General features: G+C 54.3%; 45 protein-coding genes, 1 tRNA gene and 2 pseudogenes (1 of these 48 running past the window's edge). 15 read left to right on the plus strand and 33 right to left on the minus strand.

What is annotated here, in order from left to right:
- Positions 1-64 (minus strand): annotated as a pseudogene (locus tag HYD27_RS17375) (IS200/IS605 family transposase); the annotation flags it as partial.
- 101 nt (positions 65-165) lie between these two features.
- Here HYD27_RS17375 and HYD27_RS17380 point away from each other — a divergent pair.
- Complete coding sequence (locus tag HYD27_RS17380) at positions 166-843, plus strand: hypothetical protein (protein ID WP_219217229.1); 678 nt, start codon at positions 166-168, stop codon at positions 841-843.
- A gap of 213 nt (positions 844-1,056) precedes the next feature.
- Here the strand turns inward: HYD27_RS17380 and HYD27_RS17385 are convergent, their stop codons facing one another.
- On the minus strand, positions 1,057-2,580 hold the full coding sequence (locus HYD27_RS17385) for an extracellular solute-binding protein (RefSeq protein ID WP_219217230.1): 1,524 nt from the start codon (positions 2,578-2,580) through the stop codon (positions 1,057-1,059).
- Between the two features lie 158 nt (positions 2,581-2,738).
- Positions 2,739-5,021: a helix-turn-helix domain-containing protein gene (locus tag HYD27_RS17390; RefSeq protein WP_219217232.1), complete on the minus strand. Its 2,283-nt coding sequence runs from the start codon at positions 5,019-5,021 to the stop codon at positions 2,739-2,741.
- A 396-nt stretch (positions 5,022-5,417) separates the two neighbouring features.
- On the opposite strand from HYD27_RS17390, the gene HYD27_RS17395 reads away from it, so the two are divergent.
- Together HYD27_RS17395 and HYD27_RS17400 are read left to right on the plus strand one after the other, a co-directional pair.
- Positions 5,418-6,344, plus strand: coding sequence for an ABC transporter permease (locus HYD27_RS17395; protein ID WP_219217234.1), 927 nt, complete (start codon positions 5,418-5,420; stop codon positions 6,342-6,344).
- A 32-nt stretch (positions 6,345-6,376) separates the two neighbouring features.
- Positions 6,377-7,252 carry a carbohydrate ABC transporter permease gene (locus HYD27_RS17400; RefSeq protein ID WP_219217237.1) on the plus strand — a complete coding sequence of 292 codons (876 nt, stop codon included), beginning with the start codon at positions 6,377-6,379 and terminating at the stop codon, positions 7,250-7,252.
- An 849-nt stretch (positions 7,253-8,101) separates the two neighbouring features.
- Here the strand turns inward: HYD27_RS17400 and HYD27_RS32715 are convergent.
- Positions 8,102-8,410 (minus strand): annotated as a pseudogene (locus HYD27_RS32715) (transposase); the annotation flags it as partial.
- 512 nt (positions 8,411-8,922) lie between these two features.
- Between HYD27_RS32715 and HYD27_RS17415 the strand changes: the two are divergent.
- Complete coding sequence (locus HYD27_RS17415) at positions 8,923-9,108, plus strand: hypothetical protein (RefSeq protein ID WP_219217238.1); 186 nt, start codon at positions 8,923-8,925, stop codon at positions 9,106-9,108.
- 344 nt (positions 9,109-9,452) lie between these two features.
- Here the strand turns inward: HYD27_RS17415 and HYD27_RS17420 are convergent, their stop codons facing one another.
- The gene (locus HYD27_RS17420; RefSeq protein WP_219217240.1) at positions 9,453-10,346 is read right to left on the minus strand and encodes a helix-turn-helix domain-containing protein; all 894 of its coding nucleotides are present in this window, start codon (positions 10,344-10,346) and stop codon (positions 9,453-9,455) included.
- Positions 10,347-10,493: 147 nt separating this feature from the next.
- Here HYD27_RS17420 and HYD27_RS17425 point away from each other — a divergent pair, with 147 nt between their 5' ends.
- Positions 10,494-11,552, plus strand: a complete 1,059-nt coding sequence (locus HYD27_RS17425) for a Gfo/Idh/MocA family protein (protein ID WP_219217241.1) — start codon at positions 10,494-10,496, stop codon at positions 11,550-11,552.
- A complete protein-coding gene (locus HYD27_RS17430) occupies positions 11,549-12,406 on the plus strand; it encodes a sugar phosphate isomerase/epimerase family protein (protein WP_219217242.1) in 858 nt (285 codons plus the stop codon). Before HYD27_RS17425 ends, HYD27_RS17430 begins: the two co-directional genes overlap by 4 nt.
- A 606-nt stretch (positions 12,407-13,012) precedes the next feature.
- On the opposite strand, the gene HYD27_RS17435 is transcribed toward HYD27_RS17430, so the two are convergent.
- From HYD27_RS17435 to HYD27_RS17460, 6 genes are all read right to left on the minus strand, one after another.
- Positions 13,013-14,341, minus strand: a complete 1,329-nt coding sequence (locus tag HYD27_RS17435; RefSeq protein WP_219217243.1) for a glycoside hydrolase family 125 protein — start codon at positions 14,339-14,341, stop codon at positions 13,013-13,015.
- Between the two features lie 210 nt (positions 14,342-14,551).
- Complete coding sequence (locus tag HYD27_RS17440) at positions 14,552-16,864, minus strand: glycoside hydrolase family 3 N-terminal domain-containing protein (protein WP_219217244.1); 2,313 nt, start codon at positions 16,862-16,864, stop codon at positions 14,552-14,554.
- 29 nt (positions 16,865-16,893) lie between these two features.
- Positions 16,894-17,760 (minus strand): sugar phosphate isomerase/epimerase family protein, encoded by an 867-nt coding sequence (locus HYD27_RS17445; protein ID WP_219217245.1) that lies wholly within the window; start codon positions 17,758-17,760, stop codon positions 16,894-16,896.
- A 41-nt stretch (positions 17,761-17,801) separates the two neighbouring features.
- Positions 17,802-20,906: a glycoside hydrolase 5 family protein gene (locus tag HYD27_RS17450; RefSeq protein WP_219217246.1), complete on the minus strand. Its 3,105-nt coding sequence runs from the start codon at positions 20,904-20,906 to the stop codon at positions 17,802-17,804.
- Positions 20,907-20,936: 30 nt separating this feature from the next.
- On the minus strand, positions 20,937-22,124 hold the full coding sequence (locus HYD27_RS17455; protein ID WP_220101661.1) for a M20 family metallopeptidase: 1,188 nt from the start codon (positions 22,122-22,124) through the stop codon (positions 20,937-20,939).
- A 1-nt stretch (position 22,125) separates the two neighbouring features.
- Positions 22,126-22,587 (minus strand): RidA family protein, encoded by a 462-nt coding sequence (locus tag HYD27_RS17460; RefSeq protein WP_219217247.1) that lies wholly within the window; start codon positions 22,585-22,587, stop codon positions 22,126-22,128.
- A gap of 331 nt (positions 22,588-22,918) precedes the next feature.
- Between HYD27_RS17460 and HYD27_RS17465 the strand changes: the two genes are divergently transcribed.
- Positions 22,919-23,968 (plus strand): LacI family DNA-binding transcriptional regulator, encoded by a 1,050-nt coding sequence (locus tag HYD27_RS17465; RefSeq protein ID WP_219217249.1) that lies wholly within the window; start codon positions 22,919-22,921, stop codon positions 23,966-23,968.
- Positions 23,969-24,087: 119 nt separating this feature from the next.
- On the opposite strand, the gene HYD27_RS17470 is transcribed toward HYD27_RS17465, so the two are convergent.
- The 3 genes from HYD27_RS17470 to HYD27_RS17480 form a co-directional block, all read right to left on the minus strand.
- Positions 24,088-25,455, minus strand: a complete 1,368-nt coding sequence (locus HYD27_RS17470) for an alpha-L-fucosidase (protein WP_219217251.1) — start codon at positions 25,453-25,455, stop codon at positions 24,088-24,090.
- Positions 25,456-25,784: 329 nt separating this feature from the next.
- Positions 25,785-26,081: a hypothetical protein gene (locus HYD27_RS17475; RefSeq protein ID WP_219217252.1), complete on the minus strand. Its 297-nt coding sequence runs from the start codon at positions 26,079-26,081 to the stop codon at positions 25,785-25,787.
- Between the two features lie 1,508 nt (positions 26,082-27,589).
- Positions 27,590-27,673, minus strand: a tRNA-Leu gene (locus HYD27_RS17480).
- A gap of 178 nt (positions 27,674-27,851) precedes the next feature.
- Here HYD27_RS17480 and HYD27_RS17485 point away from each other — a divergent pair.
- Positions 27,852-28,310: a YhjD family protein gene (locus tag HYD27_RS17485; protein WP_219217254.1), complete on the plus strand. Its 459-nt coding sequence runs from the start codon at positions 27,852-27,854 to the stop codon at positions 28,308-28,310.
- Positions 28,311-28,381: 71 nt separating this feature from the next.
- On the opposite strand, the gene HYD27_RS17490 is transcribed toward HYD27_RS17485, so the two are convergent.
- The 3 genes from HYD27_RS17490 to HYD27_RS17500 form a co-directional block, all read right to left on the minus strand.
- The gene (locus HYD27_RS17490; protein ID WP_219217256.1) at positions 28,382-28,600 is read right to left on the minus strand and encodes a hypothetical protein; all 219 of its coding nucleotides are present in this window, start codon (positions 28,598-28,600) and stop codon (positions 28,382-28,384) included.
- A 116-nt stretch (positions 28,601-28,716) separates the two neighbouring features.
- Entirely contained in the window at positions 28,717-29,034 is a 318-nt protein-coding gene (locus HYD27_RS17495; RefSeq protein ID WP_219217258.1) for a hypothetical protein, read from the minus strand.
- A gap of 104 nt (positions 29,035-29,138) precedes the next feature.
- Positions 29,139-29,711: a xanthine phosphoribosyltransferase gene (locus HYD27_RS17500; RefSeq protein WP_219217260.1), complete on the minus strand. Its 573-nt coding sequence runs from the start codon at positions 29,709-29,711 to the stop codon at positions 29,139-29,141.
- A gap of 183 nt (positions 29,712-29,894) precedes the next feature.
- Here HYD27_RS17500 and HYD27_RS17505 point away from each other — a divergent pair, with 183 nt between their 5' ends.
- Complete coding sequence (locus HYD27_RS17505) at positions 29,895-31,016, plus strand: YkvI family membrane protein (RefSeq protein ID WP_219217262.1); 1,122 nt, start codon at positions 29,895-29,897, stop codon at positions 31,014-31,016.
- A 282-nt stretch (positions 31,017-31,298) separates the two neighbouring features.
- Here HYD27_RS17505 and HYD27_RS17510 read toward each other — a convergent pair whose 3' ends face one another.
- Entirely contained in the window at positions 31,299-34,832 is a 3,534-nt protein-coding gene (locus tag HYD27_RS17510; protein WP_219217264.1) for an AAA family ATPase, read from the minus strand.
- 996 nt (positions 34,833-35,828) lie between these two features.
- Here HYD27_RS17510 and HYD27_RS17515 point away from each other — a divergent pair.
- Positions 35,829-36,377 carry a tetratricopeptide repeat protein gene (locus HYD27_RS17515; RefSeq protein ID WP_219217266.1) on the plus strand — a complete coding sequence of 183 codons (549 nt, stop codon included), beginning with the start codon at positions 35,829-35,831 and terminating at the stop codon, positions 36,375-36,377.
- A 414-nt stretch (positions 36,378-36,791) separates the two neighbouring features.
- On the opposite strand, the gene HYD27_RS17520 is transcribed toward HYD27_RS17515, so the two are convergent.
- On the minus strand, positions 36,792-38,165 hold the full coding sequence (locus HYD27_RS17520; protein ID WP_219217267.1) for a metallophosphoesterase family protein: 1,374 nt from the start codon (positions 38,163-38,165) through the stop codon (positions 36,792-36,794).
- A 4-nt stretch (positions 38,166-38,169) separates the two neighbouring features.
- Entirely contained in the window at positions 38,170-39,306 is a 1,137-nt protein-coding gene (locus HYD27_RS17525; RefSeq protein ID WP_219217269.1) for a glycosyltransferase family 4 protein, read from the minus strand.
- Between the two features lie 186 nt (positions 39,307-39,492).
- On the opposite strand from HYD27_RS17525, the gene HYD27_RS17530 reads away from it, so the two are divergent.
- Positions 39,493-40,887 carry an RsmB/NOP family class I SAM-dependent RNA methyltransferase gene (locus HYD27_RS17530; protein WP_219217271.1) on the plus strand — a complete coding sequence of 465 codons (1,395 nt, stop codon included), beginning with the start codon at positions 39,493-39,495 and terminating at the stop codon, positions 40,885-40,887.
- A gap of 182 nt (positions 40,888-41,069) precedes the next feature.
- Here the strand turns inward: HYD27_RS17530 and HYD27_RS17535 are convergent, their stop codons facing one another.
- The 6 genes from HYD27_RS17535 to HYD27_RS17560 form a co-directional block, all read right to left on the minus strand.
- Positions 41,070-41,870 carry a Cof-type HAD-IIB family hydrolase gene (locus HYD27_RS17535; RefSeq protein ID WP_219217273.1) on the minus strand — a complete coding sequence of 267 codons (801 nt, stop codon included), beginning with the start codon at positions 41,868-41,870 and terminating at the stop codon, positions 41,070-41,072.
- Between the two features lie 176 nt (positions 41,871-42,046).
- Positions 42,047-42,811 carry a pseudouridine synthase gene (locus HYD27_RS17540; RefSeq protein ID WP_219217275.1) on the minus strand — a complete coding sequence of 255 codons (765 nt, stop codon included), beginning with the start codon at positions 42,809-42,811 and terminating at the stop codon, positions 42,047-42,049.
- A gap of 3 nt (positions 42,812-42,814) precedes the next feature.
- Positions 42,815-44,347: an RsmB/NOP family class I SAM-dependent RNA methyltransferase gene (locus tag HYD27_RS17545; protein ID WP_219217277.1), complete on the minus strand. Its 1,533-nt coding sequence runs from the start codon at positions 44,345-44,347 to the stop codon at positions 42,815-42,817.
- Between the two features lie 70 nt (positions 44,348-44,417).
- Positions 44,418-44,897 (minus strand): DUF309 domain-containing protein, encoded by a 480-nt coding sequence (locus HYD27_RS17550; RefSeq protein WP_309242086.1) that lies wholly within the window; start codon positions 44,895-44,897, stop codon positions 44,418-44,420.
- The gene (gene yjbM / locus HYD27_RS17555) at positions 44,863-45,675 is read right to left on the minus strand and encodes a GTP diphosphokinase (protein ID WP_219217278.1); all 813 of its coding nucleotides are present in this window, start codon (positions 45,673-45,675) and stop codon (positions 44,863-44,865) included. Before yjbM ends, HYD27_RS17550 begins: the two co-directional genes overlap by 35 nt.
- A 28-nt stretch (positions 45,676-45,703) precedes the next feature.
- Positions 45,704-46,798: a quinone-dependent dihydroorotate dehydrogenase gene (locus HYD27_RS17560; protein WP_219217279.1), complete on the minus strand. Its 1,095-nt coding sequence runs from the start codon at positions 46,796-46,798 to the stop codon at positions 45,704-45,706.
- Between the two features lie 211 nt (positions 46,799-47,009).
- On the opposite strand from HYD27_RS17560, the gene HYD27_RS17565 reads away from it, so the two are divergent.
- On the plus strand, positions 47,010-47,147 hold the full coding sequence (locus HYD27_RS17565) for a hypothetical protein (RefSeq protein WP_219217280.1): 138 nt from the start codon (positions 47,010-47,012) through the stop codon (positions 47,145-47,147).
- Here HYD27_RS17565 and HYD27_RS17570 read toward each other — a convergent pair.
- The 3 genes from HYD27_RS17570 to HYD27_RS17580 form a co-directional block, all read right to left on the minus strand.
- The gene (locus HYD27_RS17570) at positions 47,144-48,592 is read right to left on the minus strand and encodes a L,D-transpeptidase (RefSeq protein ID WP_219217281.1); all 1,449 of its coding nucleotides are present in this window, start codon (positions 48,590-48,592) and stop codon (positions 47,144-47,146) included. The genes HYD27_RS17565 and HYD27_RS17570 overlap by 4 nt on opposite strands.
- 182 nt (positions 48,593-48,774) lie before the next feature.
- A complete protein-coding gene (locus tag HYD27_RS17575; protein ID WP_219217282.1) occupies positions 48,775-49,017 on the minus strand; it encodes a ferredoxin in 243 nt (80 codons plus the stop codon).
- A 160-nt stretch (positions 49,018-49,177) separates the two neighbouring features.
- Positions 49,178-50,470, minus strand: coding sequence for a DNA polymerase IV (locus HYD27_RS17580; RefSeq protein WP_219217386.1), 1,293 nt, complete (start codon positions 50,468-50,470; stop codon positions 49,178-49,180).
- A 259-nt stretch (positions 50,471-50,729) separates the two neighbouring features.
- Here HYD27_RS17580 and cimA point away from each other — a divergent pair, with 259 nt between their 5' ends.
- Complete coding sequence (cimA, locus tag HYD27_RS17585; RefSeq protein WP_219217283.1) at positions 50,730-52,349, plus strand: citramalate synthase; 1,620 nt, start codon at positions 50,730-50,732, stop codon at positions 52,347-52,349.
- Between the two features lie 117 nt (positions 52,350-52,466).
- On the opposite strand, the gene HYD27_RS17590 is transcribed toward cimA, so the two are convergent.
- Entirely contained in the window at positions 52,467-53,030 is a 564-nt protein-coding gene (locus HYD27_RS17590) for a TlpA family protein disulfide reductase (protein WP_219217284.1), read from the minus strand.
- Between the two features lie 138 nt (positions 53,031-53,168).
- On the opposite strand from HYD27_RS17590, the gene HYD27_RS17595 reads away from it, so the two are divergent.
- Positions 53,169-53,639, plus strand: coding sequence for a M67 family metallopeptidase (locus HYD27_RS17595; RefSeq protein WP_219217285.1), 471 nt, complete (start codon positions 53,169-53,171; stop codon positions 53,637-53,639).
- Here HYD27_RS17595 and HYD27_RS17600 read toward each other — a convergent pair.
- From HYD27_RS17600 to HYD27_RS17610, 3 genes are read right to left on the minus strand one after another with little or no spacing between them, the layout of a single operon-like run.
- Positions 53,626-54,375, minus strand: coding sequence for a 3'-5' exonuclease (locus HYD27_RS17600; RefSeq protein ID WP_219217287.1), 750 nt, complete (start codon positions 54,373-54,375; stop codon positions 53,626-53,628). The two genes, HYD27_RS17595 and HYD27_RS17600, sit on opposite strands and share 14 nt — an antisense overlap.
- Positions 54,372-55,445, minus strand: coding sequence for a DUF294 nucleotidyltransferase-like domain-containing protein (locus HYD27_RS17605; RefSeq protein WP_220101665.1), 1,074 nt, complete (start codon positions 55,443-55,445; stop codon positions 54,372-54,374). The genes HYD27_RS17600 and HYD27_RS17605 overlap by 4 nt, the downstream gene beginning before the upstream one ends.
- Before the next feature lie 40 nt (positions 55,446-55,485).
- On the minus strand, positions 55,486-56,874 hold the full coding sequence (locus HYD27_RS17610) for an ammonium transporter (protein WP_219217290.1): 1,389 nt from the start codon (positions 56,872-56,874) through the stop codon (positions 55,486-55,488).
- Positions 56,875-57,528: 654 nt separating this feature from the next.
- Between HYD27_RS17610 and HYD27_RS17615 the strand changes: the two genes are divergently transcribed.
- Positions 57,529-57,671, plus strand: the start of a protein-coding gene (locus tag HYD27_RS17615) for a MerR family transcriptional regulator (protein ID WP_219217293.1). 289 nt of this gene lie beyond the right edge of the window; only the first 143 of its 432 coding nucleotides appear in the window; its start codon is at positions 57,529-57,531; its stop codon lies off the right edge, out of view.

A 57,671-nucleotide genomic window follows, 5' to 3' on the forward strand; every position in this document is an offset into this window, starting at 1 on the left:
TGAACACGATATGGTATTTGCACATCCACTTCGTGTGAGCTAGGCTATAGCTCTTGTTTGCCATCTTTGACCATTCCTTTCGTTTGAGCCTGAACATCTCAATTCTATCGGAATGGTCTTGGTGGTCGAACCCTCGTTCCCTCCACCCGCATAGCGGGTGGTTTTTTGTTTCGCGCGTTTCACGCACTCAACTGGCTAAAGCCAGAAGAAAAACCTGAAGCTCTGCTTCAGGTCCTTTTTACATTCGGTAACCCGCCATTTCAGTGGGGAGGAGAAGAATCATTTCGCGCTGATTCCACCGTCCAGCCGGCTTCGGGCGAATTCAAAGGTACTTCTGCCTTTGATTTCACCGTCCAGCTGACTTCGGGCGAATTCAAAGGTACTTCTGCCTTTGATTCCACCGTCCAGCCGGCTTCGGGCAAATTCAAGGGTACTTCTGCCTCTGATTTCACCGTCCAGCCGGCTTCGGGCGAATTCAAAGGTACTTCTGCCTTTGATTCCCTCGTCCAGCCGGCTTCGGGCGAAATCAAAGGCACTTCTGCCTCTGATTTCACCGTCCAGCTGGCTTCGGGCGAAATCAGAGGTACTTCTGCCTCTGATTTCACCGTCCTGCCGGCTTCGGGCGAATTCAAAGGTACTTCTGCCTTTGATTCCACCGTCCAGCCGGCTTCGGGCGAATTCAAAGGTACTTCTGCCTTTGATTTCACCGTCCTGCCGGCTCCGGCCGAAATTAAAGGTACTTCCGCCTTTGATTCCCGCTCCCCCCCCGCTGCAGCCAACGCATTCGCGCAGTTTGCTTGGCCGAAGTCCCGATCCATTCGTTCATTTACAGCGCAACCGTGAAATAACGGATAAGCTACGCTTCCCCCAAAACATATAAATTCTTATCTTTCAAGTGGAAACGGCTTCGCCGTCCTTATAAGGACGGTATCCGTTTCAGCGGGAAAGATAAGGCTAATTTTTAGCGTGAAACATATCAATTCTTATCTTATTAAAAACACAAAGCCGCCATTCTCAAATAACGAGAGAACGGCGGCTTTGTATCATTATTTCTGTTTACTGGCTGCTGCGCCATTCGGCGAACTGCCGGGCATACTCCTCCACCACGGTGTCCAGACCGGCGGCCTTCATGTTCCGCAGCGCACCGGCAAAGCCGCTTTCATAAGAAATGACCCCGTACATTAACGGGAAGACGCTTGTCTGCAGCTCTGCCACGCTGTTGGCATAAGCTGAGGCGACGTTGGTCGGGTCAAAGTTGAAACCGATCGTCACGCTGTTGACCGCATCGTCGGCAATTGTCGTTCTTCTCTCCATACGCCCCGGATCGGAGCTGGTTGGATAACGGTTCATCTCGACATGGCCGAGCAGCCAGTTGGCCAACTCATAGGTTGGACCTCCGGCATCTGTAAGAGACAGAAAGTCCCTTGTGTTCTCGCCTGTATTGGTCCAGTTTACACCTTCAACCCCGCTCTGAACCAGATCGAAATTTCCCTGGTTTGAAAATACCCAGTTCAGAAACTGGACGCCCGCCTCCGGATGCGGAGAGGTAGCCGATACGCCGTTGGAATTACGGATCGCATAAGAGCGGAATTTAGGCTGATCGCCCAGAAAATAGATATTGACCTCCGCCCCGGGGAAGGTCTCACGGATTCTGTCGTCAATTCCCACATCGCCCGGACGGTAGAGATAACGTCCGGCCAGTTCTTCCTGGTTCAGCACCTCTGTCGGGGTGGTCAGCACATCCTTGAGAATCAGTCCCCGGGTATAAGCTTCGTTCATATATTCAACATCTTTCTTGAATTCCTCTGTCTCCAGCCAGGACTTCACGGTCCCTTCCTGATCCACATAAATCAAATTGTCGATGACGGAAAACGGATAGCTGTCATATGTCGTGTGCAGGAAAGTCGCAGGTTCCGCCAGCAGCTTGATGTACACATTTTTGTTGTCCTGGGGCCAATTGGCCTGTAAAGTTTCAGCAACGGCCAGCAGGTCTTCGGGAGATTTCGGCGCTTCCAGCCCGTTCTTCTCCAGCAAATCCTTCCGCAGCGTTACCATTCCGTCATTAAATGCCGTATCCAGCCAGAAATTCGGGATATAGGTGATCTCACCGTTGATTTTTGCTGAATCCCAAATCCATTCCGGCATAGACGCTTTCAGCTCGGCACCGTACTCTTCCAGCAGCTCATCAATGGGGATGATGCCGCCATTCCCGGCCAGTACGTTGGGCCCCTTCACATCATGCATGATGGCTATCAGCTCGAACTCCTCACCGGTGGACATCATCAGATTGGTCTTCTGGTCCCACACATCCCAAGGAATATAAATCGGCTCATATTCCAGGTTCAGGCCATCCGCCGCCAGCTTCTCATTGATTGCCGCCACAACCGTATCCAGATCCTGCGGAGCATTGCCCGGCAGCAGATACCTTACCGGCAGCTTTGCGGCAGGAGCCTGAGTCGCGGTCGCCTGCCCTCCTGTCTCGTTAGCCGCATTTCCGTCTCCGGATGAACAGCTTGCCAGCAATGCCGCTGCCAGCAGTGGTGCAAACACGCGTGTTGCCGTTTTTTTCCATGTCTTCATTAGAGCATCCCCTTTCGATTCGAGTAGATAGCATGAATGGAACATTCTAAGCGTAAGGGGAAATTTAGCGGCCAGTATAGTTCAATAATGGAGATATCGCCGATTTGAATGTCTGAATCCAGGTCTGAATTCCTCTTGCAGCATATCAAAGATCGGCTTCATGCCTTGCGTTCCTCCAGCAGCATCTGGCTGCGGAATTGCGCTGGAGACTGCTGGAAGTTTTTCTTGAACAAGGTATAGAAATAGGTGGTGTTGAATATTCCGACCTGCTCGCTGATCACCTGTACCGGCGCATCTGTATTGAGCAGCAGTTCCTTGGCCCTCTCCAGGCGGACCACGTTGAGATAATCATTGAAGGAAAGCTCGCAATGCGCCTTGAACAGCTTGCCCACATAACTTCTGGAGAGCTTCACCTCTCCGGCCACCAGTTCAAGCGACAGGTCTGAGCGGGCATAGTGCTTGCCGACATACTGCTTGATAAACTCCACAACTTCCGTATGCCGCTCATTTCCCGTTTCCTCAATGTCACTGGACAGCTTGCAGGCCAGCTCCTTCAGCTCTTCCTGGAATTCCTGAAGGGTTTCAAAGGAGGTCATTCTGCGGGTGAAGCCTAAAAACACATTGGTGATCTCCTGGTTTCTGGTCTGGGAGACATGCAGCTGCTTATACAGGCTGCCCACAAATTGATTCATATAGAACAACGCTTCGTGATAATCGCCGGTATGAATTTCCTTAATCCACAGATCAATTTCGCGGTTTATTCTGGATCGCTGCTGCAGGCGGATCGCATCAATGATCATTTTCTCCCGTTTATCAGGATAAGCAAGCTCACGGTCCTCCGGCGGAACCTTCAGCGCAGGGTCACAATCGAAAATCCTGCCTTTTCCGGAAAAAAACCGCTGCTGCACACAGGTCTGCGCATGCTCGAACGAGCGGCGGATCCCCTCATGGGTGTTCTCCGTAGTGCCGATGCCCGCTGTAATGGAGAGATGCAGCGAATGATACAGCGTCTCCTGCAGCTCTTTCAGCATGCCGTGAAGCTCTGCAGACGCTTGCGGTCCCGATTCGGTCAATCCCGGAAGGATAAGTGCAATCAGCCCCTCTTCAATACCCGCAGCTCTGGCACCCTCACCGTCAAACAGCTCCGCCGCCGTCCGCAGAATAGCTTCGCGGGCAAAAGCGCGCGTCTGTGTATCCACCTTGGCCCGGAACTCGTCCAATCCGTCTATAAGCAATACAATCACGGTATAATACGGACCCTGACAACTCAGGGCGAACCGCTCGAACACACCGGCTTCACCGCTCTTCAGCAGTCCAAGAACCTCCGCCTCCTGGGTCTGGGACATTACCGTTACCATGGAGGACAATTTCTCCGACATCTCCGAATATGTGGTGTTCAGCAGATCGAATTCATTAATGCGCCGATGATTCTGTTTTTGCCGCTGCACGGAAGAAATCTTCTCCAGCAGCACGCGAATCGGGTTGTATGCATTGTTCGTCAGCCAGATGGAGAGCAGCAGACTGATGACAAAAATCGCCAGGGCCAGTCCGAGCGAAGCCTGCCGCAGCACATTCATATTGAACAACAGATTATTATACTCACTTTGGCTGACGAATACCCAATCCAGCTCCGCAGATTTTACGTAGGTAATCATATGCTTGCGGCCATCGATCTGACCGGTGAAATAGCCGCTGCTGTCCGGAGAATTCAGAATCTCCTGCACATAAGGCTCAGAGGATTTATTCTCCAGAAAAAGCGATTGGTCCGAATGCGTCAGCACAATCCCCTGGGAATTTATGACGAACAGCGAGTCCGAAACATCATTTTTGTAGCCGCCGATCAACTTCTGTATATAATCCGAATCCATATTGATCACCATGGCGCCCTGGGCCGGCAGCAGGGAATAATAACTTGGCAGCAGAACAAAGGTCAGCACGTTGTCATATTTGCCGTCTGCCGGATTAATCAGCTTGCGTGGAAACAGTTGGAAATAGCTTCTGTTCTTATCATTGATCTGCTGCAGCAGCGGACCTTCTTGTTCCAGAGTCACACCTTTGGTATCCAGATAGGTTTCGGTCAATCCGTTATAAATACCGATCGTTTCGATGAACGGATAGGTGGTCTGCATCGTTCGCAGCACTCTGGAGGCATGATACTGCTTCAATAAATCTCCTTCACGGTCAAACAGTGCGGCAACAACCGTTTTGTCATTGAGGAGCAGGTTTCCGAAATTGTAGACCTGACTTTTGATAACGCTCGCAACAACGCTGTTCTGCTTCAGCATCGACTCGGAAATTTTCCCGACTTCCTTCGCCGTACTCCAGGAGAACAATGCATACAGGACAACAGTAACCAGAGCAATGATAACAGCAGTTAATAACACAAAGCTAAGAAACATATTTCTGTACACCGTGTAGCGCATCAGTCTTTGTCTGAACATCATGCATCCCCCCAAAATCCCTGTTCATGTCCATTAATATATCATCAATTGTAATGTAATAGGGCTGGAAAAGAATATATAAACTCATCTCTATTATAAATAGTAGATAAAAGATAACAACACATAATATAGCTACACAGAAGGTGAATTTACATCACACAAATATATCTTATTTGCTATAAACTCAGCAGCAGCAAGGCATTCCGGTGTTTTCATGAACTGTGTTCCCAGTGTTAATTGTGCGTAAACTTGAAGTTTTTCGTAAAATTTGAAGCCCGGACACGCGTTTAAACTCTCGCTGATTCAATTTCAAAGTTTACCGGCACCCGCTTCATTCCTTACACTGGATACAGAACGAGAATCCGATAATGAATGAAAGGACGTGTCAATTATTCTATGAAAAAAAACGGCAGACATCTCTTGCGTGAACTCAAACAGAACGGCTCCGCCTATCTCCTGGTCATTCCTGCGGCCATTTATACACTGATATTCGGATACTTCACCCTCCCTTACATGCTGATTGCTTTTCAAAAATTCAACTTTAAAACAGGAATCTTCAACTCTCCCTGGGTCGGTCTGGACAATTTCGAATTCTTCTTTTCCTCACCGCGTGCCTGGGAGGTCACCTTCAACACCTTGAAGCTGAATTTTCTCTTTATCGTCGTCGGCACGCTCGCGGCGATGACCCTGGCCATCCTGTTCAACGAGCTGCGCGGCAAGCTGTACTCCCGGCTGACCCAGTCCACCATTTTGTTCCCGCACTTCTTGTCCTGGGTCATCGTCAGCTATATCATTTATAGTCTGCTGTCCACGGACTACGGGATTATCAACCAGCTGCTGGTCAAGCTGAATCTGGATCCCGTCAACTGGTATTCCTCTCCGCAATACTGGACGGGAATTCTGGTCGCCGCCGCCGTCTGGAAGGATCTCGGCATGAACCTCGTCATTTATCTGGCTGCCATTACCGGTATCGACGACAGTTATTATGAAGCCGGCCGGATTGACGGCGCCAGCCGCTGGCAGCTGATCCGCCACATTACCATTCCGCTGATGGTTCCGACGGTCATGATTCTGTCTCTGCTCGCACTCGGCAAAATTATGTACGGCAGCTTCGATATGATTTATGCCATCATCAAGGACAACGGCGTGCTGTATCCGACCGCAGATGTCATCGACACCTATGTTTTCCGCTCGCTGCGAACCATCGGAAATCCGGCGCAAGCGATGGCCGTCGGTCTGTACCAGTCGGTTGTAGGCTTCATTCTTGTCTGGGGCAGCAATAAAGTCGTCAAGAAGCTCAATCCGGACAACGCCCTATTCTAACCGCAGAATCTTTGAAAGGAGAGCATCCAATCATGAACAAGCCCAAGCCATTCCATATTGCCAATAACATCTTTATCGGAGGAATATCCCTGCTCTGTCTGCTGCCCCTGCTTCTGGTGCTGATGGTATCCCTTACCTCAGAGGAGAGCATCCAGCAGTTCGGTTACCAATTGTTTCCTTCCGCCTTCTCCTTAGATGCCTACAAATTGCTTTTGTTAGGCAGTACGCCCCTTTACACGAGCTATATGATTTCCATATTTATAACCGTAGTCGGCACTTTTTTCGCCGTCCTCATGACGGGCATGGCGGGGTATACGCTGGCCGCCAAGCATATCCGCTACCGCAACGGGCTGGCCATGTTCTTTTTTATCACTATGGTATTTAATTCGGGGCTTGTTCCCTGGTACCTGATCAATCTGGAGCTCGGACTGAGGAATACGATTTGGGCGCTCATCATCCCATCCCTGATCTTCAACCCGTTTAATCTGTTTCTGGTCCGCAACTATATGTCGCAAATTCCCGGCTCGCTCAGCGAGGCCGCCAAGATCGACGGCGCGAGCGATATCTACATCGCCTTCCGCATCTATTTTCCGCTCTGCACGCCGGTGCTGGCGACGATTACGTTATTCTACGGGATCGGGTATTGGAACAACTGGTTTAATGCGATCATGCTGGTCGATAATCAGAATCTCTATCCGCTGCAGTATCTGCTCTTCAAGCTGAACTCGGAGATTAACATGATTCAGCAAATGCAGAGCTCCGGCGCTCTGATCAGCGATGCGGTCATGCCGCAGGAATCGGTCAAAATGGCTACAGCGATCCTGACCATCGGTCCGGTTGTTCTCTTCTATCCGTTCCTGCAGCGCTACTTCATCAAGGGGCTGCTGATCGGCTCGCTGAAGGAGTAGCTTGCAGAGGAATACGCCTACATTATGATGAACTTGAACCATTCATCCAAAGGGCAGCCATTTTTTAGTGGGAAAAAGGAACACTAAGGTAGCACATTCGGATCCTGGATCATCCCTAGTGGGAAAAAGTACAACTAATCCGGCTGAAATCAGCCATATGGGGGGAGATGACCTCCATTAAGTGTACAAAATCCCACTAAAGCCCGTTAAAGCCAGAATTCCAGCCCATTAGTGTTACTTTTTCCACTTCGCTTCCGTTCCCTATGAACCTCCTTGCGTTCCATCTGCTTGTTCAGGTTCGCCGGTTCCATTCCTATACATTAAGTTTCTTTATTGTGTTTTTTAAGATGACAGAACCGCCTCCCGCTTAAGCAGCGGAGAGGACGGACCCGCAGAACAGCGGCCGCGGCCGCCCGGGTCTCCGGATTTTTACCGTTAAGGAAAATAAAAAAAATCCGGAGAGCACAGCGACCCAGACAACGGTCCGTTCGCGGAGCGTCCGCCCAAAAGCCTGCGTATATCCTACGCAAGTGGAAACGGCTTCGCCGTCCTGATAGGGACGGTATCCGTTTCAGCGGGAAAGATAAGGCTAATTTATAGCGTGTTACATATAAACCTGAATTTCGAAAGCCTATAGCGACAAGAACTGCATGAGCTTCCCCCTTGCTAGAGATAACAAAAAAAGGGATATACGCCTGTCAGAAATGAACGAAGCGGCGTAAAAGGGCAAAGCTCCCCCTCCCCCAAGAGGACCGGGCTACGGATTTCCATGTTAAATTTTAGGAGCACTCACTCTAACTGAACGACACGTGATTCCATCCGTCTCCAGAGGGTTCGGTTTGGAAACTCTTACGAGAGTTTGAGCATCACTCTTCGACTGTGACTCACCAATGTCGCCGCACATTGGAAAAATTCCAGTCGAAATCCGGCAATGGTATTGCTGGAATGAACCGGTTCGCAGCAGTCGTGTTTAACACGTTCGTACAGGTTGCAGGCCAGCAGCTTGAGTAGCAGATCCATTTCATTGGCTTCAAAGGAACCTGTGGCAATTTTATCGATGGAGAATCCGCGTTTAGCTTCCTTGATGTAGTTCTCCTTGCAGCAGCGCTGATTGTAAAAACGCCACAAATCCATAGCTTCCCAGTAAGTTTCAGCAACGGCCAGCAGGTCTTCGGGAGATTTCGGCGCTTCCAGCCCGTTCTTCTCCAGCAAATCCTTCCGCAGCGTTACCATTCCGTCATTAAATGCCGTATCCAGCCAGAAATTCGGGATATAGGTGATCTCACCGTTGATTTTTGCTGAATCCCAAATCCATTCCGGCATAGACGCTTTCTGCTGCCGCGATTGCAGCCTCCGGCCTGGTAGATCTTGCCGCCCTTGTACCCCGAGCGGATTCCATTCAGTTATTTCTGACAGAGAAGTATGCCGCATGGGACAATCCGGACCATCAGGCCATCATCATTGAATAGGCCGGCATTTCAGGCGAATCCGAAAATGACGCGGGGACAAGAAAGCCTGTGTAGCGACGGCACATTTACTGGTAAAGATCACAAAATAACCCCACAAAGCGGGGCCTTGGCTTCGATGATGACTCAGGTACTTTGCGGGGACCCCAAAACCTATAAATTCTTATCTTTCAAGAAAGACGCCTATCGGCGTCCTATATAAGAATGCTGGCATTTCAGTGGGGAGGAGAAGAATCATTTCGCGCTGATTTCACCGTCCAGCCGGCTTCGGGCGAATTCAAAGGCACTTCTGCCTCTGATTCCCTCTATCTGCCCGCTGCGGCCAACGCAATCGCGCAGTTTGCCTGGCCGAAGTCCCGGTCCATTCTTTCATTTACAGCGCAACCGTGAATTAACGGATAAGCTTCGCTTCCCCAAAACCTATAAATTCTTATCTTTCATGTGGAAACGGCCCGCCGTCCTTATAAGGACGGTACCCCTTTCAGCGAGAAATTTATAGCGAGAAATATATAAACCTGAATTTCGAAAGTGAATTGAGCCAATCCAGATCGGACAAGGGATAAACCCTCTTTTTCCTTCACCCATTGGGTGCAAGCTGTTTTTAGCAAGAAATCCCTTCCTGTAGAGCTATTTAGATGATTTGTGGATACTTACTTTCGAAATTCAGGATAAATTCTGATCTTTTGAAGAAAATGACGTGCCCGAAAGCACGTCCACAGAAAAGCGTTATCCTGTTACTTGAAACAAATCGAAAGCGACGCGGGAGCGGACCTCAAGCGCGATGGCGGCATGCTCCGGTATTTTTTGAAGGTGCGGCTGAAATAAGAGATATCATGATAACCCGCAGCCAGCGCGATTTCCGAAATGGTCATCTCCGTATTCTGCAGCAGATATTCCGATTTATTGACCTTTATCCGGTTGACGTAATCGGCAACACTGCCGTTCGTAAGCTCTCCGAACAGTCTGCTGAAATGCGAGCGGCTCAATCCGGCCATCCGCGCCAGCCCCTCCGCCGTCAGCTCCTGGAGATAATTCTCTTCAATATATTGCAAAATGGGCGCAAAGCGCTCCAAATGCCTGCGCCGGTTCTCCACCTCTGCCACTGCCTGACAATCCCCGAGGAAGCCGCGGAGCAGCAGGGTCAGCAGCCGGTACATATACGATTTGACAGAAAGCTCATACCCAAGCTCCTTGCCTTTGAATTCATCAATAATGGCATCCAGACAGGCTGCAAGCCCGGGGGCAGCGGTAATTTTGTTGCGGAACACAATGCGGTTGCGGGTGATCGGCGTGATGAACTGGGTTTCGACTGCATCCGGCGACTGGCTCTGCAGCAAGGCAAGATCAGCGATGAGCGCATAATAGACCAGCTGGCCGGAGCGGTTGAAGCCTTGGTGCAGATCATTGCTGTTCAACACCATGATGTCGCCGGCGGACACGCTGTGCGGTACTCCGTTGCACTCAATGACCGCCTCTCCCGAAATGAAATACAGCAGTTCAAGATGCTCATGCCAATGGGAAGCGAACAGCAGCCGGCCTTCCTCGGTGCAACTGCATAAATGCAGCTTCACCGGAAAGTAAGGATTGGGCATATCCATGGGCTCGCGCAAGGCGGCAGGTCGGTTCATAATAATCCCTCCTGAAAAAGAGTTTTGTAAGATGATAATCGCACATTTGTCCAAATAGTCCGCACAGCGGTGCATGGCAATCTGAGGCGAAAGCGTTAAAATACAAAGTAGAAGCACAAGCTATTTATGAAGGGAGATTTTACAATAATGAGTATCCTTAACATCGGTGTCATAGGAACGGGCGGTATATCCGAATTCCATCTTAACCCTTATGCCAAACATCCAAATGCCAATATTTACGCCGTATGCGATCTGAACGGAGAGCGTGCGGCCGCAGCGGCGGAGAAATACGGCGCCAGCAAGGTATTCACAGATTATCGCGAGCTGCTGGCTGACGAGGCCGTTGATGCCGTCAGCATCTGTACCTGGAACAACAGCCACGCCGAGATCAGCATTGCGGCGCTGCAGGCCGGCAAGCATGTGCTGGTCGAGAAGCCGCTGTGCCGCACCGTCGAAGAGGCGCTTGCTGTACAGGCGGCCGTACACGCCTCGGGCAAAATTCTCCAGGTCGGATTCGTCCGCCGTTATGATCCCAATGCCCGCATGCTGCATGAATTTGCGGAAGCCGGCGAATTCGGCGAGATCTATTACGCCAAAGCCTCCTATATCCGGCGGCTCGGCAATCCCGGCGGCTGGTTCAGCGACAGCGAACGCTCCGGCGGCGGGCCGCTTATTGACCTCGGCGTCCACGTCATTGACCTTTGCTGGTATCTGATGGGCCGCCCCAAAGTCAAATCCGTCAGCGGCAACACGTACCGCAAGCTGGGGAACCGCAGCCATATCCGCAATCTTTCGCAATACAAGGCTGCCGATTACGATGCCGCCAAAAATGATGTGGAGGATATGGCCAATGCGCTGATCCGCTTCGAGAACGGCGCTTCGCTGATGATTGATGTCAGCTTCACCCTGCATGCCAAAAGCAATGAAGGAACAGTCAAGCTGTACGGCGACAAGGGCGGCTTCGAGATTGATCCGGCCGTTGCCATCATTACGGAGAAGAACAACACCATTCTGAACATTGAGCCGCAAACCGACAGCAAGAGCTTCCAGGTCGAACATGCCTTTGAAAGCGAAATCGGCCATTTCATTGAATGCGCGCTGAGCGGCTCACAGCCTTTGAGTCCGGTAGAAGACGGTGTGGAAATTATGAAAATTCTGGCGGCAATCTATGAATCTGCAGCCACCAATGCGGAGGTCATCCTATGAAATTCGGAATCAGCACCTACAGCCTGGCCGGAGCGATCCGCAGCGGTGAAATGAATATAGCCGATGTCATTCATTTTATTGCCGAAATCGGCGGCGAGCACGTAGAAATTGTCCCCATAGGCTACAACCTTACGGAAGATCCCGGGCTGATTGAGGTTATTACATCCCAGGCAGCGGCAGCAGGCATTGATGTGTCCAATTATGCGATAAGCGCCAATTTCCTTACAGAGGATGAAGCGGCGCTCGCGCTTGAAATAGAACGCGTCAAACACGAGGTGGATATAGCCGCCAGGCTTGGCGTATCCTTCATGCGGCATGATGTAGCCTCCTCCCCGGATGTCTCCATCGCTCACTTCAATGCCGCCCTGCCGCAGCTTGCGGCGGCTTGCCGGACCATCGCCGATTATGCCGCCGGTTTCGGCATCACTACCAGCGTCGAAAATCACGGCTATTTCATTCAGAACAGCGACCGGGTCCAGGCTCTGATTCAGGCGGTTGACAGAGCAAACTTCAAGACGACGCTGGATATCGGCAATTTCATGTGCGCCGATGAGGACTCGCCGGCAGCGGTCCGCAACAATCTCCCTTTTGCTTCGGTAGTCCATTTCAAGGATTTCTACCTGCGTCCCTCCTATCAGAACCCGGGAGAAGGCTGGTTCCGGACTACCGCAGGCAATTATCTGCGCGGCGCCATTGTCGGACAGGGCGATATTGATATGCGCGAGGTGATCCGCCTGGTCAAGGACTCCGGCTATGACGGCTACGTGTCCCTGGAATTCGAAGGCCTGGAGGAATGCAAGCAGGGCACGCGAATCGGACTGGATAACCTGCGCAGGATCTGGCAGGAAGTATAAAGCCTCTTAATCTATCGCAGTCCGGTGTTCCGGGTGCAGCCTTATAACAGAAACGGGCCTCCGCTGTCCAGGTGACGGAGGCCCGTTTATCTTGCTCCGCCTAAAGACGGACGACGTTGTCCGCTCCGGAAGTGCTGAATCCCTATGTTTGTTTAGGCGTGAACGGCCACTATATAGATTGAACTTGTAATTTTTCTATTTAGGATTGGCCGTGACTCCAGAGCATGCTTGGACTGCCCGCCGCTGCCCGTCTGCAGATTTCTTGATGTATACCACTGTCCGCGGTGGAAATCCGCAGACAAAGGCAGACGCTCCGCTCCTGCAGTTCCCGAATTCCCTTCCGCCGCTTTTTCGCCAGCCGTAATTAGTGGTAAAAAGGAACACTAAGGTAGCGCATTCGGATAATGGATCATCCCTAGTGGGAAAAAGTACAGCTAATTCGCCTGAAATCACCTTGTATGGGGGAAACGGCCTCCAATAAGTGTACAAAATTCCACTAAAGCCTGTTAAATCCAGAATTCCAGCCTATTAGTGTTACTTTTTCCACTTCGCTTTCGTTCCCTATGAACCTCCTTGCGTTCCATCAGCTTGTTCAGATTCTCCGGTTCAATTCACATAGAGCAATCCCTTCTTCATCGCCTTGCAGACAAGCTGCGAGAACAGGCTGTTCGACCAGGCGAACCAGGGTCTGGTGAAGACCTGCGGATCATCGGCCAGAAATCCCTCGTGCATATAGCCTGTTCCCCCGTCGGTCGCTTCAAGCATAGCGATCATCTCCAGCATTTCTTCATCCGTTGCCGCGGTCAGCCCCTGCATCGACAGCGCCATATGCCAGATATAACCCGGCGGCGTATGCGGGCTGCCAATGCCTCTGGCCGCTGCGCCCTCATAATAAAAAGGATTCTCCCTGCTCAGTATAAAGCGGCGGGTGTTCTGATAGACTGCATCGTCTACACCGGCATAACCGAGATAAGGAATGGACAGCAGTCCGGGTGTTCCCGCATCGTCAATCAGACTGTAATTGCCGTAGCCATCGGTCTCATAAGCATAAATCAGACCGAATTCCGGATGACGGTACAGACCGTAGAGCTTAATTCCATGCCTGACCTCGGCTTCCAGCTCCGCCATCCCTGCCGCCAGCGCCTTGTCGCGGAACACCCATACCGCTATTTCCTGCATTTGACCCAGCGAGACCGCTGCGAACATGTTGGACGGAATATTGTAATGCAGCTCGCAGGCGTCGTCGCTGGGCCGGAACCCGGACCAGATCATGCCCGTATAATTGACCGGCATCCCGAGCCCCCGGTTGCGCAGAGTGTCGATATCAGGGCAGTTGCGGCGGGTGAAGCGGTACGTCGATTCTGCAAAATGACGCTGTTCTTTTTTCCACAGTGCAACAATGCTTTCCATGGCCGACTTGAAGCCTTCGTCGAAAATATCCGTTCGTCCCGTCCCGCGCCAATAGGCATAAGCCAAACGGATTGTAAAGCACAGGGAATCCAGCTCGAATTTGCGTTCCCATACCCATGGGGATTGCTCCGTTTCATCGCTCGCGTCCCAATGCCAGCCGCTGGCTGTTTCATTAAAGGCATTCGCGTAGGGATCGACCCGTATATATTGAATGTGCCGGCGGATCAGGCCGCCTATAATCCGCTGCAGCGCAGCATCCTCTCCGGCCAGCGGCAGGTAGTGCATAACCTGCTCCACGGAATCCCGCAGCCACATGGCCGGGATGTCTCCTGTAATAACAAAGGTAGTCCCGTCATCGAGCAGCTTTGTTGTCGTTTCCAGTGTATTCGGAAAGCAATTCAGAAACTGGCGCAGCAGCTTCGGACGGTGCGCCAGCTTTTCCTTAGCCTCCTCCAGCATATTGAGTACTGCCGGAGGAAGCTCCAGCCGGGGAATGTCAATGGCCGGCAGCTTGAAATGATCCATGCTCAAATGTCCTCCATTCTGTGCCGCGGCAATATTTTCACACTTTTCACTTCACAGGGCTTAAATGCAAGCTCAAACCTGCCGCCGCGGTGCCCGATCCCAGCCCATGATACGGAGCACCGTCCACCCGCAGCAGTGCCTAATCCGTCATTGGAATCGTCTCTCGCCACTGCCGCTGCTCAAGCCAGCTGATAAAACGGCTGATGAGCTTCAACGCAGCCCCTCCTGCGAACGGACAATCAGCCGCCCGCTGAGCAGATCGGCAGAATTGCAGCCGACCCGGATGCCGAACTCGCCGTCTTCGACCACACGCTGCAGATCATAGCCGACCATCTCCAGCTGCTCCCGGCTCACCGCAAATGAAACCGTGCGGCGCTCGCCGGGTTCAAGCACGATTTTGCGGAAGCCCTTGAGCGCCTTCTCCGGACGAGTAACCGAAGCGACAAGATCGGAAATATAGAGCTGGACAACCTCGGCACCGGCAACCGGGCCGCTGTTCGCAACTTCAACCTGTACCAGCGCTTCTTCATCCGGGCCGATGATATCAGGCTCGATGCGCAGATTTCCATAGGTGAATTCAGTATAGCTGAGGCCGAAGCCAAAGGGATACTGCGGCGACAAATCCGTCTCCAGATAACGCTTGCCTCTTGTTCTTCTGGAATTGTAGTAAAGCGGCAGCTGGCCGACATGCTTCGGAATCGTCAGGGTCAGGCGGCCGGAGGGATTGACATCTCCGAACAGAATCGCCGCGAGCGCATTTCCGCCCTCCTGTCCGGGGTACCAGGCCTCAATAATGGCCGGTGCATGCTCATCAATCCACGGCTCCGTAACCGGCCTGCCGTTAATATAAATAACGATAACAGGCTTGCCCAGCCTGTAAATCTCCTGCGCCAGCTCCAGTTGAACGCCAAGCAGATGCAGGGTGGAGCGGTCAATTCCTTCGCCGCATTCCATATCGCTCCAGGCGTGGTCCGTCACAACCGAGGCGCCGGTGCGCAGATCAATGGCTCCGCCGCCAAAATCACGGGCGCTGGAGCCTCCGATAACAAGCACAACCGCATCGGCTTGGGACGCTATGTCCAGGGCGCGCGGAAAACCGTCCCGGGAATTGTCCCTGATGCGGCAGCCCGGCGCATACAGCACGCGCTGCGGATCTCCTCCGAGCACGCCCCGGATGCCTTCCAGCACCGTTACAATTTGGCCGTCCCGCTGCGGGGAAGTATAGTCGCCAAGCTGATTATAGGCAGAGTTGGCATTGGGACCAATGACCGCGACACTGCCAATTTCCTTGCTGAGCGGCAGAATGCCGCCTTCATTCTTCAACAGGATGATGCCTTCCTCAGCCACGCGCCGCGCCAGCCGTTTATGCTGCGGACTGCCGATGATGTCCCGGGCCCTTGCCGGATTTGCATAGGGACGGTCGAACAAACCAAGCCGGAATTTCAGGCTCAGCACCCGGCTTGCCGCCAGATCCAGCTCCTCCGGAGTGACATCGCCCTGCTCCAACGCCGCCAGCAAATACTTATGGAACATGTCGCCGGACATTTCCATATCAATTCCGGCCTTCAGCGCCTGCGCCGCCGCTTCCTCACCCGTTGCCGCCGTGTTATGCCCGTTCTGCAGCATATAAATCGCACCGCAATCCGTGATCACCATTCCGTCGAAGCCCCAATCGCGGCGCACCACCTCATCCAGCAGATAGCGGTTCGAGGTACAGGGAATCCCGTCGATTTCGTTGTACGCCGGCATAATCGAGCAGGCCCCCGCTTCCACCGCCTTACGGAACGGATACAAATCCACCTCATGCAGCTCGCGCAGTCCCATATGCGCAGGCGCGCCGTTGCGGCCGCCTTCCGGGCTGCCGTATCCGGCAAAATGCTTCAGCGTTGCCATAACGCTGTCTTCGGCATCCAGCGACTGTCCCTGCAGCCCCCGGATGGCCGCTGCCGCCAGCTCTCCGATCAGATACGGGTCCTCGCCAAAGGTTTCCTCCGTCCGGCCCCAGCGCGGATCACGGACCACATCCAGCACCGGCGAATACGTGGCCGCTCCGCCCTGGCTGCGCGTCTCCGCCGCCACAGCACGGCACATCTCTTCGTACAGCTGCGGATTCCACGTGCTGCCGACTGTCAGCGGAACCGGAAATACCGTCGCTCCAATGGCCATATGCCCGTGCGAGCATTCCTCGCCGAACAGAATAGGAATGCCCAGCCGCGTGTTCTCGACCGCATACCGCTGGATGGCATTGACGGCAGCAGCCCCCTCCTCCGGAGACAGGCCCGTTTCCAGCGTTACCTCCGTCCAGGGATCGGCGCGGAGCGTACCGTATAACGAGCCGACGCCTCCCCCGGCCAGTGCGGCTTTGAACGCTTCCGTCAGCTCGATGCTGCCGTCCGCTTTTTTGCTGTAGCTTTTCCAGCCAAAAGGTTGAACCAGCTGGCCGATCTTCTCCTTGACAGTCATCCGGCCCAGCAGGTCGCGGACACGTTCTGCGACAGGCAATGACGCATTCTTGTAGTCCATATCAGCTATCGCTCCTCTTCGGCGCTCCCTTAGCGGTCACGGTATTGTTTAATGAAGCTTACTGCGCCCGCAATATCCGCTTCCGGACGGTTGCCCACCTCGCGCTCCACGGTCAGGTATCCCTCGTATCCAATCGACTGCAGGGCGGCAAAATAAGCGCTGAAATCAACCGCCCCTTCTCCCGGCGGCACCTCGCGGAACCCCGCTCCGCCTTCGCCCATTACAGCAATCCGCTCATGGTCGAGAACTCCGTACACATCGCGCGGGTCCACATCGCGCAGCCGGATTCCATCCTTCACATGGGTATGAACGATATAATCCCGCAGCGTATGAACACCCTGAACCGGGTCATCTCCCGTAACCATCACCATATTGGCCGGATCGAAATTAACGGCCATCCCCTTGGTATCCAGCGAATCCAGAAAGGACTTCAGGCGGGCCGCCGGCTCGGGACCGGTCTCGATGGCAAAATACCCGCCCCGCGAAGCGGCATAAGCCGCCAGTTCATTGCACGCTTCCTGCAGGACGGCATATTCGGGATCGGCCGCATCCTCCGGCACGATGCCGATATGCGTGGTGACAATGCTAGAGCCCAGATCAAGCGCCAAATCAAGCGCCTGCTTCGATTTCTCAATCTTCCAGCCATTCTCCGCCGGATTCTTGAACCCCTGTCCGCCGTAATCGGCGCAAAGCGCCGAAAGCTCAAGGCCAAGCTTCTGCAAGTAAGCTTTTAATTCCTGCCTGCCCCGCGCATTCAGCGCCGCCGGGTCCATCTCTCCGTCAATCGCCCACAGCTGTACACCATCGGCTCCGATCTGCTTGGCCAGCTGCAGATTGCCGCGCAGGTCCCGGCCGAAGCTGTCGGCAATGACCCCGATTTTGTTGGGAAAGCCCATGTTCATTCACCCTTTCCGCTTCATTAAGTAATTTAACGGTTTTACCTGGTTACGTTAATCTGCACCTGCTGCGGGCGGTACACTGCCAGCAAGTTCCCTTCCCGGTCCGCCGCGAACATAACCGTCCGCTCCCGCTCCAGAACAAAGGCATAGGCTGCTCCGCTGGCGGCATCGCGTACGGAAATTTCGGCATTGCTGCCATACTCGGAGACAAAAATGTAAAGACTTCCCTCCCGGAATGCCAGCTTGCGCCCATACACGCCCGGCAGCTCCCCGCCTTGCAGCCATTCCAGCGGAGCCGTGATTCCGGCCGTCTCAATAGCTGATTGGTACATCGCCTGAATCGGCTCCCAGCGCTCATTCAGTTCCAGCGGCAACGGACAATAGATGAAACGGCCCGCACCGATTGCAATCTCCACAGGCTCCTGCTCACCGTCCTGTCCTGCAAGCCGTTCTATGGACAAGCTGCTGATCTTCCGCTCCCCGAACGCCGCCGGATAGAGGCTCCCGCCAAGCTTCAGCATCTCTTCACGGAGAATATTGCCCGGTTCTGTACGCCCAAGCTCTCCGCTCAGCCGGTGCTGTGCAGGACCCCAATGCTCATCCAGACGCAAGGGACCGTTCCACAGCACCGTACTGCCCCGGCGGGCCAGCCCGACCAGCCGCTCAAAGGCCTCATCGGCAAAATTATGTGCGCTTGGCACAATAATCAGCTTGGCCGGCTGCCGCTCCAGCGCCTCCAGATGGTATTCCCCTATGCCCCGCGGATGTACATTCATCCCGAAGGTCAGCGTACGCAAAGCCCGCGTCGTCGCTTCAAACGCCAGCTTGCGGTTGGAGAAATCATTCGAGAAGGGATAAACAACGGCGATATCCTCCAGCTCGCGCTCCTCGAACAACCCGCCAATCTCAGCCATGAAGCTGCCGAAGTCATAGGAGACATCCGCTTCCGGTTTCTGGGTTCCGTCCGCCCGCAGCGCCCCGATATTGGATTCGTTGGCATTGTTCATGAAATAATTCGTGTTCCAGATCCACTGTACCGCACCCGCGCCGCCTGTAGAGAAGGAATAAGCATATTTGCGCTCCAGAATATTGCGCAGCTCCTCTTCCGTTCGCTTGGCCATCCCGTCGGGATGCTGGACATGCATAATTCCCGTTTCCTGAATCAGATTCGGCTTATCCGGAGATTTAGTAAAAATCCCGTCCCAGCCCAGATGATCCAGCTGCCACCAGGTGTGGACCGTCGTATAATCCACGGCTTCGGCATAGAAGAAAGGCGAAGGGCGCTGCGAAGCTATGCCTTCGTCCTGGCCCACCGTGGCCAGCTGTGCCGGGTCCGAGCGGCGGATGGTTCCGATCAGCTGGGATGCCCAGCGGTTATGGACATCCATGCTGAACAGGGTGTAATCCAGCCAGCGCAGCCATTTCTTCGGTTGAACGACACTTTGGAAATACTTGTCATCCGGGTCGGGAGCCTGCGCCGCCCCGAAGGAGGGGAGCTGTCCCGGCGTCATGTTCCAGCGCTCCTGCAGCCGGCTGACGTCATTGCCGAACCGCTCGCGCAGCCACTCGCTCCAAGCCTTCTGCTCGAACTGATCCCCCGCTGTCACCGGACCTTCGAACACTCTGCGCGGGTGAAACAGCGACGGCTCGTTGATCAGATCCCAATGGACATTGGTCGTCCCTTTCTGGCGGGAAACAACAGAAGCGACAAACCGTTTCTGCGCTTCCACCGACCGCGGGTCCAGATAGGGATTTTCGCCCTCCCATGCTTCCGGGGCAAAGGAGAAGAAGGTGAAAACCACCTCAAGCTCATGCCGCTTGGCGGTAAGCACGAAGGCATCCACCGCCCTCATCACATCTTCGGCGGCATGGCCGTCGGCGAACATGATCATCCGGTAACCGGTCCAGATTCCGGTGCGGATCAGATTGATCCCGGCGCGCTTCATCTCCGCCATATCGCGTTCCCAGCGCTCCACATTGGGAAGATGCAGGAACTTGCGCGATACATCCGAGGTCATATAGGTCATGCCGACTATCGGCACAGGCTTGCCGCCTCTGCGGAAGTAATCGCGGTCCGTCTTCAGCGGCTCGCCGCTCTGCAGCAAGGAACGGTCCATGCCCCAGAAGGCCTGCCTCAATATTCTCGTCTCGCCTGCAGCGGATACGGCTTCGCAGACAACCCGGTACAAGCCCGGCTCCGCCTGCAGCGGTACAGGCATGCGCACAAACTGCAAATCGGGCGCCTCCGGCCCCGCTGCAAGCGCTGCGCTGCCGGACCAGAGCGGCGCAGCTGCACCGTCCCGGCTCACTTCAAGCCGGAAGCTCCAGCGGCCGGCCGGAGCCGAGGTGCGGGAGAGCGATTGCAGCTGCACCGTAAGCGCCGGCTGCTCGCCCGGCTCGTACACGGCGAAGCTGCTCTTCAGCCACAGCTCTGTCGCTCCATAGGAGGTGAAGCGGGCCAGCTCTTGCAGCAGCGCGCCTCCGCCCTTGTTCCAGAACCCCTCTTCCAGCGTCTGATTAATCAGAACCCAGCGGCCGCCCGCGTATTCTCCCTTGTACAGCTCCAGCAGAACAACAGGTGCGGAACGCTCACGCTGCCGGCCGTCCACTCCGGTAAGCAGCGGATAGATGAACATATCCATCGGCCCGCAGGCACCCATTTCCTCGGGGATATCGCTTTTCTTGCTCGGATGCAGTGTCAGGCCCCATGCCGGAGCGATGCCGAACAGCTCCTCTTTTCCCAGGAGCAGCGGAAATTCGGCGGAAGTCTGCAGCGATTGCACCGGAGCCGGATCAACCGCCAGCGCGTCATGAATGTTCAAGAGCTGATGGTAAGCCACCTGCTGCCTTTCAATGCTCCACTCGCCGCCCTTGCGCGTCACCGGCTCACGGTAAGGAATTCCTCCTGCATGCACCAGCCCTCCGCCGCTGCGCAGGTGGTCAACAATGGCATTCCAGGCGTCTTTGGGGAAATAGGGTCCATGGAGATGAACGAGCGTATCCCAGCCGCCATCCTGCAATCTCGCCGCCAAATTTGATGCATCAGCCAGTTCAGCCCAGCCCCTCAAGGCTTCCAGCTCCTGATCTGCAGGCCTGCTGCCGGCATAAGGAAATGTTTGGTCATAAAATACAAGAATGTTCATGATTGCCTCCGTTTTCTGTGAAGTCCTATGTTATGAATAGCTCAGTATTGTATCTAAAATAATGTCCGCCGCCCGTATGACTTCCCCGGCTTCGACCCATTCATCCGCAGTATGCGCCTGCCCGATGTCTCCCGGCCCGAACACGACCGCAGGAATGCCGACTCTGGCCAGCTTGCTGGCATCGCTGCAATAGGCCGCTCCCAGTACCCGGGCCTGTCCGTTCAGCCGCTGTGCGGAAGACTGCAAATGCCGGACAACCTCCGCTTCAACCGCCGTATCCAGCGCATAATCAATAATAAACGGTGCGCTGACGGCAAGCTTCAGCCGGGGGTCCTTAAGCTGCAGCTCTTCAAGCCGCTTCTTCATCGCCCGGTGCACCTCCAGCGGCTCCTCTCCGGGGACCGTTCTGCGGTCAACGGTGATCCGGCAAAATCCGGGAACCGTATTTGGCGCAACGCCTCCCTCAATCAGGCTGACGCAATGGGTTGGCGGCCCCGTCAGCGGGTGCGCCAGCGGAGGATACACAGTGCGCCCGTATTCCCGCAGATAGCCCAGCACATCGACCATTTTGTCAATGGCATTGATGCCGAGATCCGGATTCGAGCTGTGCACGGATATGCCTTGAACGTCAACATAGAAACGGCAGCAGCCCTTATGCGCGGCAATCAGCTCCAGCCCGGTAGGCTCGCCGACAATGGCCCCGGCATAACTCCCGGCCTTGTCCTTCAAGGCCGCAGCCAGTGCGGATACACCGCGGTACGTGATTTCCTCATCCACAACAGCGGCCAGCTGCACATTCAGCGGAGGCCTCACACCGCCAAGCGCCAAAGCCTCCACAGCGGCCAGCATGGCCGCAAGCGAAGCTTTCGTATCGCAGGCTCCCCGCCCGTACACTTTTCCTTCCTTAAGCTCGGCACCGTAGGGCGCGATGCCCATTCCCTGCACCTGCACCGTATCCATATGCGCTTCCAGCAGGAGCGTTCGGGGGGAGGCTCCGGGCAGAGTGCCGATAACATTGCTGCGGCTCCCTTCGACAGGCTGCACTTCACAGGGAAGGTCCAGACGCCTGAAAAAACGCTTCACATACTCCCCTACTGCCTGTTCGCCCATGCCGCCGGGAAATCCCGGATTAATGCTGGGAATGCGCACCAGCTCCTGCAAGATTTCGATGACCCGGCCGCCCTCCACTTCAGCTCCTGCCGTCCCTGCGCGCTCCATCCTACTCCACCTCAACTATGAGTTCAATCTCGACAGGAGTGTTAAAAGGCAGCTCATTGGCTGAAATGGCGGAGCGGGCATGCTTGCCCTTATCGCCCAGCGCGCTTACCAGCAGGTCAGAGGCTCCGTTGATTACATAAGGCTGCTCCACAAAGCCGTCAGCCGAATTCACAAAGGCCAGCATTTTGACCACCTGCTTAATCCGGTCCAACTCGCCGAGATGCTGCTTCAGCACAGCCAGAAGGTTGACGGCGACTTGTCTCGCCGCTTCATAGCCCTGCTCCACGGTCAGATCACTGCCGATCTTGCCGGTATACATCAGCACACCGTCAATACGGCAATCGTTGCCGGACGTATACACCACCTTGCCGACCTGCTTCGCCGGAACGTAATTGGCCACCGCTGCCGGAACCTCTCCCAGCTTAATTCCCAGCTTCTCCAGCCTTGCCTCCACTTGTCCCATTGCTGATCCGTCCTTTCTCCGCCTTGCATATTCGCAGAACTCCAGTTCCCGATCCTTTAATGCTCCGATTACCGACGCTTCGACACTCCATAATTAATTTTGTTATTTTCGTTAGGTTATGATACAATACCGTTATTGAAATCAGTTTACTTTCTTCCCGTCGTCCCGTCAATTCCCAAATAACGCTGCCAGCTACATAGCAAGGATTGTACTGCTGCTATTGCTTGATATTGCTCTCTATTGCTGCTTGGGGCAGTCATTTTCACTAACGTTAGTTTCATGGAAGCTAACAACGCCTCCGTTTGGATATCTATGACAGGAGTGTTATTCGATGACCCGTAAAATTTCTACCCAGACCCTGGCCGACCAGCTTGGTCTATCCAAATATGCCGTTTCCAGAGCCCTGAGCGGCAAATCCGGAGTGAGTGAAGCAACGCGCGCCCGGGTGGTGGAGTTGGCACGCACGCTGGGCTATCAGCATTCCGCTTCCGCGGCGGTTCCGCAGGCTTTTCCCGAAGACTCCTCCTCGTTGTTCGTGCTGATTTGCGTAAATCAGCTGAACCGCGGCGAGCGCCATTACTGGGAACGCGTGCTTGGCGGCATGGTCTCCGCCTCCAGTGAGCGGGGCTGGCATCATGTGATTATATCTCCCTCTCTGGCCGATGTTCCGGATGGAACGCCCCCGGAGAAAGCTGTCGCCCCTCATCTCGACTGGCGCAGCTGCGCAGGGATTGCCGTTATGGGCTCATTCACTTACCCGACTCTGCGCATCCTGGAGAGCACGGGCAAACCGCTCGTGCTTGTCGATCACCATGATCCGCTGCTGCGATGCGACAAAGTTACCAACGATAATATCGAAGCCGGCGCAGCAATCGCCCGTCATTTACTCTCTCTCGGCTGCCGCAGAATCGGATATATAGGCGACCTGGGCGTGACGCCAAGCTTTGCAGAGCGCAAAGCCGGCATCAGGCTGGCGCTCGAAAATTACGCCTCAATGGAAATCCCCCTGCTTGATTGGGGCATCCCCTACGAGCAGAAGAACTGGAGCGATAAGCTTCCAGGCTGGATGGAGCAATTGGAGCAATTGCCCCCCTCCCGGCAGCCGGACGGCTGGATCGGGGCCAATGACGACATTGCCATCCAATGGATGAACAGGCTCAAGGAGAGCGGGCTGAAGGTGCCCGAAGATTGCCGGGTCGCCGGCATCGACAACGTCTATGCAGCCACACAGTCCTCTCCTGAATTGACCACCATCCATCTCTCCAAGGAAGAGATGGGCCAGCGGGCTATCGAAGCGCTGCAGCGGCGCCTGGAGCGCCCCGGCACTCCTATGGAAAGGATTATGCTGGCCACAAGCCTGATTACGCGCGGCTCGACTTGACCTGCTGGTTACAATGCGGGCGCTGAAGCGCCGGTCTCAATAAGCAAAAGCCAAACAATCCGGGCCGCAGGGTCCGGACTGTTTGGCTTGCTGCGGCCTATATTCCTTATCCGGAGCCGTCAGCGTTCCTTGCCGTCCGCGAATACCGATGTGCCCCGCTGGCCTCGCGCCCATTCCGCTACACGGGCCGGGTCGCCCTCCCACAGACGTTCGCGCCCCCATGAATTGGTTTCCGGTTTGCCTTCGCATTCCACCCGGATGACGGGAAACAAGCGCGTCGGCGCTTCCGCAGGCAGTCCCTTGATGATCAGCTCATCTCCGTTTTGTTCAAAATCCAGAGACTGCCCTGTCGTCAGCAGAGCTGCTGATTTCACCTTGCTGGTCAAATCGGCCATTCTCATGACGGGACGCCCATCCCAGAAACGGATAATCAGATAAAGGAAGTTTTCCCTGGTGGTCTGCCTGCCTCTTGTAATGAATTCGGTAAGGGAACCGCCGTCGGAGCCATAAATCGCCTCGCCGTGAACCTCCAGCCACCTGCCGATTTCCAGAGCGCGCTCCACAAACTCCGGAGGCAGTTGTCCATCCGCCGTAGGGCCGACATTCAACAGCAGGTTTCCGCCATGCGCACCGCCCTTCTCTGCGCATTCGCAAAGCATATCAAGCAAATAATCCGCCGGACGCCACCTTTCTCCGATGACATGGCTCCAAAGTCGCCAGGTCGTGACTTGGCAGGATTCCCAAAGCCGCTTCCGATCGGCTACAATCAGATGCTCGGGGGTTCCGAAATCACCCAGCGTGTCGGAATTGCCCGCACCGATGCCGCCATCGGCCCGATAGCCGTCATGGGTGCTGGAGTAGCCCAGCCGGTTGTTAATCAGAATGCCCGGCTGCAGCCTGCGCATCTCCTCCAGCAGTTCAACGCTCTGCAGATCATCGGCATTTCTCGGCCATACCCCGTCGAAGAAGAAATGGTCAATCTGCCCGTAATTGGTCAGCAGCTCCTTCACCTGATTGTGAAGATAAGTGCGGACCTTCTCCCAGCCCTCCGGGTCCCTGGCAGGGCCGTCGAAATAAGCAGGAAGACGCCAGTCAATCCAGGAATAGTAAAGACCTATCTTCAGTCCGGCTTTACGAAATGCCTCCACATATTCGCGGACAAAATCCCTTTGCGGAGCTTGCCTCGCGCTGGAATAATCGGTATATGCGCTGTCCCACATGCAATAACCGTCATGATGTCTTGTCGTAAAGCAGGCATATTTGAACCCTGCCTTTCCGGCCGTTTCCGCCCACAGCCCGGGATTAAAATGCCGGGGATTCCAGGCGATGGCCTGCTCTGCGTATTCTTGCTGGTCCAGGTGCTCACGAAACAAAATCTGCTCGCCGCGTCCATACTGCGCATAAGGGCCCCAATGGATAAACAGGCCGTAACGGCTGTCGGTGAACCATTTCCAGTCATCCCGAACGGTGAAGGGTGGCGTTGTCATTTTCAGCTTCCTTCCGCATTATGTTTTTTAGTTCTTGTGATTTTACGAGACCCATTGTAGCACCGCCGCCCCGGGGCAAATATTATACTTTTTAATAGTGCCTATTATTGAAGCTGCCCGATGCCCATCATAAGCAGCTGTGAAGCGCACCAGGTGGAAACGGCTTCGCCGTCCTTATAAGAACGGTATCTGTTTCAGCGAAAAAGATAAGGCTAATGTATAGCGTGAAACATATAAATTCTTATCTTTGCAAAAAAACACCTCCCGCATTTGCGGAAGGTGCCGTTATGCGGGAGGTGCCTCTATTTCTTCCATGCGCCCGCATACTTTTAACGGTATTTCGGGTCGGCTTCCGTTTCGATCCAGGCGAGCGCCGCCTGCTTAACAGCTTCATTTCCGTCCCGGTCATACAGTTTGCACAGACTTTCAATGATATCAAACCGGATCAAGCTGCCGTTCTTTTCCGTTTCAGCCTGTTCAAACCGCAGCGCCAGCCCGCTTAACAGCATTTGCTTCTGCCGTTCTCCGGCCAGCCCGATTTTCCACAGCGATTGCAGGCTGTGTCTGGCGGTAACAAAACGCTTGTCTTTCGTGACCCCCATAATCGCGGCAAAATCATTCAGCATCCGGCCCTCGGGACCGTTTACGGCCAAATTGCACAATAACTGGGCGGCGGCGGACCTTCTGTGATTATCCGCAAAAGGCCCTTTTCTGAAACTAATTCATTTACAGATTCCTGGATAACCGCTTTGAATTTCTCGTTAAGATTCATATTGAAAATATCTGTACTATACAAGATAAAATTCAAATTAACCATCACCGATTTTAGGTTTACTTTTCAAAGTATATTTAGGTTTGGCAAAAAATAAATGCCGTCTTCTATTCGCGTATATACCTGCACTGGACACAGGTTATAGTCTAATCAACGTTTTATAAGAAGCAGCATTACTCTGTTTATGAGCGTGAAAGCAAAGTCATCTAGACAAGTGGAACGGCTACGCCGTCCTTGACCGGGCAGCGCAGCTGTTTGCATTTCAGGTGTAAGGCTGGCTGCGGTTCCCTGGCTCTCCGGTTCCCCTGGCCGGCTGAAGCTCTTCCTCCCCGATCCTCCAGGCCTTCCTGCTCAGACCCGGCGGCTAAACCCAAGTGAAAAAAGTAAACTTAATCCCCACATTCCCTTTTTCGCTTGCGTCAGCGGGAAAATGGATTCCTAATCGATCCGTTTCTCTCTTTGCAGAGGAATGCGCCTACATTAAGATGGAACTTGAACCATTCATACAAAGGGCAGCCATCTTAGTGGTAAAAAGTACAACTAAGGTCGCGCATTCGGATACTGGATTATCCCTAATGGGAAAAAGTACAACTAATCCGGCTGAAATCAGCCGTATGGGGGAGCGGGCCTCCATTTAAGTGTACAAAATCCCACTAAAGCCCGTTGAATCCAAAATTCCAGCCCATTAGTGTTACTTTTTACACTTCGCTTTCGTTCCCTATGAACCTCCTTGCGTTCCGTCAGCGTTTTCAGGTTCGCCGGTTCAATTCATATAAGCCGGTTCATTTCATATACATTAAGTTTCTTTATTGTGTTTTTTAAAGATTACAGAACCGCCTCCGCTTAACCAGCGGAGCGGACGGACCCGCGGAACAGCGGCAGCCCGGGTCTCCGGATTTTCACCGCTAAGAGACTGCGACGAAATAAAGTACCGCTGCATTGTTGACAAAACTCCCAAAACCGTGGAGCTTTTGTCAACAAAAGCGGATACTCATTTCCTCGCAGCTCCTAAGGGGAATGAAATAAATCTGGAGAGCACAGCGACCCAAGACAATGCTCCGTTCGCGGAGCGTCCACTCCAGAAGCCTACGTATATCCGTTTCAGCGAGAAAGATAAGGCTGATTTATAGCGTGAAACATATAATCCTGAATTTCGAAAGTAAGTATCCACAAATCATCTAAAAAGCTCTACACGAAGGGATGTCTTGCTAAAAGCAGCTTGCACCCAATGGGTGAAGGAAAAAGAGGGTTTATCCCTTGTCCGATCTGGATGGGTTCAATTCTCTTTCGAAATTCAGGGTAAATTCTTATCTTTCAAAAAAAAAACTCTTCCGAAGAAGAGTTTGGTCTTATAAGATATAGTGCGGTCAAGAGGACTCGAACCTCCACGATATTGCTATCACTGGCACCTGAAGCCAGCGCGTCTGCCAATTCCGCCATGACCGCATATTTCAATGACTCGCTTTCGCGGCCACGAAATTGATCATACCATGTAGAGATTATCGAGTCAATAATCTCCCGCAATATTTTTTATACATAAATTTTTGTATAAATATTGCTTTTATTTGCGGATACAGGGTATAATAAGAACAAAGGTTCGCATACTATAAATGAGGTGATTTATATGGCGACTACCAAGAGAAATCCACTAAACACACCAATAATCCCAGAAGATATAACCAAAGACGAAGAGTCCCTTGTCAGAAGCTATTTGCTGCTTACATTTATTCATAAAGTATTTGAACGCGATTGCCGGGTCATTGGCAAGAGCGGATTATTCAAGACCCCGCAGCTGTATATGGAGCTGGTATCCGGGGCAACGAAGAAAACTTCCCTTATGCTTCAGGAGGTCACCCGTGAGCTCACCTCGCATAATCTGAAGATCACCACCATCCGCCAGGACCAGCGTGGTGTAGAGGCCCAATATTCCTGCCGGGGATATGTCGGCGAGATGAATATCCCCTGGCCCGGCTTCCGCAGTGAAATGCTGCTGCGGATGCGTGCCTACCTGGGTCTGACTCCCGAGCTTAATGTGCTCCCCCGGGAAGAAGCTACCGTAGAGCAGATGGCTTTATCCATTTAAGGTTGCCCTGCCGGCCTCAACACAGCCCCGTCCATAACCGGACGGGGCTGTTGTTGAGGCTTTTGCTTATTTTATAAATTCTCCGGCTCTTGTCTGGGTGCGGCGAACGGCTGGTAACTGTAACTGCGGTCAAGCTTCACTACCCGCTTATTGGGGCGGCGTATCATCACCTGGGACTCGTCCCAGGCCAGCACAATTCCTTTTACATCATTACTCTCCAAACCGTCGCGCACAACGCGTATCTTCTCACCGGAAAGCCGGTAAGCGTCCAACTGCTCATCACTGATCATCAGGCACAAGTCTCCTTCCAACACAAAGATCGCCTTTTCCACTCGTGAAAAAGACCCAAATGAGTAATCATTAGGGTCTAGCTGCTTGCAGATCAAACCTTATATCTTATGAAGTTCTATATCAGCGCTTCATTCTTCTCAAACCAGAAGTCAAGAACTTTAGCGGACATCACACGTTGTTCCAAGTATTCCACCTGATGATCCGTGAATTTCTGTCTCCAGCTGAAGGACAACTCTTCACACAAACTTGTGATAGTCAGAAGTTCAGACCAAGCGACGTAACGTTTGTACCAAAAAAATTGAGGATGTTCGATCATATAGGGATACAGATCGTCGAATTCCGTATGTTTGCAATCCAGCGCACGCTCGAAGTGATCCTTGGCCTCGGTTAGTTTATCAATAAAAAATTGCTCTGTCACCGGTTCTTTCCCCATTGTGACGCCTCCTCTCTCATGTCTAATTTTTATTATAAAGGAAAACTTATAGAGTGAAAAGCAGTTGTTTCAAAAATAGGCTGAGTTCCTATAATTGTCACTGTTTATTCGTCGAAGACAATTGTTCCTTCGCTAAGAGACATAATCCGGACAAGCGACTCCAGACGAATGCCCTGTTCTCTGATGGTTCTTGCTCCTGCCTGAAAGCTCTTCTCCACCACCACACCGAGTCCGACCAGCTCCGCGCCGGAGCGCTGGATGATTTTGATGAGGCCGCGTGCAGCATCCCCATTGGCGATAATATCGTCAATAAACAGCACCTTATCCTCCGGAGAGATAAATTGGCGGGAGAGCATAATGTCCGTAACAATGCCTTTGGTGAACGAAGGAACCCTTTCACAAAGCGCATCGGGGTCTGCAAGCAATGTTTTTTTGCGGCGGGCAAAAACCAGCGGCACCTTCATTTCGTAAGCGGTGGCAAATGCCACGGCAATACCCGAGGATTCCACGGTAACCACACGTGTAACTCCAGCATCAGCAAATCTCCCGGCAAACTCCCGTCCCATTTCCATCGTCAGCATAGGATCAACCTGGTGGTTGAGCAATGCATCGAGCTTCAGCACCTGATCGGAAAGGACAACCCCTTCCTGCAAAATCCGTTGTTTCAATAATTCCATGACTATGAGCCTCCATTACCCTTTATAATTCCAGACATTCCACTGTAATAACCCCATACAAGCTTTAGGCGGAAGTCATGTCCTTCTGCTCATCATCATAACCTGTACTATATGGACTGCACAAGGCTATCCTTTGGGCACAGCCATTTTTATCTTCGCAGCATTTTAAGAAGGAGGGGAGCCATGAATTCCCGGGTCCGTACACTGCAAATCGCTTTCACTTATATTGGCACCATTGTAGGCGCCGGTTTTGCCACCGGTCAGGAGATCCTGCGTTTCTTTACACGATATGGCCACTGGGCGGTGCTGACCATCCTGCTCTCCACCGCCTTGTTCATCTGGCTAGGCACCAAAATGATGGTCATCGCCCGGCGCATTGGAGCTGACTCTTACGAGGATTTCAACCGCCATCTTTTTGGCGAACGTGCCGGAGGAAGCATCAGCCTGTTCACGATGATCATTCTGATTGGGGTCAACAGCATTATGCTGGCCGGAGCCGGGGCTATTTTTCAGGAGCATCTCGGGCTGCCTTATCAGGCAGGATTGCTGCTGACAATATTCGGGTCCTACTTTCTCCTGAAGCGCGGCATTTCCGGCATCCTGCAAATCAACAGCCTGGTAGTGCCCTTAATGCTTACTCTGTCGCTAATTATCATTTTTAATACCCTGGGAGTGCCGGGTGTAGAACGTTTTCTTTTCCTGCCGACAGACCACGGCGTCTTTGGCGCCTGGATGTCGCCCCTGCTCTATACCGCCTTCAACCTCGGAATGGCCCAAGCCGTACTGGTGCCGCTGGCCCGCCACACTGATGATGAGAAGGCTCTGTTGAACGGCGGCATTCTCGGGGGAATAGGCATCGGCTTCATGCTCATGGCAGCACATTTCGCCATGAGCTCGCAAATGCCGGGCATCCTCCAGTTCGAGATCCCGATGGGCAGCATCGCCGTCCGCCTCGGCCCCGTGGTGCAGAGCATTTATCTGCTGCTGATTTTCATGGAAATTTTCAGCACCTTTGTGGCAGATATCTATGGTGTCGGCGAACAGCTCAAGCAGCGCCTGCCCATCGCTCCCGCCCTTGTGACTCCGCTGCTGATGCTTGTCTGCTATCTGTTCAGCCAGTTTGGATTCAGCTCCCTGCTGTCCATTTTCTATCCCATCTTCGGGGCTGTATCGCTTGTGTGGGTCGTGATGCTGCTCCGCGCCCCGATGTCACCGCCTCCGCGCAAAGGTGATCCTCCGGGAAAGGATGATAAAGGAATCACTATCGTTGCCGTGAAGCCCGCGATCCGGATAACACGGAAATAGCCTCTGCCGCTGGTGGAAGCCGGTATGCACAACGGGCCGAGAAGCAGCAGGCAGGCTATGATCAGGCCGAACAATGCACGCTCGCCTGTTATTGTTACGGGTAATGCCGGTTACGGTCAATAACGGCAATTTCCCGCCTTTGATTCGGCCGATTCCGGCAGGCGGCGGCATTTCAAAAGGCATTTCTGCCTTTGAACTGGCCTAACGCCGCCCCGGTCGGGATTTTTTCTTATTTCTAGCTTCTAATTCTGCAGTTAGGCGCTTATTCCCCGCTGCTGTGCCCTAGACAGAAATGACTGATGCCGCCGGAATGATGCGGGCGGCGGCTTCGGCAACATGCCTATGGCAAGTCATCATGATAATCTGCCGGGTGGCAGACAGCTCCTTAAGCAGGGCAAGTGCCGCATGCAGCCGGCGTTCATCGAAATTCACGAACAGGTCGTCGAACAGCAGCGGAAGATTTGCCTGCAATGCCATCGTCTCGGCAAGCGCCAGCCGGATTGCCAGGTACAGCTGCTCCGCCGTTCCCCGGCTGAGCAGGCCGCTGTCCAGCAGTCCAAGGTTTTTATGCTCTGCTTTCAGTTCCTTGTTGCCCAGCGTCATCACTACCCGCCGGTATTCCCCCTCCGTCAGTTTCGCAAAATAATCGGAAGCCAGCAGCAGCACCTGCGGCTGCTTCTCTTGCTCATAGATACGGCGAGTTCTGCCCATAAGCTCGGCAGCAAGCGCGGTAACCGCATATTGGCCTGCAATGCTTCGCAGTGCCGCCCTGTGCTCCTCCAGCTGCTGGAGAGCCGAATCCTCCATACCGCGTTCCCTCAGGTATTCCCGCTCCTGCAGCAATTTGCCGCGGTGCTGCAGCATTGCATTGCGCTCTTCCTCAATACTTACCGCCGCCTCTTCAGCGGCACTCCGCTCCTGCTCCAGAGCATAAGCATCATGATGCTCCAGCAGCGTCAGCAGCTTGGCGGTTGATTGGTTCTCCCAGCCGCCGAACATGGCGAGCTCCCATTGACGGATCAATTTCGTAAGCCCGGCGCGCCGCTGCACAGCCGATGAGCGCCGCAGAAAATCCTCGCCGTCAGCGGCCCCGCCTTCCTGCAGAAGCTCACCCGAACGCCGTAACAGCTCCTCCAGCTCCCTTCCCCCCGCCGCCAGCTCTTCCTGCAGCTCCAGCAGCCGGGACTTCATCCCTTCCCGGCGCAGCAGCTGAGCCTGCAAGAGATCCCATTCCCGTTTTCTCAGCTCAAGCCAGCTTAGAAGGGATAAGCCTCCAGCCTCCAACTGTTGCTGAAGCGGAGGGAGCGACCCGACAGAGCTGCCGGGTGCAGCTTCAGAATACTCTGCCAGCCCGCTTGAAGCCTCAAGAAACATATCTTTCCGGTTTGAAGCAGCAGCGGTGTCCGGGGATGGAACAGGCTCAACAAAGCTTTCAGTTGAACCGGTTGGATCCGTTGGCTCGGTCAGACCAGCAGAAGCTAAACGGGATATTTCCAAAGGGCTTGCGCCGGCCAATTCTTCCGAGTCCGGCTCAGAACGATTTGTATGATTGGAGGGTTCGATTATGGCCAGAGTATCCATGCCCGGTTCAATTGCAGCAGCCAGGCTCGATATGGCAGGCTCGTCCCTTTCTGCGGCAGCTTCTTTCATTAGCGTGAGCAATTCCTGCTCAAAGGCAGTGCACTCTGCCTCCAACGTTCCGAGCCGCGCTGCCAGCCTGCGCTCCTGGCGCAGCAGCTCATTGCCCTGCTCCACCATCGCGAAGATGTCCGGCAATCCCTCCGGAGACAGGCCTGCCGGCAGCTTGCGTTCATGCAGCCATTCCTCGTACCGTCCGGCCACCTCTGTGAAATCCGCCCCGGCGCGCTCCAATTCCGCGGCAAGTACCCGCTCTTGTCCTGAAAGCGAGGCTGCCTGAGCCCGGCAGGCCTCACGCTCGGCGGCCAGCCGTTCGACGCGCTGCCGCCAGGCGTTCCAGGCTTCCATGACCCTGCGGAGCTCCTTCATCCCGGCCTCCAGCCCGCCGGCGTCAGGGCTGGAGCCTTCCGCCGGCCGCCGTCCCGGCCGGCTTGGCCCGCTCTCCGGCTCCGCGCCGGAGAGCAGCAGCCCGCGCAGCCGCAGCATCTCCGCTGCGGCCGCGCGGGCCTCCCCGCCGTGCCCCGGCGGGGTAACGTCCGCCCTGCGCTCCGCACGCAGGGCGGCCCACAGGGCCAGGTCCGCTGCGGCCAGCAGGCCGAGCGCGGCCCAGGCGCTGACCGGCGGTGCGCCGGTCAGCCACAGCGCTGGCGGCAGCAGCAGCGTAAGCGCTGCGCCCGCCAGCAGGAGGCGCCGGTAGCGCTGCGCCCGGCGCCCTTCTGCGCCGCTGCGTGTGCCCCCGCGGCCGCGCAGCGGCCCTTCGCCGAGCTGCGCTTCGCGCCAGCGCTCGGCAGCCAGCTGCAGCTCGTCCCAGAGCTGCAGCAGTTCACGCGGGCTGCGCTTGGCAATGCCCGCGAAGTCGGCGGCACCGGCGGCGTGCTCGCGCGCCAGGGCCCGGTCTGCCGCCTGCAGCGCGGCGGCGGCAGCGGCCAGGCGGGAACGCAGCGTCTGCCGCTCCGCTTCCCCGGCCTCCATGCGGCGGTCATACGCGCTGAAGCCTGCCGCAAACCGCCGTGCGGCTTCCCGGTCCGCCGCCGTGCCCGAGAAGCCGGCCAGCTCTGCCGTGCCCCAGCCCGCGCCAATTCCCCGCAGAACGCGTTCCAGATGCCCATGAAGCGCTTCAAGCTCGGCTTCAAGCCGTCCGTGTTCCGCTTTCTTGTCTTCATAGCTGCTGCTCCTGCGGTCCAGGGCTTCAATACGCGTTCCCTGTGCCTGAAGCCGCAGGTCCGGCGGATTCTTTTCCAGTCCGTCTGCCAGCTCCTTATACTGCCTCTTCAACCGGAATACCGTTTCTTCGGCATTCTGCAGCTCTGCCACCAGCGACTGCCAGCGGGCGGCGCCGTCCTCGGGAAAAGAAGCGATAGCCGGAAGCTCCTCCAGCTCCAGCCGGGCTTCGCACCATTTCAGCCACAGCCCGCGGATCTCCTGGGCTTTGCGCAATAGGACCAATCTCTCGGCAGCGGTCTGACGGCGCTCCTCCAGCTGTGCCAGCTGCCGCTCCGCAGCCTCCAAGGCCGCCGAATTCTGGTTGTAGCGCGGCAGATAGGAACGGCTTTCGGCCGCCTCTCTCTCCAGCTTCTCTATCGCCTGCAGAATTTTGGCCGCCTCCTGCACCTTGCCGCGCGGCTTGTACAGCTTATCGGCGTCCTGCTGCAGCCGCCGCTCCGCCCGCATAATTTCACCGCCGCCCCCCATGCCCGCATGGAACAGATAGCTGCTCATTTCCTCGGACTGCAGTCCGCCAAGCTCCTGCAGCTCATCGAGCGAGACGGCAAACAATTGGCGGAACATACTGCGGGAGATGCCTCCCAGCAGACGCCGCTCCATTTCAGCCTGGCTGAGTTCTTCGGTTCTCCCGTCTAAATGGCTGACGGTGATCTGCAGCTTCTCGCTTCGGCCCTGGGCCTCCCCGCCAGCCGTATACCTGCGGATTCTCCACAGTACACCGTCCCTGTCACGCGCAGCCAGCACGCCTCCATGCTGTCCTCCCTGCGAAGGCTCATAGCGCTCTGGAAGGTTGGCTCTGCCGGGAATTCCGAAGAGCATGGCGCGGATGAACTGCAAGGTCGTGCTTTTGCCCGCTTCATTGCGGCCATACAGCAAGCTGACACCATTGTTCAGCTTCAGTTCCCGGTTATGCAAACGGCCGTAACCGCCAATCTGCAGCTCCTCAATGTTCACCCGGCATCCTCTCCCTTTTTCTGATCAGGTTCCTGCCCCGCACTCCGCTCGGCTTATCCTGCTCAATATTCACCAGCATTCCTCCCATTTCTCCCGGACAAGCTTGCGTCCCTCGGCCCGCCCGTCCTACCCTGACCCATGCTCATCCGACTTCTCCGGTCCTCCCGGTTCAGTGTCTCAAAAGTTCCTCCCCCATGTTACCAAAGGGCTAAAATAAGTCAGGTGCTTGGCCCGAAATAACAGCAGTAATGCCGTTTTTGGAACAATGAGGGAAGAATTTACGGGAAGCTGTACTATATGAGTTGAAACTTAAATCTTGAGCCTGTCATTCGGATCACCAACGAGAATTCGGGGGTATAACCGGACTTTGTGCAATAGACATCCATGCCGCCGAGCGGCACCCTGGAGGATGCAAATATAAGCAGTGAAATGAATTTGCAGGAAAGATTTCTCCATATCCGGCAACGATTCGCATTCTGCTGCACTTTGTGCAACATATGTTGAACGTTGGTGTCAAAAACACCGGTTTTGCAAGATTCTATCTTGAAATAACATTGTCCGGAATAAGAGCATTATTATGAAAGCCTCGAATTTCGCGAAGCCAAACGGAGGGCCTTCCCCCGAAAATTCATCGTCTGAAGCGCCGCGATAGAGCCGCATGGATGTCTAATGTCGGTTTCCACCCGAACCGTATGGTTACTACTTGCGTATGACATTTTGATGAACGACCCTGCAGCGACTAAACTTGTTACTGGAAACTAGATAAGTTTGATACGCATCGATTCTGTCAAAAAAGGACAATCTCAGTCCATAGCCGCCTATTTCAATGTATTTAATTAACACAATATAGGCTATCTTGGGGTCCTAAGAAGTAACCTTGAATGAGCTTCGAATGTCCACGTACCTTAATCGGCCCGTTCTTAATTTTTTCAAGTTCAAATGATATAGTCAGGAAATAACGGCAATTATGCCGTTGTTGAAACCCGCCTGGACGATTTGCTCCGAAATAACGGCAATTATGCCGTTGTTGAAGCCCGCCTGGGCGATTTGCTCCGAAATAACGGCAATTATGCCGTTGTTGAAGCCCGCCTGGATGATTTGCTCCGAAATAACGGCAGTAATGCCGTTGTTGGAGCCCGCCTGGGCGATTTGCTCCGAAATAACGGCAATTATGCCGTTGTTGAAGCCCGCCTGGGCGATTTGCCCGGAAATAACGGCAATTATGCCGTTGTTGAAGCCCGCCTGGATGATTTGCTCCGAAATAACGGCAGTAATGCCGTTGTTGAAGCCCGCCTGGATGATTTGCTCCGAAATAACGGCAATTATGCCGTTGTTGAAGCCCGCCTGGACGATTTGCCCGGAAATAACGGCAATTATGCCGTTGTTGAAGCCCGCCTGGATGATTTGCTCCGAAATAACGGCAATTATGCCGTTGTTGAAGCCCGCCTGAGCGGTTTGCCCGGAAATAACTACCGTTGTTGGCAGTTAGCAGCTACAGCGCTCAAAAATTCCTCTCCTATGCTGCCAAGAGGCAAGCTATGGTAGCGTCCCCTGAAAGGGAGTCGTTTCCCCTTGGACTTTGCGGTTAGCACGATAATAGTGAATTAAACAAAGCACTTTTATTTACCTTTTTTTGGGGGACTCTAACCGCGGGCGAAGAACTTACGGGAAGTAGAAATAGTGCCTCCCGGTCCGGTGCCTAATCCCCTTTAAAAGAACTAAACCCGTCTTGTCCGTCTCCAACATCCTCTTTTATACCATAGACTGCGTGCAACCCCTCGAAGGCCCATTTCCCGGGCAATGCATCCAATCCAGTGATTAACTCATTTAATTGGTCGATATGCGACTCCCAGCATTAATCATTGATGGGGACCTAGACTCCCCTGTCTCTTGCGCCGGCCTGATCCTTTACAAGCTTCCTGAATTTTTATCCAGCCGGCCCGCGTCTCCTGACAGTCCTCACATCCCCATACTGCTCTGGCCTTGCCCAGAATTCCCGCCGTCCCGGTTATCAGACCCGATTGGCGGCATTGCTTCTGTATTCTCATCCATGCCCGCAAGCAATGTAATTCCGAGCTCTGCCGCGCTTCTCAGCCAGCTAAGCTTCTCCTCCTGCGGGGCAGAAGCGAGCAACCGCCGCAGCTCCCGGTTCTCCATCAGCGGCCTCAGCGCACTGTCCACCAGCTCCTCCAGTACCGCCTGGGACTGCTCGCCTTTTCCGGCCAGCCGCAGCATTTCGCCCAGGAAGCTGTCCTCCTGTACCAGACGCTCCCGGTCGATGGCCAGGCCTGTTTCCAGCGCGAAGCCCTCCGTCCAGACCAGACCCGCGTATTCATTGCGCTCTGCACGCAAGACCTCCCGCCGCTGCAGCTCGGCGAGCAGATCCTCCGCTGCGCCTTTTTCCGCCAGTACTTTGTGCACAGGACCGCGGCCCGTCAACCGGAAACGCACCACCGACATCTGCCCGGGAAGCTCGTCCCTGATTTCTTCCACTGCCAGCTCCACCGCCCGGGCCCACTGCGCTTCATCCGCCAGGCCTTTAATGGAGATTTCACGGACATGCCAGCGGACAGCATCCAGTTCATGAAAGTGGAGCGCCGCTTGGCCTTCCGCATTCACATCCACGATATAGCAGCCCTTGGGTCCGGTTTCTTTGACACTGCGTCCCTGGATGTTGCCCGGATAGACAATTGGCGGTTGCTCATGCAAAATACTGCGCTTATGTATATGTCCCAGTGCCCAATAATCGTAGCCGCGGCCGATCAGATCTTTGCGGCTGCAGGGGGAATACGTCTCATGCTGGAGATCTCCGTCCACATTGCCATGCAAAAGGGCGATATGGAACAGCCCGCTTCCCGGCTTGCGGCTAAACTGCAGAGACGTGTTCTCGGTCACCTGGGCTGTCGGATAGGAAATTCCGCTGACCACAGCAACCTCCCGGCCATCGCTGCGTCTTCGCGCAATAGCCTGTCCCGGCTCCCCTCCGCCGAATACAGTCACATGTTCCGGAGGCGCAGCCGAGAGGCGCGGCCCGTCCAGCGGATCATGATTGCCATGGATCAGAAACACAGCGATACCGTGTCTTCCCAGCTCCAGAAGCGCCTCCTGAAAGCGCAGCTGCCCCTGCAGCGAAGCGTCCGAAATATCATAGACATCCCCGCTGATCACCACAAAATCAACCTGCGCCTCGATTGCTGCGCCAACAAGCCGTTCGAGGGCGGCGAAGGTGGACTCCCGCAGATAGGAGCGTATAGCCTGCGGAAGCTGCGCCAGTCCGGCAAAGCGGCTGTCCAGATGCAGATCCGCGGCATGCAGGAACCGAAAAGGGATCATAACCTCACCCCTTCGTTTCGCGCTGATATTGCAGATAGGTTTTTTTGAGCTCATTCGCCACACGGGTCAGGGAATACAGACTTTTCGCTTTATCCCAGGCGGAACGAGACAGCTCATAGCGGTAGCCCGGATCGGTAATGACTTTTTCCAGCGCATCCGCCAGGGCCACCTCATCATCGGGATCGACCAGCAGGCCGTTGACCCCGTCTTCGATCTGTTCCGGAATCCCGCCCACATTGGTGCCTACCAGTGCCAGGCAGCTGAGCGCCGCCTCCGCAAACACCGATCCGAAGGCTTCCGCGCGTGAGGGCAGCACAAAAATATCAAAGAAGGGCATGAATTCTTCCGGATGCAGCGTATAGCCATAAAAAATAGTCTCATTATAGATGCCGAGATTCTGCGCCAGCAGCTCCAGCTCGGCCCGGCAAGGGCCATCCCCGATAATATGCAGCACGTACTCATGATTGCGCCTTTTCAGCTCGGCGCAGGCTTTGAACAGCGTGTCTATTCCTTTGGCCGGTACCAGACGGGTCACAGTAACCAGCTGCGGGATATCGTTGTCATGCGGCACCGGCTTAAATCTTTTCTCGTCAAAACCGTTCGGAATGACACCGATTCCGTCAGGCTTATCGATATAAGGCGCCAAGTATTCGGCAAAAGACCGCGATACCGTCATCAGCCGGTCGCTGACATGCTCAAGCTCGCGGTAAATCGAGACAAGAAACTGGTGCTCCGGTCCGCCCTCGGCAATCGCCCCGTTCAGAATCAGCTCGCGTTCGTAGCTGGAGTGCAGCGTCTGAATGAGCGGGATGCCGGGATAGATTTTTTTCATCGCCAGCCCTGCAATCGGATGATGGGCATGGATCAGATCATAATTTTTGCTCATGCGCAGCCTGGTCCACCATATATAATCCCTGTAGGTCTGAATGTATTTTTGCACAACAGGACTTTCCCCATAGAGGGTCCAGTCAAAGGTTTCAAAAACTATCTCTTCACGTCCCTTGCCCCGGATGCGCTTGGGCAGCCAGAACAAATCCATATCCCAGCGGCTTGAGCGGAAACGTTCCTGCAGATACGGGATCATGGAAGATACACCACCGGGTTGCTCCGGCGGGAAGAATAGCGCTTGCAGCAGGTTCATACGGCATATCCCCTTTACAATTGCCCTGTTTACGGTGAGACCCGGCAATTATGATATAGTTGTATATATGTACATTTACAGGTACGCTTAGGCCCCATACCTTGATTTTATCGGTATCCGCCTGAAACAGCAACTAAGAAGAACCTGAAGGCCTATTTTAGATGATGACAAGAGGAGAAATGTTGTATGAAGGAAGAACGGCTGCCCGCCGCTTATACTGCCGGTATCCGTGGGATGCTGGGGCAGGAGGCGGACGCTTTTCTGGAAAGCTATACTGCACCGCGGACCCAGGGTCTGCGGTTTAATACTCTAAAAAGCAACTCAGCTTCAGGCCGCGCGGCGGCTGAACAGTCCATGGCAAAGTTCGGCCTCAAGCCGGTGCCCTGGTGCCCCGCGGGATATTATTACGAGGAGCCGGTCCGGCCCGGACGCCATGCTTATCATGCCGCCGGATTATATTATATTCAGGAGCCTTCGGCAATGTCCGCAGCCGAGCTGCTGGCCCCGCTTCCCGGAGAAATTGTGCTTGATCTTGCGGCCGCTCCCGGCGGCAAAAGCACCCATATCGCCGCTTTGATGCAGGGACAAGGCCTGCTGGTCGCAAACGAAATCCACCCCGAACGGGCCAAAATACTGGCAGAAAACGTGGAGCGCCTCGGCATCTCCAACGCACTCGTAACCAGTGCGGCTCCGGAGGATTTATCACGCCGGTTTCCGGAGGCTTTTGACCGGATCATGCTGGATGCGCCCTGCTCCGGCGAAGGAATGTTCCGCAAGGACCCGGCTGCCGTCTACGAATGGTCGCCGGAGCATGTAGAACTGTGCGCGGCAAGACAATGGGACATTCTGCAGGATGCCTGCAGGATGCTGAAGCCGGGCGGCCGCCTCGCCTACTCCACCTGCACGTTCAACCGCAAGGAGAACGAGGAGATGATTTCCCGGCTGCTGGACAGCTGCCCCGATATGGAGCTGATCTGCGAGAAGCGCCTTTGGCCTCACCTGGAAAAAGGCGAGGGCCATTTCGTCGCCCTGCTACGGAAGGCAGCCTGTGAAGAAACGGGGCAAAGCCGCAGAAAACGAAGCAGCGGAAGAGGCAAAGCCGGTCCGAAGCTGTCCTCCGCCGTCCGCGATGCCTATCAGCAATTTATAAGCTGGGCGGGTGAAGAACTGCCGGGGTTTGACGGACAGGGCGTGCCTCTGCTCTTTGGTGAATCCCTGTACCTGCTGCCGGAAGCGTTCAGTTCCGGCTTGCATACAGGCCTTCTGGAAGGGCTGAAGGTGCCGCGGGCGGGACTGCATATTGCCCATGTGAAGAAAAACCGCATAGAACCGGCACACGCGCTGGCAATGGCCCTTCAGCCAGACCAGGCGGTACGCAGCTACGATTTGGCGGCTGGCAGCTTGGAAATAGAGTCCTGGCTGCGCGGCGAGAGTCTTCCCGTTCCGGCCGGGCTGCACGGGTGGACATTGGTAACCGTGGACGGGCTGCCTGTCAGCTGGGGCAAGGCCAGCTCCGGACAGCTGAAGAACCGTCTGCCCAAAGGACTGCGGGTCTTAAAAGCCCGGAACGAAATGCAATAAGGCCATTGACCGGCCAAGGAACATCCTTCGCATATGTTGTTTTATGTCCCTTCAGCCTTTATATGCTTCGCGCGGCAGGCTTCCTTCTTTTCCGCCGGAGCATGGGCACAAAAAAAGCATAAAAGAGAGTCATGGCATAGAGACTCTTTTTTATGCTCCCATCATTTTCCAAACCGCCCATATCAGGACAAGCAGTATTTTACCAATGCATCCCGCACGCCATTGCCGTTATTCGTACCGGTAATCGCGTCGGCAGCCGCTTTGACCTCAACCGGTGAATTGTCCATGGCAACGCCGAGACCGGCGTATGTGAGCATGGAAATATCATTATAATAATTCCCGATCGACAAAACCTCCGTCTGCGGGATCGCGAGCTGTGCAGCAAGGTGCTTCAGCGCATTGCCCTTCGAGGCTTCCGGATGCATGAAATCAACAAAAAACTCCCCGCTGCGCAAGATATTATACTGCTGTGTCCAGGTTCCCCATTCCCGCTGGGCCTCGTCCAGAATATCCGATTGGGTGAATACGGTAAACTTGACAATCGGTTCGCGGAAATCCTCCCAGGCCGGCAGCGAGGCAGGGGTCACCCGGAAATGCTCATACATAAAATTGGCTTCCTGGGTCAGATTTTCTACATTATCTACATACATGTCAAAAGCCGTATTGACGTCATAATGGATATCACGCGCGCGGCAATATTCAATGTAAGGGTCTAGCCCGCGGGCATCCAGCCCGTAAATATGCAGTACTTCACGGTCCTCCACACGCACCGTAGCCGCTCCGTTGTGTCCGAGCACATATCCGGCCAAACCCATTTCCTCCATTATAGGAATGGAGTTCTGCGGACTGCGGCCAGTGCACAGAACGATTAGTCCGCCGAGACGCGTCACCTCTGCAATGGCCTGCTTGTTCTCTGCGCTTAACTGGTGATCGTCATTCAGGAGCGTCCCGTCCACATCCAGTGCAATCAGCTTGTATTTCATACTCCACCATCCTTGAACTGCTATCCAGACTGAACCTGCAATTCCTGCTGTTCACGATTTGGCCGCGGCTGCCAAGTTCAATCCGGATAGCTTTTTATTGTATTGTATCTAATGGCCGTTAACGGAAGCTGTTACTTTAATCAACCGCAGATCAAACTTCCGGCAGCTCCATCCCTTTAGACTTCCGCCTTCCCGCCGCCCAGCAGCATCATTTCCCCGGCGGTCAGCTCCCGGCAGGCCCCGGGCGGCAGACTCTCATCAAGCTGCAGGCCGCCCATGGAGACCCGCTTCAGAAAGACCACCTTCTTGCCCACCGCCAGAAACATGCGCTTTACCTGATGGAATTTCCCCTCAGTGATTGTCAGTGAAATCTGCGAGAGGGTCTTGCTTCCGCGTTCTCTTCCCAGGACGGTAAGCTGTGCGGGCAAGGTCACATAGCCATCCTCAAGCTCCACACCGGCGGCAAAAGCAGCCACGTCGGCGGCATCCACCTCGCCCTCAACTGCAGCCTCATAGGTCTTGGGCACATGCCTGCGCGGCGAGAGCAGCTCATGGGCCAGCTTCCCGTCATTGGTCAGCAGCAATAGTCCCACCGTATCCTTATCCAGCCTTCCCACCGGAAATGGCTCGAACTGCGCGTATTCCGGCTTAAGCAGGTCCAGCACTGTCCGGTCCCGCTTGTCTTCTGTGGCAGACAATACACCCTGCGGCTTATTCATCATCAGATAGATATATTCACGGTATAGCACCGGTTCACCGCCGACCTCTATCCTGTCAAGATAGGGGTCAACATGGAAGCCGCTGTCTTTGATTACGGCGCCGTTTACCGAAATCAGCCCCTGCTTCGCCTGCTTGCGGATATCACTGCGCGAGCCCTTGCCCATATGGGACAGCACTTTATCGATCCGCTGTTTTTTTGCGGGATTCCCTGCTGCACTCATCCGTTAAGTCCACCTCCAGCCTGCGGGATATTCATTCTTCAGCATGCCGTCCTGCCATTTGCCCCAGCCTGCGCTGTAGCCGTCTATACAGACCAGCACATAACCCTTGGCGGGACTGCCGGACTTTACGGATAAACGGTCCTCCGGAATGGACAGCGTCTCCCCTTTCAGATAAGAGACCGCCTCGAAGCCTGAACTGGCCAATGAGAGGCTGCGGGTACTTTCGGCGGGATGCAGCGCGGTAGCGAGCGGGTGTCCGGGAATGAATCTGCCGCTGCGGATATGGCCGGCGTACCAGCCGGGACGAATCGTCTTCAATCCATCCAGCGCAGCCTTCGGCAGCGGCGAGATGTACAAATGATCACCGAACAGCACCGGATAGCCGGACGGCTGCCAGCCCAGCTGATCCTTGGCAAACTGCGCATACGCCGTCAGTGCAGCTTCCTCTCCTGCGCCCCCAATCTGACGGCTCTGAGCACCGCTGCCGGACTTGCCGGAAGCACGTCCCCCTTTGCCGCCGCGTCCGCCTTCCGCTCTGGCGGCAGCTTGGCCCCTGGCTCCCTTGTGCTGCGGGGAAGCAGCCAGCGTCCGTTCCGGAGCAGCCCGGCCGGGTTCCGCTGCGGTCTCTTCCACGGAGCCGCCGCTTCCGTCATGGCGCAGCACGGCCATGAAATGCCCCTCGCCCTTGACCTTATGCGGCCACAGCCGGGCTGCTCCAGGCAGACCTGCGAAGCCAGGCGCAAAAGAACCGGTTCCGCCAACAGGAACGAGCGAAAACGCAGGATGCTTGGCCAGAAACTCGCCAATTGTGCCCTCGTTCTCCTCGATGGCAAAGGTGCAGGTGGAGTACACCATGGTCCCCCCCGGCTTCAGCGCCGCTGCGGCCGAATCCAGAATTTCGCGCTGCATGGCGGCATATTTCAGCGGCGTTTCCGGCTCCCACTGCTTGACCATATCTTCATCCTTGCGGAACATGCCCTCGCCCGAGCATGGCGCATCGATTAGTATCCGGTCAAAAAACCCCGGAAAAGCCGCCGCTATCCGCTCCGGGCTTTCATTCAGCACGATTCCGTTGCGGACGCCGTACAGCTCCAGATTCTTGGCCAGCGCCTTCGTCCGCTCCGGATGAAGATCATTGCTGACCAGCAGCCCCCCGCCCTGCAGCTTGGCGGCAATCTGCGTGGATTTGCCGCCGGGAGCAGCGCACAGATCCAGCACACGATCGCCTGGCTGCACATCAAGCAGTTCTGCCGGGGCCATTGCACTCGGCTCCTGAATGTAATACAGTCCGGCATGGTAATACGGATGCTTGCCCGGCCTCGCCCCTTCCTCCGTGTAGAAGCCGGATGGACACCACGGAACGGGCGCAAGCGTAAAAGGAGAAAGAGCCCGCAGCTCCTCCACCGTAATTTTCAATGTGTTGGCACGGATGCCTCCATAAGGAGTCTCCCTGTATGAATCCGCAAATTGTTCAACTTCCAATCCCAGCATTTCTTCCATGCGCCGCATAAAAGGGCCGGGCAGCTGTACTGCCATGATGCCGTCCTCCAATAATCAAGGAACACCCCTGCGGGTGCTCCTGTGGTAGCCTTGCTATTCGTTATTCTTAGTTGCCGTGGCGGCGAGAAGCCGGCCTTTGCGGACTGCGGCGCTGCGGATTGCTGGGGATGATCTCCCGGGCCGCAGCAGCCACTTCCTCTTCCAGCACCGGGTCGGCCAGTTCGATAGTCAGGTCATAATACTCGAACGGCTGCTCCGCGTAAGCCTCCAGCCTGCGGGCATAATCCCCTGCTTCCCCTGCCAGCTTGGCAAGATTGATGCCGAGAGTCTCCGCAGGATACCCCTGCAGCACCTCATGAGCCCGGTTCAGCATGATGAAGCCGCCGCGCACATTGTTGTTGCGGAAATGGTACAGCCCTACCGCTGCCTGCAGCAGAGCCTTGTAGAGCGGATCGCGGTTCCGGGCCAGCCATAGCTCTTCAAGCACCTCATGGCATTCAAAATAATCTCTGTCGCGGTTGAAGTAGACCAGGTAGGCCAGATACAGCGGTTCATAGGCCATCCGGCAGACTATCCTTCTTGGCATTCGACAGCAGCTCCCGCACATGGTCCAGCAATTCCTTCATGGCTTCCATATCCTGGGCCTGCCAGATTTGATTGAAACGCTCCTGGCTCTCAATCGCTTCATTGACCAGGTGGTAGAAGTACAGCTGATGGATGGACTTCAGCAGTTGGGTCGTTGTATTTGAATTTTCCTCAAAGGTTTTTTGCGCCTCCAGAATTTCCTCGCGGATGCTGGACATTTCACTGTCCAGGATAGAAGCGGCCTCCGCTGCCGTCTTCAGGCGCAGCCGCATTTCATCGGGCAGGCTCTCCCGGTATTTATAATTCAGGGAATGCTCGATGGTTGCCCAGAAATTCATCGCCAGCGTGCGGATTTGAATCTCGGCGAGCACGATTTTTTGCCCCAGGGCCGTCTGCACGGGATATTTAATAATCATATGGAAGCTGCGGTAGCCGCTTTCTTTATAATTGGTGATATAGTCCTTCTCGTAGAGGACTTCCAGATCCTTGCGGGCGCGGATATATTCCGCCACTCTGCGGATATCCTCGACGAATTGGCACATGATGCGAATACCGGCGATATCCTCGATTCCCGTTTCCAGATCCTCCATCTTCACATTTAAGCGCTTGGCCTTCTCAAGTATGCTTGACAGCCGCTTGACGCGTCCGGTTACGAACTCAATCGGCGTATACTCTTCTCTTTTCTTGAGCTCTGCGCGCATGGTTTTGAATTTAACCTTCAATTCCTCCACAGTTTGTTCATATGGAAGCAAAAATGTTCCCCAGTCCCTGACGTCCATCGCCTTCGTCCTCCTGTCCATTCATCCTTCAGTGATGATCAGCGCCCACCGCTTCCAGGATATGAGAGAATCCGTCCCGCCGCAGCAGCTTCCGTAGTCCGGCATGCACCCTGCGGTTAACCTCAGGTCCTTCATAGATGAGAGCTGTATAGATTTCGACCAGACTCGCGCCTGCCCGGATTTTGTCATAAGCGTCCTGGCCGGTAAAAATACCGCCTGAACCAATAATCGGCAGTTTGCCGCCCGTCTGGCGGTAGATTCTGCTGATAATTTCGGTCGAGCGCTCACGCAGCGGCTTGCCGCTGAGGCCCCCTGCTTCCCCCGCCCTGTCACTTCTCAGCCCTTCGCGGCTGAGCGTGGTGTTCGTGGCAATCACACCGTCCATCCCGGCTCCGGCGATCGTATGTACCATATACTCAAGCTCGCCATCGCTGACGTCTGGCGCGATTTTGACCAGCAGGCTTTTGGCGAGGCCGCTCTGCTTATGCTGCAGCTCCATTTCCTCCCTGACCTGCGCAAGAAGGTTCGACAGCTCGCTGCCGTGCTGAAGACTGCGCAAATCCGGCGTATTCGGCGAGCTGATATTGACCACAAAAAAATCACCGTACGGATAAAGCGTACGGATACACTGGCGGTAATCCTCATGCGCCGATTCATTGGGCGTCGTTTTGTTGCGGCCAATGTTGACCGCCACAGGAATCCGGCGTTTCTTCAGCGCCTTGAGCCGCTGTGCCATCGCTTCGGCGCCTTCATTATTGAAGCCCATCCGGTTGATCAGCGCTTCGTCAGGCAGAAGCCGGAATAGCCGCGGGCTGTCGTTGCCCGGCTGCCCCTTCGGCGTCACTGTGCCAACTTCCATAAATCCAAAACCGATGGAAGAGAAGCCGCCCACCGCTTCAGCATTCTTATCAAGGCCTGCCGCGAGCCCCACCGGAGTCGGGAAATGCGTGCCGAACAGGTCCACAGCAAGGTCCTTGGTTTCAGGGACGCCGTACATGAGCCGCATCGCACTGCTCCCGCCGGGCACCAGATCTGCCTTGTTCAGTCCGCCAATGACGAGATGATGCGCTTTTTCCGGGTCCATTTTAAAAAAAACAGGTTTGCCTAAATATCGATACAGCACCGTTCTCGCTCCTTCAAAGGGAACCCTCAATGATGCCGGGTGAATCCCCGATTCTGTAGGTTTCTTCTTAATTTTAGCCGTTTCCGGGGGAAAAGAAAAGTTTTTTACCGGACGGTGCTTCAGAGCGGATTGCAGAGTATAGTAATTTTCCTGTAAACGCATTACAATGTAAGGGTAATCAACGATAAAGAGAGAAAGAAGGATGACCGCTATGTCCACAAAGCGCAAACCCCCGACATTGCAGCAGAAGAAAGAAGAAGTCAACCGCAAAGCAATTCTATGGATCGGTGCCAGTCTGGTACTCCTTATTCTTCTGATTATTGTTTTATTTATAGTTGCAGGCAATTAATCCAGCCAATGGTAGACCTTGTTGGGGTTGGTCTGATCCAGCGGTGTGCCGGACGGGAAACGTTCCCCTGGCAGCAGCACCTCTTCAGGCAGGACCCCTTTGGTAATCCGGACTTTCGTTCCCATCGGCACCATCGCGAACAGCTCTTCCGCATCCTCCCGTTCCATGCGGATACAGCCCAGTGACTCATCCCTGCCGATGCTGTCCGGCTCGTTCGTGCCATGAATCGCATAATTGGTGTCCGAGAGCTGCATGCCGCGGCTGCCGAACTCCCCGTTGTCGCGCCCATTAGGATTGACCACCTTGTCAGAGATCGCAAACTCCCCTTCCGGTGTCCTGTCGCCCCCAAGGCCAACCTCATAGTTCCGCAGAATAATACTGCCGCTGGTTACTGCCAGGCGGTAATTTTGTTTATCCACGATGATGGTAAGCGGGCTGTCAAAAAAGGGCGGCTGCGCCTCATTCCCGCTGTCCGCTTCAATGTTCCCTCCCCCTCCGTCTTCAGCCTTGCTCTCCGTTGCCGCGGGCGCAGAAGGCTGCGGGGTGGATGACGGCGACTGCGGAGCCGGCAGAGATGCGGCCGCAGCACGCAGCGCGGTGAACTCTTTCTTCATGAGCGGAGTCGCTGCGCCCATATAGTTCCCCGGAAAAGGCCTGGTCAGCTCCGCCAGCGATTCCGGCAACGCCCCCTTGCTGCTCTTATAGGAATGCATGGCGCTCCAGAGCGCCGCCAGCTCCTCCTGCCGGTCCTGCCAGGACGCCGCCTGCTTCTTCAGCTCTCCTGCTTCCGGCGGCTCACAGGCACAGACAGCGGGATCGTAAGACTGGTATACAAGCTGTCCCTTCTTACTCTTCTCAATGGTAGCGGCAAGGGGCAGATTCTTCTTCCATACCAGCCAGTTCCCCGACCTCTTCATGGTCAGCAGAGCCGTTGCGGGAGCTGCTGCCTGGCTCTGCATAATCCTGGCCATTGCCTGGCCGGCCGAGGCTGCACCTTCACCTGCCGCCGTGAAACCGGCTGCCGCAGGTATCGGCGGCTCTGCCTCATCCGTTTCCGGCACCGCAACCGCCGGCTCCTCCAGGCCTTCGGCGGCAATCTCCGGAGCTGGCTCAACCGCTTCTCCCGGACTTACACCGGGGGCTGCCGCCGCCGGGATCAGCACCAGCAGAAGCAGCATCACCGCCAGCACTGCCCGGCGAAGCCTCAGCGTGGATTCATGCCGCTGCCGGTCTGCACTGAGCAGCCCTTTTTCATATTCACGAAGCATTTCTGCCGGTACCTTGCTGTGCTCAAAGGCTTCATATATTTCACCTGCCTGGTTGAAGCAATAGTTAGCCTTCCCATGCTGGCCGTTCTTATAATATTCCTTACCAAGCAAGTACCATGCCATTTTGTTATCAGGGTGCAGCTGGACATAGGCTTTGAGATGCTGCGAATTTTTCATCGGGGCCTCCGCGGGTTATGAGTTACTTTAGTCTTTATATTTTATATCGGCTGATTCAAGAAAAAAAGACATCCCCAGCCGCATTTATCGCAGCCGTGAGATGTCTTTATGGAAAATATAAGGACCAAATTGCACCTGCACCGGGCCCTTATATTTGGCGCAGATACGAATACCCTGGGGTATCAGCCTTCTTTGTTAAAAGGCGCGTCCGCAATTTTGATGGAGTCCGTAGGACATCCATCGGCAGAATCCTGCAGATCATCGAACAGATCGTCGGGAATCTCGGTTACACCGTGGTTGCCGTCATTCTCGTAAATTACTTCCGCCAAGCCTTCGTCATCGTAATCAAAAATATCAGGGGCCGTTGCTCCGCAAGCACCGCATGCGATGCAGGTATCTTTTTCGACCCAAGTGTATTTAGCCATTTCTTCTCTGCCTCCCGTTGAACAATCCAGCGCCGCAGTAGCAGCCTGTTATTTTTCTCATATTAATATAAATAGAATACAATTTCAATGAATTTTCAGCATATTTCCATTTTATCCGCATCATGCAGAGCGGCAAGCGCCCAATGGAACAGTGCATTGTTCACTCATCCGCAGGGTCCACCTTGTGAAGATTGTCCTTCTGCAGAGACGTTCCCCGCTCCTTGTGGTTGCGCAGGCGCGCCGAATGGCTGTCGCTGAGCATCCCCGCCGTGAGCACCGCGTTCTCGCCGAACTTGTTGCGCAGCATGTCCATCGTTTTGTTAAGCGACTCTTTCCTTGGCTGGCGTTCATAATCGAACAGATCCAGCTGGATTGCGGAGTCTTCTTTGGCGGTCAGCCCCTGCAGGGTGACGCCCAGCAGCCTCACAGGCTTATCGCCCTTCCAATGCCGCGCAAACTGCTCACAGACGGCCTTGTAGATGTCCTCGGCGCTTTCCGTAGGAGTCTCCAGCTGGCGGGAGCGCGTGATCGTCTTCATATCCGGCGTGCGGATCGTAAGCTGTACTCCCGCCGCCACCAAGCCCTGCTTCCGCAGCCGCCGGGCCACCTGGTCGCTCAGATTCAGCAGAATGGGCCTCGCTTCGGCTAATCCGACAACATCACTTGGAAGCGTCGTGGTATGCCCGATGGACTTGCTCTGCTCCCGTTCAGGATTCACGACGCCATGATCGATCCCGTTGCCCGCACGCTTCAGCCATGCGCCCATTACGCCAAAATGCTCAATGAGCATCCGCTCGTCCGCCGCTGCCAGCTGCCCGATGCTGTAAATGCCAAGCTTACGGAGCTTCTCTGCCGTTTTGCCGCCGATGCCAAACATCTCATTGCAGGGCTTATGCCACAGAATCTCCGGGACATCGCGCAGCCGCAGCACCGAAATGCCGCTTGGCTTCTTCAGATCGGAAGCGATCTTCGCCAGCAGCTTATTGGGGGCAATCCCAATGGAGCATGGCAGCCCCAGCTCCTCCATAATGCGCCGCTGAATCGCTTCGGCAATACCCAGCGGCGTCCCGAATTGCCGTGAACCGGTAATGTCGAGATAGCATTCATCTATCGAGACGGCTTCCAGAAGTGGAGTATAGCTGTACGCAATCTGCATAAAAGCATTTGAATATTTGCGGTACAGATGAAAATTCGGCTTAATTAATAGAAGGGAAGGACAAATACGCAGCGCCTTTTGCACCTGCATTCCCGTTGAAATCCCCAGCCGGCGGGCAGCGTAGGAGCAGGTAACGATGATGCCCCTGCGGAGCTCCACGCTTCCGGCTACCGCCGTTGCTTTTCCTTTATATTGATCGGGGTCTTCCGCCTCATGCACAGAGCAGTAAAAAGCATTCATATCCACATGCAGAATAACCCTGCCGCTTGCCGGATAATATTGATCCACATCCTGCACAATATCCACCTTCTTATCTTCAGGGTTTCCATTGTCAAATTCAGCATACCTCTTATTCTGCCGCAAGGTCAACCGGGTAGAAGCCTCCTGTAAAGTTCTTTGTTACATTCCCGCGTAAAAATGCTATAATATAAAAATTCATTTAACTTAACCGCATGCTTTTAAGGCCTGTTCAATCATAATGCATATGCTTTCGAGGCGGTTTTTGCACGAAGCCGTTTCAAGAGGCAATGCTCACAAAACTTTTAGGAGGACTCTCATGTCTAAGTCCATTTCCATCTTCGATACGACGTTGCGTGACGGCACCCAAGGTGAAGGCATCAGTCTGTCGGCGGATGACAAGCTGAAAATCGCCAAGAAACTCGATGATCTGGGTGTCCATTATATTGAAGGTGGCATCCCCGGAAGCAATAACAAAGACATTGAGTTTTTCAAAAGAGTCAAAGAGCTGTGCTTGAATGCCAAAATCACCGCATTCGGCAGCACCCGGCGCAAGAATTCCATCGCCGAGCATGACGACAACCTGCAAAGAATGATCGGCGCCGGCGTTCCGGCAGCCACCCTGGTCGGCAAATCCTGGGACTTCCATGTTCATACTGCGCTGCAGACTACCTTGGAGGAGAACCTCGCCATGATCGGCGAATCGATTGCCTATCTGAAACGCAAGGGCCTTGAGGTCATCTTCGATGCGGAGCATTTCTTCGACGGCTATAAGAATAATCCGGAGTACGCTGCAGCCGTCCTGAACGCGGCCCGTGAAGCGGGTGCAGACTGGCTGGTAATGTGCGACACGAACGGCGGAACGCTTCCGAATGAGATTCATGAAATCGTGTCCGGCATGGCTTTACAGCTCTCCGGAGCGTCCCTCGGCATTCATACCCATAACGACTGCGAGCTCGCAGTCGCCAACGCACTCAGTGCGATCAGCGCAGGCGCCCGGCAGGTGCAGGGTACAATCAACGGCTACGGCGAGCGCTGTGGAAATGCCAATCTGTGCTCCATTATTCCCACCCTGCAGATCAAAATGGGGTATCACTGCATCCCGGGCGATTCATTGCCGCAGCTTACCAATACTGCCCACTTCATCAGCGAGGTTGCCAATGTGAACCTGCCGGTGAACCAGCCCTATGTAGGCAACGCCGCATTTGCCCACAAGGGCGGAATCCATGTATCGGCAATCCTGCGTGATTCCCGCACCTATGAGCATATCGCTCCGGAGCTGGTCGGCAATAAGCAAAGGGTGTTGGTGTCAGAGCTGGCAGGCCAGAGCAACGTCCTGTCCAAGGCCCAGGATATGGGCCTAAGCCTTGATCCAAGCAGCGAGCAGGCCCGCAAGGTGATCGACAGAATCAAAAATCTGGAGCATCAGGGCTATCAATTTGAAGGCGCGGACGCCTCCCTTGAGCTGCTCCTGCGGGAAGCCACCGGTGAAATGAACGAGCTGTTCAGCTTCGAATCCTTCAAGATGCTTGTCGAGAAAACAGCCGGCAGCCCCGTCGTCTCCGAGGCATTCGTCAAGCTCCGCGTCGGCGGCGAGAACCTCTATACCGCAGCTGAAGGCAATGGTCCGGTCAACGCGCTGGATAATGCGCTGCGCAAGGCGCTGCTCACCTACTTCCCGCAGTTGAAAGACATGCATCTCTCCGACTATAAGGTGCGTGTGCTTGACGAGAAGGATCAGACAGCCGCGAAGGTGCGCGTGCTGATTGAATCCAAGGATTACAATAACACCTGGAGCACCGTTGGGGTGTCCAGCAATGTGATTGAAGCAAGCTGGGAAGCGCTGGTGGACAGTATGCGCTACGCGCTGCTCGGTCAGATTTCGCTGGAGAACAGCAACGAGACAAGCGGCGAGCCCAGAGGGCTTGTGAATCACTAGTACGGATGTACAAGGATTTTCTTACTTTAGCCAGTCAAGACAAAAGCCCCTCGCAGCCGGGAATATCCCGCATTGCAGAGGGGCTTTGCAGCCTTGCCGTTTCGCACAGCCGCCGGTTCACGAGCCTGTAAGGGTGATAATTTTCTGTTCAAGCTCTTCAGGAGACAGAAGACCCAGAATCACCTCGGAGATCACTCCGTTTTTGTCTACCAGTACATTGGTGGGAAAGACTGCCCCTTTGTATTTGTCGAAGACCTCGCCCTTAAGATCATACATAATGGGGAACGTCAGCACATACTTCCTGACAAAACGTTCCGCGTTAGGCTTATAATCCTGGCTGGTCACGTTAATCCCGTAAATATCAAGCACATTTTTGTATTTCAACGCCAGCGCATTCAGCGCCGGCGCCTCCTGCTGGCAAGGACCGCACCAGGAAGCCCAGAAATTCAGCAGCACCGCCTTCTCCCTTGCGCCTCCAACAGAGTAGCTGTGCCCGCCCTCCTGCAGGGAGAAGGCCGGTGCCAGCAATCCGGCATTGGCGCCGCTCTCCGGCCTGGAGGTTTGCTGCTGAATGGCCGGAACCGATTCCGGATCAGATTTCGCCATATGCTCTACCGCCAGAAACGCCAAAAAAACAATGACGGCCATCACCGTTACATTTCGCTTATTCGCAGCTTTCATAGAGGGTCTGTCCTTTGCAAGTAGGATGGTTTGCTCCTATTGTACCCTCATCGGGCTCAGTTTCAAACCAACCATTATCTGCAAAAAAAAGAGGATTCCGTCGAAGACGAAACCCTATGAAGAGAGAGGGGTGAACAAGTGACAGCATTCCAGGGAAAAATCCAGCCGATTAAGCTGAATGCCTCCGTACAGCATGTGCTGGGGAAGCACTTGCTGACCTGTTATCCACATGAAGCATGCGGAGTCCTGCTGGGTGCTGCCGCAGCGGGAGGCATGCGCATTGAAGGCTATTTGCCCATGCGCAACGTAGCGCCTGACCCGCTGCATGCATTTGTCCCCGACCCTCAGGAATGGGTGGCAGCACTCTATCTTGCCCCCGCTCCTGTCGGTTTGTTTCATTCACATCCCCATTCAGCACCTTGGCCTTCCAGTGCAGATATCCAGGGACTTCCGTCACTTGGCTCCGAGTTCCAGGTCTATCTGATTGGATCTCCCGGATCGAAGGACGGTGCTCCCCTCTCCCTGAACGGGTTCTACATCCATCGGGAGCACGGGCCTTCGGGTAAGCTGAGCTGCGAGCTGCTGCCTTCCTCCATCACGCTCTGCTGAGATAAGCGTACAGGTCACCCAGGGTCTCTACCTGGCGCTTCTGGGAGATCTCACGCAGATAGGCCACCCACAGCTGCGCCGTCATTTTGGCATCCTCCAGCGCATTATGACGGCCTTGGATCGGAATGCCATGCGCAGCCAGCAGTTCATCCAGCGTATAATTGCTGCGGTGAGGCTCCAGCCAGCGGGCCAGCATCATCGTATCAAGCACTCTGTGGGTAAGCTGAACCTTGGAGGTTTTCCACAGAGCGGCATTCAAAAACGATTTATCATGATTGCTCCCATGTGCCACCAGTACCTTCTGGCCGACAAAAGACATGAAATTATGCAGCCCGTCGATTAACGGAGGTGCCGCCGATGTCATCTCTTCCGATATCCCCGTAAGCTTCGTAATATCCTCAGGAATGGCCGTTTGGCAATTCACCAGAGTATAGAAGCATTCATCTTCCTTAATTTCTTCCCCCACGACTTTGATTGCGCCAAAAGACAAAATTTCGTCACCATGCTGGTGGGAGAAGCCTGTTGTTTCCAGATCAAAGATAACCGCCTCCAGTTCCGAGAGCGGGGTATGCAGTACTTCAGGACGCCGCTTCTCGCGCATAAGTGATCGGATAAAGGCCATTTGCTGCGCGGTTTGCTGTGCCGATTCCCCGCCTCTTATGGACGCGATGGCGGATGGCATTCCGCCCTGTCTCAGGTTGTTCCAGAATCCTCCGCCTTTGTTCGGCTCCTTCATGACTGCCTCCTTTCCTCTGACCGGAGCTGACGCTGCAGGGCCTTATGCAGACGCCTGACAAGCAGCAGACATTCCCGCAGCTCGGACATGAGCTGCTTATTCTTCAGATCACTTTCAGAAATGTAGTCGCTGCTGGACAACAACCCATCCTGAACCGTATAAGGAGTATTTACACGCATGCGCAGCGCGGTCAAAAAAGCCCGCCGGATATCCTCAAGATGCTCATATTTGCCAAGCTCCGCCAGCCGTTCCAGCCTACCCAGCGTTGAACTGTCCCATACCCCGTGCAGCAGCGACAAATGCCTGACGATATTAACCAGAGGGATATAGGCGCCGTATTTAACATCGAAGCCTCCGGCATAATCGCCAAACCGTTCCGTAAGCACTTGGCCCAGCAAGTTAATCGTGGCTTTGTGGCGGACCGTATTGCGCAGCACAGCTGTAGACAGCTTCCTGTTGTTCACAAATCCGGCATGAAAAGCTTCCCGCCATTCCATGGACAGCTGTTCGCTTCCGGCGACATGACGCATGTCCGAAGCAATAATGAGATAGCGGGTCGGCTCCCATTCGAGCTGGTTCATCCAGCCATCAAGCTGCCGCTTCCATTCGGTGAATGTCTTGCGCCATAACGGCTCGGAGCACATTACTTTGCCTTCGCATTTCTCGTAGCCTGCTTCTTCAAGCACATCGGACAACATCGCACCAAAGGCTTCAAAATAGCTTTGCTTAAGCGCATCCGGTTCCCCTTCAACAATCAGGCCGTTATCCTGATCACTCCACAATGTGGCTTCCTGTCTGCCGGCACTGCCGAACACAATAAAGGAATAGGCGCAGGGAGGCAGGCCGTAGCCCGCCTCCTTCATCTGCGCCTCACATATGTTGACTGCTGTCCAGGCAATCCGGTCATGCATGGCATTGACCCGGGACATCCATTCTTCTATCGGAATAACGTTTAACTGCTCCAGCAGCAAGTCTTGACAAGCGGTACGCCTTGCCTTAAGCTCCTGGGGCGAACCGGCCGTTACGATGGACAAATATCTTTTATCTTCGTTCCAATCTGCCGTCTCCATCGAAGCCACTCGGTCCGCCTCCCAACAAGTAAATTATGAGTTATTTAGAGGTTTTGGATTCCGAGTCAGTGATCAATTTCATTTGTTCAGGATAACCGTAAGTACCATGCTCACTGATATCCAGACCCATCAATTCTTCTTCCTCGGTAACACGAAGACCCATAACCAGCTTCATTACATACAGGATAATAAAGGACATTACAGCCACGAATACGAAGGTGCCTGCCACACCGAGAATTTGCACACCCAGTTGGTGGAAGCCTCCGCCGTAGAACAAGCCTGCTTGCCCTACACCAGTTTCAGCCGCAAGCTCCTCAGTTGCGAACAAGCCTGTGGATACTGCGCCCCACATCCCTGCAATACCGTGTACGGAGAAGGCGTAGATTGGATCGTCAAGCCCGGCGCGTTCCAGCCATTGGGATGTCATAAATGTGAAGGCCCCTGCCACGAAGCCGATCAGGATTGCCGCCCAAGGCACTACAAATGCGCAGGCGCCCGTAATTGCAACCAGTGCTGCCAGTACTCCGTTGAGCATTGCCGGAATGTCAGACTTACCAAAGTACAGCCAGGAAGCAATCAGTGCTGCCAGCCCCCCTGCCGCTGCTGCAAGGTTGGTTGTCAGAGCCACATGGCCGAAAAATCCGCCCATAGGAGTCAAGCCGCTGCCGGGATTAAAACCAAACCAGCCAAACCAGAGAATAATTACGCCAAGCACGGTGAACACTTGGTTGTGGCCCGGAATAATAACCGGCTTGCCTTCTTTGTTGAATTTGCCAAGCCGTGGCTTAAGCAGGATCGTTGCGACCACAGCCGCCGTAGCACCTGTAAGATGGACAACCGTGGAACCTGCATAATCCTGCATTCCCAGGGAACCCAACCAGCCGCCGCCCCATACCCAGTGAGCTACAACCGGATAAATTACTACTGAAAACAAAATGCCGAAGATAATATACACACTCAGTTTGGCCCGCTCGGCCATACCACCGGATACGATGGCAAGAGATACCGCAGCAAAAGCCATTTGGAACAGGAACTTAACGTTTAGGGTTACATCGGAAAAGGCCAGGGATTCAAACGAGGATGCCGTTGTGTCGCCCCCGTAAAAGAAGCCCGTCGTTCCAAAAAAGTTATTGCCGTTGCCGAAGCCGAGGCCAAAGCCCAGCGCCCAGAAGCACAAGCTTGCAATAGCCAGTGTCAGGACTGTCTTACCCGCAACGTGCCCTGCATTCTTCATGCGCACGGAACCCGCTTCCAGCATTGCAAAGCCCGCCTGCATTACAAACACCAGAATGAAGGCCAGGAATACGAACGCCGTATCCAATCCGATCTGCAGATCCAGAGTTGCCGGGCCTTCAGCCGCGAATGCGCTAACCGGGTAGACCATCAGTGTAATCATGGCCAAAAGCATCATTATCATCTTTTTTTTCATTCTTTACCCCACTCCCCAATGTCATATTTTCTAACAAAGCGTGAAACTCTTAATGTCATTATAATCAGAAGTCAGGGAAATTGACAAGACTATTTTTTTGAATGTTTTAATTTATTTGCGGAAGCTCACTTTTTCTTCACTGATGTTCATTCTACCTGTAGTTTTGCAGATAACCCGCAGAATTTGCGGCTTGAACAGGCACATCTTGTGAGAACGTATACATCAAGTTTTAATCAATAAATTCAATTACTTGTATTTTTATTAATTTCTCGAATGAAGTATGCTTGGAAGAGCGTAAATTAATGACGCTCCCCGTTAATATTTTCTTTATTATATAGCAAATATCTTTGTATTTTAATCCTTTTTCCATGTTTATTCTTTGTCTATCAGTAATTTTCAATAAACATCACACGACATGTGATATATTCACGGTAAGCATTTGAATCGTTTCCTGTTCCCTGCATATGCTTAATGTAAGCCGTGCTGGGCCAAGCAGCTTTGTATCAATACCTTGTCATATACTAAAAGTAAGTATGACGTTTGACTGTACGGTTTGTCTTTTGGTATCATTAAGCATGCTCTATTATATAGAAAGAAACGGTGGAATTTATACCAAAAAGAATTTTTTTCAGCGAGGTGAGATAACATGGGGATATGACCCTGTACCGGATCGGCGAGCTGGCCAAAGCCGCCCACATCAGCGAACGGACCATTGATTATTACACGAAGCTGGGACTTATAGCACCGGAATCAAGAAGCACCAAGAATTACCGCTTGTACAACCATGAAACCCTGAT

This window comes from Paenibacillus sp. S150, from assembly GCF_019352175.1.
Classification (GTDB): domain Bacteria; phylum Bacillota; class Bacilli; order Paenibacillales; family Paenibacillaceae; genus Paenibacillus_AQ.

Bases quoted from the DNA above. Each gene is read 5' to 3' on its own strand.
- HYD27_RS17415 (WP_219217238.1), top strand. From the start codon at position 8,923: ATGCTGGCATTTCAGTGGGGAGGAGAAGAATCATTTCGCGCTGATTTC.
- HYD27_RS17435 (WP_219217243.1), bottom strand. From the start codon at position 14,341: ATGGATCATTTCAAGCTGCCGGCCATTGACATTCCCCGGCTGGAGCTT.
- HYD27_RS17590 (WP_219217284.1), bottom strand. From the start codon at position 53,030: ATGAAAGCTGCGAATAAGCGAAATGTAACGGTGATGGCCGTCATTGTT.
- HYD27_RS17420 (WP_219217240.1), bottom strand. From the start codon at position 10,346: ATGAACCGACCTGCCGCCTTGCGCGAGCCCATGGATATGCCCAATCCT.
- HYD27_RS17390 (WP_219217232.1), bottom strand. From the start codon at position 5,021: ATGTTCAGACAAAGACTGATGCGCTACACGGTGTACAGAAATATGTTT.
- HYD27_RS17385 (WP_219217230.1), bottom strand. From the start codon at position 2,580: ATGAAGACATGGAAAAAAACGGCAACACGCGTGTTTGCACCACTGCTG.
- yjbM (WP_219217278.1), bottom strand. From the start codon at position 45,675: ATGGACGTCAGGGACTGGGGAACATTTTTGCTTCCATATGAACAAACT.
- HYD27_RS17450 (WP_219217246.1), bottom strand. From the start codon at position 20,906: ATGAACATTCTTGTATTTTATGACCAAACATTTCCTTATGCCGGCAGC.
- HYD27_RS17470 (WP_219217251.1), bottom strand. From the start codon at position 25,455: ATGACAACGCCACCCTTCACCGTTCGGGATGACTGGAAATGGTTCACC.
- HYD27_RS17465 (WP_219217249.1), top strand. From the start codon at position 22,919: ATGACCCGTAAAATTTCTACCCAGACCCTGGCCGACCAGCTTGGTCTA.
- HYD27_RS17400 (WP_219217237.1), top strand. From the start codon at position 6,377: ATGAACAAGCCCAAGCCATTCCATATTGCCAATAACATCTTTATCGGA.
- HYD27_RS17445 (WP_219217245.1), bottom strand. From the start codon at position 17,760: ATGGGCTTTCCCAACAAAATCGGGGTCATTGCCGACAGCTTCGGCCGG.
- HYD27_RS17570 (WP_219217281.1), bottom strand. From the start codon at position 48,592: ATGAAAAATTCGCAGCATCTCAAAGCCTATGTCCAGCTGCACCCTGAT.
- HYD27_RS17430 (WP_219217242.1), top strand. From the start codon at position 11,549: ATGAAATTCGGAATCAGCACCTACAGCCTGGCCGGAGCGATCCGCAGC.
- HYD27_RS17475 (WP_219217252.1), bottom strand. From the start codon at position 26,081: ATGCTGAATGATTTTGCCGCGATTATGGGGGTCACGAAAGACAAGCGT.
- HYD27_RS17520 (WP_219217267.1), bottom strand. From the start codon at position 38,165: ATGATCCCTTTTCGGTTCCTGCATGCCGCGGATCTGCATCTGGACAGC.
- HYD27_RS17490 (WP_219217256.1), bottom strand. From the start codon at position 28,600: ATGATCAGTGATGAGCAGTTGGACGCTTACCGGCTTTCCGGTGAGAAG.
- HYD27_RS17440 (WP_219217244.1), bottom strand. From the start codon at position 16,864: ATGGACTACAAGAATGCGTCATTGCCTGTCGCAGAACGTGTCCGCGAC.
- HYD27_RS17505 (WP_219217262.1), top strand. From the start codon at position 29,895: ATGAATTCCCGGGTCCGTACACTGCAAATCGCTTTCACTTATATTGGC.
- HYD27_RS17545 (WP_219217277.1), bottom strand. From the start codon at position 44,347: ATGGCAGTACAGCTGCCCGGCCCTTTTATGCGGCGCATGGAAGAAATG.
- HYD27_RS17565 (WP_219217280.1), top strand. From the start codon at position 47,010: ATGTCCACAAAGCGCAAACCCCCGACATTGCAGCAGAAGAAAGAAGAA.
- HYD27_RS17460 (WP_219217247.1), bottom strand. From the start codon at position 22,587: ATGGGACAAGTGGAGGCAAGGCTGGAGAAGCTGGGAATTAAGCTGGGA.
- HYD27_RS17610 (WP_219217290.1), bottom strand. From the start codon at position 56,874: ATGAAAAAAAAGATGATAATGATGCTTTTGGCCATGATTACACTGATG.
- HYD27_RS17600 (WP_219217287.1), bottom strand. From the start codon at position 54,375: ATGAAGGAGCCGAACAAAGGCGGAGGATTCTGGAACAACCTGAGACAG.
- HYD27_RS17530 (WP_219217271.1), top strand. From the start codon at position 39,493: ATGAAGGAAGAACGGCTGCCCGCCGCTTATACTGCCGGTATCCGTGGG.
- HYD27_RS17495 (WP_219217258.1), bottom strand. From the start codon at position 29,034: ATGGGGAAAGAACCGGTGACAGAGCAATTTTTTATTGATAAACTAACC.
- HYD27_RS17395 (WP_219217234.1), top strand. From the start codon at position 5,418: ATGAAAAAAAACGGCAGACATCTCTTGCGTGAACTCAAACAGAACGGC.
- HYD27_RS17535 (WP_219217273.1), bottom strand. From the start codon at position 41,870: ATGAAATACAAGCTGATTGCACTGGATGTGGACGGGACGCTCCTGAAT.
- HYD27_RS17500 (WP_219217260.1), bottom strand. From the start codon at position 29,711: ATGGAATTATTGAAACAACGGATTTTGCAGGAAGGGGTTGTCCTTTCC.
- HYD27_RS17605 (WP_220101665.1), bottom strand. From the start codon at position 55,445: ATGGAGACGGCAGATTGGAACGAAGATAAAAGATATTTGTCCATCGTA.
- HYD27_RS17575 (WP_219217282.1), bottom strand. From the start codon at position 49,017: ATGGCTAAATACACTTGGGTCGAAAAAGATACCTGCATCGCATGCGGT.
- cimA (WP_219217283.1), top strand. From the start codon at position 50,730: ATGTCTAAGTCCATTTCCATCTTCGATACGACGTTGCGTGACGGCACC.
- HYD27_RS17550 (WP_309242086.1), bottom strand. From the start codon at position 44,897: ATGCCAAGAAGGATAGTCTGCCGGATGGCCTATGAACCGCTGTATCTG.
- HYD27_RS17525 (WP_219217269.1), bottom strand. From the start codon at position 39,306: ATGAACCTGCTGCAAGCGCTATTCTTCCCGCCGGAGCAACCCGGTGGT.
- HYD27_RS17455 (WP_220101661.1), bottom strand. From the start codon at position 22,124: ATGGAGCGCGCAGGGACGGCAGGAGCTGAAGTGGAGGGCGGCCGGGTC.
- HYD27_RS17485 (WP_219217254.1), top strand. From the start codon at position 27,852: ATGGCGACTACCAAGAGAAATCCACTAAACACACCAATAATCCCAGAA.
- HYD27_RS17540 (WP_219217275.1), bottom strand. From the start codon at position 42,811: ATGAGTGCAGCAGGGAATCCCGCAAAAAAACAGCGGATCGATAAAGTG.
- HYD27_RS17425 (WP_219217241.1), top strand. From the start codon at position 10,494: ATGAGTATCCTTAACATCGGTGTCATAGGAACGGGCGGTATATCCGAA.